Consider the following 57,671-nt stretch of genomic DNA (forward strand, 5'->3'; position numbering starts at 1 on the left):
CGCTAAGACGGGCGAAGGTATTGATGCTCTGTTAGAGAATGTCCTGTTGCAAGCAGAAATTCTGGAATTGAGAGCTGCAACTGAAGCCCCAGCGCAAGGTCTTGTGATTGAAGCGCGTTTAGATAAAGGCCGTGGTCCAGTAGCGACTGTCTTGGTTCAGTCTGGTACTTTGAAGCGTGGCGATATGTTGTTGGCTGGTTCAAGTTATGGACGCGTGCGTGCGATGCTCGATGAGAATGGCAAGCCTTGTAATGAAGCAGGCCCATCTATTCCGGTCGAGATTCAAGGTTTATCAGAAGTTCCTGCAGCTGGCGAGTCTGTTCAAGTAGTGCCTGATGAGCGCAAAGCGCGTGAGATTGCACTGTTCCGTCAAGGCAAGTTCCGTGATGTGAAGTTGGCCAAGCAACAAGCCTTCAAGCTCGAAACCATGATGGAAAATATGGAAGAGGGTGCAATTGAAGCGAAATTGTTACCACTGATCATTAAAGCGGATGTTCAAGGTTCACAAGAAGCGTTGTCACAGTCCTTGCAGAAGCTTTCAACACCAGAGGTGAAGGTGCAAATCGTGCACGCTGGAGTCGGTGGCATTACAGAGACCGATGTGAACTTAGCGGTAGCATCTAAAGCAGTCATCATTGGCTTTAATGCCCGTGCAGATGGCGCGGCCCGTAAGTTGGCTGAGAACAATGGTGTGGATATTCGTTATCACAACATTATTTATGATGCGGTTGACGAAGTGAAGGCAGCCTTAAGCGGGATGTTGACACCTGATAAGAAAGAAGAAATCACCGGTATGGTGGAGATTCGTCAAGTCTTCTTGGTATCTAAAGTTGGTGCGATTGCCGGTTGCTTGGTGCTCGACGGTGTGGTCAAGCGCACCTCTAGCGTACGTCTCTTACGTGAAAATGTGGTCATCTGGTCTGGTGAATTGGATTCTCTCAAGCGCTTTAAGGATGATGCTAAAGAAGTTCGTGCCGGTGTTGAGTGTGGCTTGTCATTAAAAGGCTACAACGACATCAAAGAGGGCGATCAACTTGAGGCCTATGAAGTTACTGAAGTTGCGAGAACTCTCTAAGCAATAAATCTCTTATGCATAAAACCAGTCCACATCGTAACCAACGTCTAGCTGATCAAATTCAGCGGGACTTGGCCGAACTGATTCCGCGAGAGTTACGCAGCCCAAGTCTAGGGTTGATTACCTTGCAAAGTATTGAGCTTTCTCCAGATTTAGCGCATGCCAAGGTATTTTTTACCGTGCTGGGTGCCGAGCCGGAAACGGCTCAGAAAGCCTTGCAGGAAAAAGCCGGATATTTGCATTCTTTGTTATTTAAGCGTTTGCATATTCATACGGTACCTACGCTGCACTTTCACTATGACAGCTCTGTGGAGCATGGCATTGAGATGTCACGCTTGATAGATCAAGCCGTTGATAGTGACCGTAAAGACGAGAATACTTAAATCATGTCAGTACGTATCGACGGCGTTGTGTTGCTTGATAAACCGGCTGGCATGAGCTCGCAAGGGGCTGTGACTGCGGTGAAGCGCGCCTTTAATGCTGATAAAGCAGGGCATACCGGTACCCTCGATCCAATGGCTACTGGTTTATTGCCGATCTGTTTGGGTGAAGCAACAAAGTACTCACAAGATTTATTGGATGCAGACAAAACCTATATTGCTCAAGTGAAGTTTGGTCAATGTACGGATACAGGTGATGCAGAGGGTTTAGTGATAGAAGAACTACCTCTGCCTGAATTTACCGATGCGCACGCGCTTGAGTTAGCCCTCAACGCGCTTTTACCGCAATTTACTGGCCCAATCAAACAGGTGCCACCGATGTATTCCGCGCTGAAGCGCGATGGCAAGCCACTGTACGAGTACGCTCGAGCCGGAGTGGAGTTAGAGCGTGCGCCACGTGAGATTACGATTCATGCCATTCGTTGGACCAAGATTGACTGGCCCGAAGCCACTTTAGAAGTCAGCTGCAGTAAGGGCACTTACATTCGTGTGTTGGCAGAAGATCTTGGCAAATCCCTGGGTTGCGGTGCGCATTTGGTAGGACTGCGCCGTACTGAAGTTGGACATCTAAGCCTTAAGCAGTCGTTTACCTTGGATGCCATTGCGCAAGGATCATTAGCTAGCTCGCACTTTATCTTGCCAGTGGATGCTCTGTTGCAAACCTTGCCGCACCTTACCGTTGACGAACAGCAAGCTAAGCGTCTTGAAATGGGTCAGCGTGTACCGCTCAATTTACCTCCCATTGAGTCTTTGGTGCGAATTTATCGCGCAACGGCTGCCCCCCATAACTTTATTGGCACTGCAGATTGGCGTTCCGGGGTATTGCATCCCAAGCGCTTGATTACCCAGGCTCACTAAATCTATTATCGATTTGACTTATTAACCCTTTAAGCTATTTTTATTAACCACTATTCATCACTTACCTAACTTTAGAAGCTTCACATGACTAAACGCGCACTCCGTAATATCGCCATCATCGCCCACGTTGACCACGGTAAAACCACTTTGGTTGACCAGCTCTTACGTCAATCGGGTACCTTCCGTTCAAACGAAAAAATGACCGAACGGGTTATGGACTCCAATGATTTGGAAAAAGAACGCGGCATTACGATTCTGTCCAAGAACTGTGCCGTTGAATACGATGGTACGCATATTAATATCGTGGATACCCCAGGACACGCCGACTTCGGTGGCGAAGTTGAGCGCGTACTCTCGATGGTTGACGGTGTTTTACTCTTGGTGGATGCGGTTGAAGGCCCTATGCCCCAAACCCGTTTCGTGACCAAGAAAGCCTTGGCCCTTGGATTGAAGCCTATCGTCGTGATTAATAAAGTGGACCGTCCTGGTGCACGTTGTGACTATGTCATTAACGCGACTTTTGAATTATTCGACAAGCTCGGCGCTACTGAAGAGCAGCTCGACTTTCCGATCATCTATGCGTCTGGTCTGAATGGTTATGCCGGCCCATCTGAGGATGTGCGTGAAGGCGATATGCGTCCCTTATTTGATGCTGTGCTCGAGCATGTTCCTGTCCGTGATGATGATCCAGATGGTCCTTTGCAATTTCAGATTTCTTCGATTGATTACAACAGCTACGTTGGAAAAATTGGTATTGGCCGTGTAAACCGTGGTCGCGTTAAATCCGGTATGGAAGTACTTTGCATGAACGGTCCTGATGGCGCGCCTTTTAAAGGTCGCGTTAATCAAGTATTGAAGTTCAAAGGTCTCGAGCGTGAAGTTGTAGAAGAGGCGATTGCGGGTGACATTGCCTTGATTAACGGTATTGAAGAATTGGCAATTGGTACAACGGTATGCGCAGTAGATACTCCTGATGCATTACCAATGCTCAAGATCGATGAGCCTACTTTGACCATGAACTTCATGGTGAACACCAGCCCATTAGCTGGACGCGAAGGCAAGTTTGTAACAAGTCGTCAGATTCGTGAGCGCTTGGATCGTGAGCTCAAGTCCAATATGGCCTTGCGCGTTAAAGAAACCGATGACGATACTGTCTTCGAAGTTTCTGGTCGTGGTGAATTGCACCTCACCATCTTGGTTGAGACCATGCGTCGCGAAGGCTATGAGATGGCTGTTTCTCGCCCTCGCGTGGTTTTCCACGAAGAGAATGGCGTGAAGATGGAGCCATACGAAAACTTAACAGTTGACGTAGAAGATGCAACCCAAGGCGCGGTGATGGAAGATTTAGGTAAGCGCAAAGGCGAACTGCAAGACATGGTCAGTGATGGCAAAGGACGTACCCGTTTGGAATACCGTATTCCAGCGCGTGGCCTGATTGGTTTCCAAGGCGACTTCATGACGATGACGCGCGGTAACGGTTTGATGAGCCATACCTTTGATTCTTATGCACCTGCTAAAGATGGTATTTTGGGCGAGCGCCACAACGGCGTATTGATTAGTCAAGATGATGGCGAAGCAGTAGCCTACGCGATCTGGAAATTACAAGATCGTGGTCGCATGTTCGTTAAGCATGGTGACCCTGTCTATGAAGGTATGGTGATTGGTATTCATAGTCGCGATAACGATTTAGTTGTGAATCCGATTAAGGGTAAGCAATTAACTAACGTGCGCTCCTCTGGTACTGATGAAGCGGTTCGTTTGGTAACGCCAATCGACCTGACTTTAGAGTACGCGGTGGAATTCATTAGCGATGATGAATTGGTTGAAGTCACTCCAAAGAGCGTGCGTGTTCGTAAGCGCTACTTGAAAGAGCATGACCGTAAGAAGGCTTCACGCGGCTAATCCATAGTAGCTAGCTTTCAGAGCCAACAGCAGAGCCACCCTAGGGTGGCTCTTTTTTATGCTGAGTCGTAATGCTTAAGGGCGATAAGGACGCAACAAGGTTTCTAAAGCAAAGGGATCATTTTTTTGGCGACATTGCTGTATGGATCTTTTTAAGGAAGCGATGTCGCGGCGGCTTAAGCGCTTCAGTTTTCGGCGATCAAGCCCATAGCTATCCACCAAAAACCGTATTGCGGATTGGGCAAGCACGAACCGTAGCGCTAAAAAAGCAAGCGTACATAAAGCGGCAATAATAGTAATGAACATTTATTGAAGAAAAGCGTCGTAAAAAGTTTTCAGAATTAGGAAGCCCACTGTAATAAAAAAGGCTTTACGAATAAAGGTATTGCCATGCTTAATTGCAAAGCGACTGCCAATCTGGCCCCCTATAAAGTTGGCCACTGCCAATAAAATACCCAGCCGCCAATCTACAAAGCCCAAATAAAGAAAGACGCAAAGCGCCCCTAAGTTAGAGGCTACGTTTAAAAACTTGGAGGGTGCTGCTGCGCGCAAGAAATCAAAGCCAAGCCCGCGGGTAAAAAGCAATTTATAAAATGCACCTGCACCCGGCCCAAGGAAGCCGTCGTAAAAACCGATGACGGATGCGCCAATCGAAGCGATTGCGCTTTGTTTTCGATGTTGATGTTTCGGCGCATGAATTAATCCTGCGTTGGATTGAAGATTAAATATTAAGAGAGCAAGCAAAAAAAATGGCAGGGCCGCGCGCAACCATTGACTTGGTATTTGGGTTAGTAAATAGGCGCCGCCGACAGAAGCGCAGAATGCCGCTAGCGAAGCCAAGACGACGAGTTTCCAGGGGCTGCGATTAGCCCGCGTGTATTGCAAGGCAGAGCCAGTAGTCCCCACGATGGAAGCCATTTTATTAACGGACATGAGTGTGGCAGCCGGAAAGCCAGGTACAAAGGCAAATAGAGCGGGCACCTGAATCATGCCGCCACCACCAATAACCGAATCTATCAGACCTGCCATCAGGGCGCAGATCAGTAACATGCTCAAATGAAGGAAAGATAAATCAAACATAAATGCAGTGTAGCGGACTAATAAAGACAGCCACCTGCTAGCGACCACAAACCCTATGTTTAATGTTTGAGCGTTGCAAAACTGGAGGATTGCGCCACGTCCCAATAAAGCCGAAATACAGTGGGCAATTGAGTAAACTCACCATTATCAAGCAGGCTGCCTGGAACGATACTGGGCAGCAGGGAGGCTAAAAGTTGCACTTCATTGGCATTGACTCTGCGCACAATATGGCGGGTATCAATTTCGCCTGGGTGCTTTAAGCCTGCCGCTTCAACAATTTCTTTCAAGGCTTTGAGTGTCTCATCATGAAAATGAAAGACCCGCTCCGCTTTATTGGGTACCACCAAGGCTTTTTGTCGATCTGGATCCTGAGTAGTAACACCAGTGGGACAAAAGCCGGTATCGCAGATTTGCGCCTGTATGCATCCAACAGCAAACATAAAGCCGCGCGCACTATTGCACCAGTCGGCTCCTAGGGCAAAAGCGACGGCCATGTCAAAGGCGCTAATGATCTTGCCTGAGCAACCCACTTTGATTTGATCGCGCAAATTGACGCCAACTAATGCATTGTGGACCAGTCTCAAACCCTCTTGTAAAGGGGTGCCCACATGATTCGTGAACTCGACAGGGGAGGCGCCTGTGCCACCCTCGGTGCCATCGACCACAATAAAGTCTGGGTAGATCCGCGTTTCTAGCATCGCCTTGACGACGGCAAACCATTCCCAGGGATGGCCAATACATAACTTAAAGCCAACGGGTTTTCCGCCCGACAGCTCACGCAGTTTAGCTACGAAATGCATCAGCTCCAAGGGTGAAGAGAACGCACTGTGGCTCGCTGGCGAAACGCAGGCCTCGCCCACTCTTACTCCGCGTGCTTCGGCAATCTCGGGAGTTACTTTAGGCCCAGGCAAAATGCCACCATGACCTGGTTTAGCCCCTTGACTCAGTTTGATCTCAATCATTTTGACTTGAGGATCTAGGGCGTTCTCTGCAAATTTTTCTGGATTGAAACTACCATCGGTATTGCGGCAGCCAAAGTAGCCAGAACCGATTTCCCAAATTAAGTCGCCACCATGTAGGCGGTGGTAACGAGAGATTGAACCTTCGCCAGTGTTGTGGGCAAAGCCACCTTTTTTGGCGCCAAGGTTAAGCGCCATGATCGCATTAGCACTGAGTGCGCCAAAACTCATTGCTGAGATATTAAAAATACTAGCCGAGTATTTTTGCGTGCAATCCTTGCTGCCAATCTCAATCCGAAAATGGTGATCGTCTAACTGGGTTGGTGCAAGCGATTGATTGATCCATTGATAGCCCGGCGCCATGACGTCCAAGGTAGTGCCAAAAGGACGCTTATCCGAAACCCCCTTTGAGCGTGAGTAAACCAAGGTGCGTTGACTGCGAGAAAATGGGGTCTTTTCATTCTCCCCCTCAATAAAGTATTGACGAATTTCTGGGCGAATAAATTCCAGTAAAAAGCGCATATGCCCGATAACAGGGTAGTTTCTTAGAATGGATCGTTTGGTTTGTAGGCAATCATGAATGCCGATTAAGGACAAAGAAGCGAATAGCGCAAAGACGTACCAAATAGGCGCATGCATTTCCAAACCAAATGCACAGGCAATAGTACCGATAATACAGATTGCGAACACACTTAAGCGGGCAGGAAATAGACTTTTTTGAGAATAGGCCATCGTGTTTTTAAGCTGATTTATGTGGGCGTTACATAAGCCTAACTTATTTTTATTAAGCTTTCGAGAATTAAGGTTATTTTGTCTTTAGTAAGCAATGCATTCAGTATTCATCAATATAGGCGTCGCTTGGGCCGCCTCTAAGGGGATATTTGGCTAAAAAGTGGAGTATTCTGTAATTTCTATAAGGAGCGTTTATGTCACTCAATCATGCTGTTATTTGGATAGACCATAAAGAGGCTCACGTGATGTTTTTGAGCGAAAGCGCGAGCGAAGCTGAAGTAATCAGAACTAAAACTACGCACCCCCATTTACATCACAAAAGTGGTGAAATCGGGAGCGGTAAGGCGCCACTAGATGCAAAATATCTGCATTCCGTAATTCAGGCCGTGAACGAATCAAAAGAGATCCTGATCATCGGCCCTGGCTCTGCAAAATTAGAGCTCATAAAATACGCGCATCACAACGCGCCACAGACGGCAGAAAATATTGTTGGCGTGGAAACGGTAGACCATCCGAGTGATAAAGAGGTTTTGGCCTTTGCGCGTCACTTCTTTTACAAAGTGGATCAGCTTTTATGAAAATCGAATTTATTGGCCCAGCCGTCATAGCCCCAGATGGGGGCGTCTTTTATTCAGCCACTCTTGATGGCCAGCCCTTAACCTGTCATTTTAGTTACGAGGTATTGGAGGATGTAGATCCCGAGACTGTCTTAGGGGATCCATTGGTGCATTTTTCTAAACATCAACTCAAACTCTTATCGGTTGCTGAACAAAAGATTCTGAATGGCCACGCGCATGCAAGCCAAATCCAGATTTTTAGTAACGATCTGCCGAATGATTAACATTTCAACTGGAGCATGAAGATGAGCACCCCTCTCAAAACGCAGAAGCAACCCGATAACGAACATTTCTTGCAGGCCATCGGTCACGTGGATGAAGCTGTTCAATCAGGTGATATTGCCGTTGGCGCAGCTAAAGGTATTGTTTACAGCGTCATAGAAACTTTGGGCTCAATGATTGGTGATCCCGACTTGCCGGCCCACGTACGCTCTGGTTATGAGGGCACACTCGACCTAGCTAAAGAACTTCTGATCAAGATTAATCTGTTGGATTAAACCATTGTGGGTTTGTTGGATCAGTTTTAAGGTGGCTCAGCCACCTTTTTTATTAGCGTCTCGGCCTTATCAGCTTGTCAATCTTCAATGCAATAAACACTAAAGAAATTAGGGTTAGCAAAGAACTAAAATACTGAAGTTATATGAATCGGGTCACCTGCAGAATTATTGATTGCCAGATGGTTTGTGTTGCCGCTGCATTTATTTACCCAAGAAAGACTTTAGTTTGCAATCTATCCATCAAATCCTTCATGATGTTTTTGGCTTTGATCAATTTCGTGGTGCCCAAGAATCCATTGTCAAACATGTAGAGGCAGGTGGGGATGCTTTAGTCCTCATGCCTACGGGTGCGGGTAAGTCGCTCTGCTATCAAATACCTTCACTTGTGCGACGCGGAGTAGGGGTGGTGGTTTCGCCCTTAATTGCGCTCATGCAAGATCAAGTGGATGCCTTAACTCAACTTGGCGTTAAGGCTTCATTCCTGAACTCCAGTTTAGATGCTGCCACAGCCCAGAAGATCACCAGTCAGTTATTGGCTGGCGAACTCGATTTAATTTACGTGGCGCCCGAGCGCTTGATGAATCCCGGTTTTCTTACCATACTTGACAGACTCAATGCAGGTCCTGGAATAGCGCTCTTTGCGATTGATGAGGCCCATTGCGTTTCTCAGTGGGGACATGATTTCCGGCCAGAGTATCGTCAATTAACAGTGCTACATGAACGATTCCCTCAAGTTCCTCGTATTGCATTAACTGCCACTGCTGATGCGCCTACCCGCGCTGAAATCGTCGAGCGCCTTTCCCTCGAATCTGCCGAGCAGTTTGTCTCTAGTTTTGATCGCCCTAATATTCGCTATCGGGTTCTACAAAAGCAGAGTGCCAAACAGCAGCTAGAACATTTTTTAGATGCAGAGCACGCCAATGACTCCGGGATTATTTATTGCCTGTCGCGCCGCAGCGTCGAAGAAACAGCACAGTGGTTAAAAGACCGCGGCTGGGATGCCATGCCCTATCACGCAGGCTTAAGTGTTGAAACCAGAAGTGCCAATCAGAAGCGATTTTTGCGCGAAGAGGGCGTCATCATGGTTGCCACAGTAGCCTTTGGAATGGGTATTGATAAACCCAACGTCCGGTTTGTGGCGCACATGGATCTGCCAAAAAGCATGGAAGGCTATTACCAAGAAACGGGTCGAGCTGGACGCGATGGTTTACCAGCGAATGCTTGGATGGCTTATGGACTTGGGGATGTAGTGAGTTTGCGCCAAATGGTAGATTCTGGCGAGGCTTCCGAAGATCGTAAGCGAGTGGAGCGCCAAAAACTCAATGCCTTGTTGGGTTATTGCGAATCCACCACGTGCCGCCACCAAACAATCTTGCGCTACTTTGGAGAATTACATCCTGGTGGCTGTGGCAATTGCGATAACTGCCTAGAGCCTGTAGCCACTTGGAACGCCACTCAAGAAGTGCGAAAAGCATTGTCATGTGTGTATCGCACGGGCCAGCGTTTTGGTGTGACCCATTTAATTGATGTGCTGCTTGGTAAAGCTACTGCCAGAGTGAAGCAGTACTTTCATGAGCAGGTGAGTACGTTTGCTATTGGTGTGGAGCTGAATCAAGCACAGTGGAATAGTATCTATCGCCAGTTGGTCGCAGGCGGCTACTTGGAAGCAGACATCGCTCTTCATGGCGGCTTAAAGTTGGTTGATGAGATTGCGCTGCCAGTGCTGCGCGGTGAGCAGGAAGTCTGGCTGCGTAAAGAAACCGCTTACTCCAAGAGCAAGGCCTCTAAGTCTGGAGCAAAAAAGAGTTCTACACATCCCTTTACGAATATTGCAGATGAAACACTTTGGGTGGCCCTTAAGGCTAAGCGTAGTGAATTAGCGCGTGAACAAGGCGTGCCGCCATACGTGATTTTTCATGACAGTACTTTGCAAGAAATGGTCAACAGTATGCCGATTAGCTTAGAGCAATTTAGTCGGATTGGTGGAGTGGGGCAGGCCAAGTTGGAGCGCTACGGCGAACACTTTATTGAAGTCGTTCAGGCAAGCTTAAACTAACCCAGCTCAATTGGAATATTGTGAGAAGTGGTGCTACAGAAAAGATGTGCAGATAGATCTATTGAGCACGCAGCCTCCCCGTAAATGCGGAATAAATTGTAGAAATTATTTAAGAGATATCGCTATATTTAATTAAATCTAGCAATGACCGTCATGTTTCCTTAGTCCCGAACGCTGAAAGTTGCTTTCCGTAGTTGTTCTTAATTAGCCAAATTCCCGCAGGGCAATCTGGAAAGCTCACATTTAAGCAAGACTCGCTCCAGCCGTATGCGGGAAATAAGATATCAACTTAGAAATGAGGGGTGGTGCTGCCAGTACGACTATCTACGCTACTGGCTTAGTAGGGAGGCGACTCGCTCCCTAGCACGGTTTTATTCTCCCACGGGCATGGTTTTACAGCAAGAAATAGCCACCAAGGGCGCGGTATGATTATGGAAACTAGCAGGAGTCCACATGGAAGAGCAAAAATACAATAAAGACGGGGTAAACCTAAAGATCCAGCGCACCGATATGCACCAGTTCACGGGTATGGCTCGGGTGCAAATGTTTGCCGAAACTGTAATGTCGGTTCTGCGTATGATTCTCGCGGTTGTCCTTTTTGGAGGAGTCTTGGTTGCTGTTGGAGTAATGGGTTGGGTTGCGTATACCGATTACCAGCAGAATCAAGCCAAGGCTGTTAAGGCGCAGACTAAGAAGTAGGGGTTTGGAGGCCCTCAGAAGAGGGCTATCGCTCTATTGCTGGATAATGTACAAATCCTGAACAAATCCACCCTAGAGTGGATACATAACCCATATAAATTCTGTACAATTTCTGTACAGTTTTACCCAAAAATGACTGAAACTGTACAAAACGACAACCCTGTAAAGCTCAGCCAGTCAAGCTTTGAGAAAAAGAGGCTCGCCGTTGCACCGATGATGGAGTGGACAGACCGCCATTGCCGCTCTTTTCATCGCACCTTATCCAAGGATGCGGTGCTGTATTCAGAGATGGTAACTACAGGGGCGCTATTACATGGCGATGTACCGCGCCATTTGGATTACTCGCAAGATCAACATCCAGTTGTGCTCCAGTTGGGCGGCAGTGAGCCGAGTGACTTGGCCAAAGCGGCTACATTGGCACAGCAATGGGCCTACAACGAAATTGATTTGAACTGCGGTTGCCCTTCAGAGCGAGTGCAACGAGGTGCCTTTGGTGCCTGCCTCATGGCCGAGCCGCAATTGGTAGCCGATTGCGTTAAGGCCATGAAACACGCGGTCGATATTCCGATATCCGTCAAGCATCGATTGGGTTTGGATCACATGGATGCCGCCAACTCCAAAGAAGATTACCAATTTGCCCTAGATTTCATTTTGGCTGTGGCCGATGCTGGTGCCAGCCAAGTCACTATCCATGCACGGAATGCTGTCTTAAAAGGCTTATCTCCTAAAGAAAATCGTACCAAGCCCCCATTGCGTTATGAAGTGGCTGCGCAACTGCGCTTAGATGCGCAAAAGCACTTCCCTCATTTGCAGGTGTTACTAAACGGCGGCCTAGAGAACAATGAGCAGATGGCTGCGCATTGGGATGATTTCGATGGCTTCATGGTGGGTAGGGCGGCATATCACTTTCCGGCCATGTTGTTGGGATGGGATGAGTTGCTATCCTCCAATGGTGAAGCGGCAGGTTACTTGTTTAGCGAGAATGAATGGCATCGCGTGCAAATTGCCTTGGTCAAGCAAGTACAGGCTTGGTTTGCAGAGTGCCAGCTTAAAAGCAAGCCGTTCTATATTGGCGCCTTCACTCGGCATATTTTGGGTTTAGCCCACGGTCGCGCAGGCTCTCGTTATTGGCGTCAACGGTTATCGGATCACCATGCTTTGGCCAAAGTCCAAAGTCGAGCTGCTATCGCGGATTTCTTTTTAGATGCGAGTTTGACCCTAGGGGATTGGGCTGGCTTTGAGTTGCCGTCAGATGAATAGTGGGCGCTATGGAGTGAGAATAGCGTTTTTTGACAGTAATTTGGCGTAAAAGCTATAATCTTGACTCTACTATGGCGGACGTAGCTCAGTTGGTAGAGTCCCAGATTGTGATTCTGGTTGTCGCGGGTTCGAGCCCCGTCGTTCGCCCCATCAATAGATGTCATTAAAGCTTCCCCTGGGAAGTTTTTTTGTTATTCACCTTTAGTAGATCCAACAAACAACCCCTTTTTTGAGCTACTCGGCTTAAAAAGTAGTCAGGCACTACATTACGTTGAATAAGTGAAATTCTCTGTAAATGCGAAGCCAAAAATGATCCTTTATACTTAAAGATAACCTTGTGTATCGGGGTTGTGCGGCTTTGCGCATAATGCATTCCCATCAATTGGCACTGCAAGCACAGAATAAAGATTTTGTGCATACCTTTTTTTGTGGCGTCGCAAAAATTGGCGGGGGTGCAGTCACCTACAAAATATTATATGAGTGCATACCAAGCTTGGAAGTGCTCGATTCTGATTCAATGGTAATGAGGGTAGTACTGCGCTTCTTGACTGCCGCAGGTATCAACACTGGTAGCTCAATGGAAATTCAGACCCTAGATAAGCATTTATCCAAAACCTCCAACCGCCTTTATGAAACTTACGAGTACAGCATCCTCAAAGTCTTGAGTCATGAAGAGGCGATGCGCTTATCTGAAACGGCTACGGTCCTCAGCTGCTTTAAAGGTGAACAGTTGATTGAGCATGGTGAGCAAGCGGATAGCATGTTCTTGGTCTCTGAAGGCTCACTTGAAGTCAAGATTCCCGATAAAAATGAGCAAATGATCACCGTCGCAACTTTATGGCCTGGAGATTGTGTAGGGGAGATGTCATTACTGACTGGTGCCCCAAGATCAGCCGATGTTTTTGCTAAGACAGATACGGTCTTGGTTGAGATTAAGAAGGACAATATTGCCCCCATTTTGGAATCCAATCCGAGGTTGATTAATGACATCTCTGATTTGCTTGCCAAACGACAGGCTCATTCGGCATCAGCGGCGAGCAATGCTGGTAAGGATGATTTGCGTGAGCAAAGTAAGGGCTTGGCTAAGAAAATTCTGCAGTTCTTTTTTAAGAAGAAGGCTTGATTCGTCTTAGCGTCAATTCCCCTGAGATAGCATCACTCAAGGTATAGTTTGCTGCTCATGACTGAATTAACCCACTCTACAGCTAGCGAAATTGAAATCACCCCTGAATATCAGGCTGTCATTGACGCTATAGAGCGTCATGACCCTTATATTTTTGTCAGTGGTAAAGCCGGTACAGGTAAGACCACGCTGATTACTTATCTACGAGAGCATATTGTGGGTAATGTTGTGGTAGTAGCCCCCACAGGGGTTGCCGCACTGCAGGTGAAGGGTGTGACCATTCATTCTTTCTTTCGTCTGCCACCGCGCCTGATCTTTCCTGAAGAGGACATTAAGCCGTTAAAAGATAAGCGTCTTTATAAAGATATTCGCTTGCTTGTCATAGATGAGATCTCTATGGTGCGGGCTGATTTGGTCGATGCCATGGACTTATTCTTGCGTGAGAACGGGCCTCAAAAAGGGCAGCCTTTTGGCGGTATTCAAGTGATGTTTGTGGGTGATTTGTTTCAGCTGCCGCCAGTGGTTTCCGGTGGTGATATGCAAGTCCTTTCTGAGCGTGGTTACGAAGGCCCTTATTTCTTTTGTGCCATGGCATTGCACCGTAAAGACGTCACGATGGTGGAGCTTTCCAAGATCTTCCGCCAAAAAGATGTGCACTTCGCGGCATTACTGAATCGCATCCGCGTTAATCAGGATATTGATGAGGCGCTAGATACCCTCAATGCGCAATGCTTTCGAGCCAATGAAGCGCTTGATGAGCAAACTATTACTCTCACGACTACGAATGCCAGGGCTGATCAAATTAATGGGGCAGGCTTAAGAGCGCTCACAACGGCCGCCACAGTGTATGCAGGGAAGACTACGGGTAAGTTCAACATTGATGAGCGCAATTTACCTTCACCGAATCAGCTCAGCCTGAAGGTGGGCGCCAAGGTGATGTTTACGGCAACGGATAGTAATTTTCCCAAGCGGTGGGTAAATGGCACGATTGGTATTGTGCGTGAGCTATTACCCAATACCGTTAAGGTGATGGTGCAAAACGGCGCGTACTCCAACACAGTGGAAGTAAAAGGGCACCAGTGGGAGTCTTACCGCTATGACCATGACATGATGTCTGGCAGGATTTCACCGAGCATCGTTGGCACTTTTGAGCAAATCCCGCTGATGCTTGCTTGGGCAGTAACAATTCATAAAAGCCAAGGAAAAACCTTAGATAAGATCAAGGTGGATCTTTCTTCGGGGGCATTTGCTTCAGGGCAAGTCTATGTAGCCTTGAGTCGTTGCACCTCAATCGAAGGCATTACTTTGGAGCGACCCATTTCACCGCGGGATGTGAGTTGCGATCTAGAGGTCAAGCGCTTTTATATGACTTGCTTACCTAGCTAAAAAATTGACCATTGGCAGTGCATTTCTTGGGCTAGAGGGGGCTGAAGAGTGACTGAGGATCGACTGAGGATCGACTGTACTGGATCTGATTGAGCTAAATTTCAGCTAAATTCTTGTATGATTTATCATTAAACCAACCTTATGGATAAGCCTTTGAGCACAACCCCAGTTATTCCAGTCATTCTTTGTGGTGGATCGGGTACGCGCCTTTGGCCTCTCTCAAGATCTGGCTTTCCTAAGCAATTTTTGGTGTTATCGGGCGATGATTCAAGTCAAAGCCTGTTTCAACAGGCAATTACGCGTATCAATTCAATTGCCAGCCCCGATATTCATTTAGGCTCGACCTTCATTGTGACCAATGAGGATCATCGGTTTTTGGCGCTCGATCAACTGCGTGAACTCACAGGAATTGAGGCAACCTTGCTATTGGAGCCGGTGGGCCGCAACACTGCGCCCGCGCTGACATTAGCAGCGCTAGAGGCAAAAGAGGGCGTTGGTGACGGCTTTGCGGATCCGATTTTGGTTATTACTCCCGCGGATCAGACGGTAAAAAACACTGCAGCATTCACGCAAGCATTGCGAGATTGTGTGGCGATAGTGGATGCGGATCAGAGTAAGTGCACGATTGCCATTTTGGGTATTACTCCGACTTCACCAGAAACAGGTTACGGCTATATTAAGCGCACCGGTACTGCAGGCGCCCATCATGAATACACCGTTGAAACATTTGTTGAAAAACCGAATGTTGCTACAGCACAAAGCTATCTAGCGGATGGCAGTTATTTGTGGAATAGCGGCATGTTTGTGATGCGTGCCAGCACTTGGTTGTCTGCTTTAAAAGAGTTTCGCGCTGATATTTTTGGCGCTACTGAAACGGCCTGGGTCGGCAAAACAGTAGATCAAAGTGGTAGCACCGCTTTTGTTAGGCCCGATAAGGCTGTTTTTCAAACAATCCCGAGTGAGTCGATTGACTACGCCGTGATTGAGAAATGCCCAGGCAGTCAATACACCGTGAAAATGTTGGAACTGGATGCGGGCTGGAATGATTTGGGTGCATGGGACGCGGTGTGGCAAGTGGGTAAGCAGGACGGCCAAGGTAATGTCACGACAGGGGATGTCCTGCTGGCAAATACGAATAATTCCTTGATTCATGCCACCAGCCGTTTAGTGAGCGTGGTTGGAGTTGATGACCTCATCGTGGTTGAGACTGCCGATGCCGTAATGGTGGCGCATCGCTCTAGTAGTCAAGACGTTAAACATATCGTCAATCAATTAGAGGCTCAGCAACGCGAAGAGAAGAACTTGCATCGCAAGGTTGCTCGCCCTTGGGGTTGGTACGATAGTGTGGATGAGGGCGAGCGTTTTAAAGTGAAGCGTATTCAGGTAAAACCGGGTGCCAGTCTTTCTTTACAAATGCACCACCATCGCGCCGAGCATTGGATTGTGGTTAAGGGGGTGGCCGAAATTACTAATGGCGATCAAGTGATTCTTCTGTCAGAAAATCAAAGCACCTATATTCCTTTGGGGCAAACTCACCGATTGGCCAATCCAGGCGTCTTACCATTAGAAATTATTGAAGTGCAATCGGGCAGCTATTTGGGTGAAGATGATATTGTCCGTTTTGAAGATACCTATGGTCGCAGTTAATTACCCAAACATTTAATTCATTTTTTCAACATTGTTGACCCATTAGTTAAGAAGAGTAAAGCCATGACCAAGACACAAAAAGTCGCCCTGATTACCGGTATTACCGGCCAAGATGGCTCCTATCTGGCGGAGTTCCTCTTGGAAAAAGGCTACATCGTGCATGGCATTAAGCGCCGTGCCTCTTCTTTTAACACTAGCCGTATTGATCATATTTACGAAGATCCGCATACACCGCATCCAGATTTAATTTTGCACTACGGCGATTTAACTGACACGAGTAATTTGGTGCGCATCATTCAGCAAACCCAACCCGATGAAATTTATAACTTGGGAGCTCAGTCCCACGTGGCCGTCTCGTTTGAATCCCCCGAGTACACCGCAGACGTAGATGCGCTTGGACCATTAAGAATGCTCGAAGCCATCCGTATTTTGGGTCTAGAGCAAAAGACCCGTTTTTATCAGGCCTCGACTTCAGAGCTCTACGGTCAGGTCCAAGAAATACCTCAAAAAGAAACCACCCCCTTTTATCCGCGTAGTCCTTACGCAGTGGCCAAGATGTATGCCTACTGGATTACGGTAAATTACCGTGAAGCCTATGGTATGTATGCCTGTAATGGCATTCTCTTTAACCATGAGTCAAAGCGCCGTGGTGAGACTTTTGTGACGCGTAAGGTCACTCGTGGATTAGCTAATATTGCCCTTGGTTTAGAAAAGTGCCTGTTTATGGGCAATATCGACGCCTTGCGTGATTGGGGTCATGCCAAAGACTATGTACGCATGCAGTGGCTCATGCTCCAGCAAGATCAGCCAGATGATTTTGTCATTGCCACAGGCGTGCAATTTACTGTCCGTGAATTTATTATCCGTAGCGCCAAACAATTGGGTATCACCCTTCGGTTTGAAGGCACTGCCGAGAACGAAAAAGCGATTGTGGCAAGTATTGAAGGTGATAAAGCGCCTGCATTAACAGTGGGTGACGTGATTGTCCAAATCGACCCCCGTTACTATCGTCCTACGGAAGTAGAGACGCTTCTAGGTGACCCCACTAAGGCGAAAGAAAAGCTTGGCTGGGTGCCTGAGATTACCTTGGATCAGATGATTGAAGAAATGGTTTCGAATGACCATAGTGAGGCTAAGCAAGTGGCCTTGTTAAAACAAAATGGATACGTCGTCTCCGTTTCTGTTGAATAAATCTATTGTCCAAAACTACTAAAAAGAAAAGAACTACTGAGTGACCGCTGATTTAGATTCTCCATTGCAAAAAAAAATATACATAGCCGGACATCGTGGGATGGTGGGTTCTAGTATTGAGCGCAATCTTCAGGCCAAAGGCTTTACCAATATTGTCACTAGAACACACGCTGAGCTGGACTTGACTGACCAGGCAGCGGTGCAGAAATTTTTTGCGCAAGAGAAGTTGGATGAGGTGTACCTAGCGGCAGCCAAAGTGGGTGGTATTCATGCGAATAATACTTTTCCAGCAGAATTTATTTATCAAAACTTGATGGTGCAAAACAATGTCATTCATCAGGCATTTGTTCATGGCGTTAAAAAACTGCTGTTCTTAGGATCTAGTTGCATTTATCCCAAGCTAGCTCCTCAGCCTATGGCTGAAGAGGCTTTGCTAACTGGGCAGTTAGAACCAACCAACGAACCCTATGCCATTGCCAAGATCGCCGGCATTAAGATGTGTGAAAGTTACAACCGTCAATATGGTGAGACACATGGGATTGATTACCGCTCAGTCATGCCCACCAATCTCTATGGCCCTGGTGATAACTACCATCCCGAAAATAGCCATGTGATTCCGGCGCTGATTCGACGCTTTCATGAGGCGAAGCTGGCAAATGCGCCTGAAGTGGTGATTTGGGGAACGGGTACCCCTAGGCGTGAGTTTCTATTCGTTGACGATATGGCGGCAGCATCAGTCTTTGTGATGAATCTGGATAAGGCAATTTACGATCAACACACGCAGCCTATGCAAAGCCATATTAATGTCGGCTTTGGTAGTGATGTCACAATTGCGGAGTTAGCAAAGGCAGTTAGTGATGCCGTGGGGTATCAAGGAAAAATCAGTTTTGACCCAAGTAAACCCGATGGTTCACCGCGTAAGTGGATGGACTCTGGGAGGTTAAATCGCTTGGGCTGGAATGCCCAAGTTGGCTTAGCAGAGGGTCTTAATAGGGCCTATGCCGAGTTTCAGCAAGCCATTGGCTAGACCTTAGAGTTCATTCAAAAACTGTCGGTATGTCGGTATGTCGGTATTGTGCAGTGATATTTTAAAACCCGGCAGCTAAGCCATCGCGACGATGATCGCTGCCTGCAATATAAGCGCTTGTAATATCCTCGCCCAGTAGTGCGATCGCTTGAGCGCTGCCAAAATCTAGGCTATTAACTGGCATCACGGTGACCTCATGCCCCATCGCTCTCAATTCGTCAACGGTGGCCGTTGGCATTGAGGCTTCCACAGTCAACTTTCCTAAATCATCAATACGCCAGCGTGGTGCATCAGAACATGCTTGGGGATTGAGATATTCATCGATAAAGCGCATGACAAATTGAATTTGACCTTGGGGTTGCATGTTGCCGCCCATGACGCCAAATGCCATCGTTGGTTTATTTCCCTTAGTTAAAAAGGCGGGCAGAATTGTATGGAAGGGGCGCTTACCAGGCGATACTTGATTGGGATGGCCGCTTTCCAAATTGAAGCTCATCCCCCGATTATGAAAAGCAATGCCACCAGGTGCAACAACCCCCGAACCAAACCCTTTAAAGTTCGATTGAATATAAGAAATCATCATGCCAGAGGTATCAGCAGCGCAAAGATAAACCGTGCCACCTGCATGGGGATCGCCAGGGCCATAAGAGCCAGCTTGCTGATGATTAATTAACTCTGCGCGACTTGCTAAGTAGTTTCGATCCAATAGCTCGCTAATAGTGGTGTTCATCGTGCTGCATTCAGAAACATAGGCATAGGCATCAGCAAAAGCCATGCGCATCGCTTCTACCTGCAAATGAATACGCCCAGCAGAATTGGCGGGGTACTGTTTAACATTGGCTGCTTGCAAAATACCGAGCGCCATTTGCGCCGCAATACCTGAGCCATTGGGTGGGATTTCATGAAGGGTAAATTCACCATAATCAAACGCTAAAGGCTTGACCCATTCGGCTTTGTGATTTGCAAAGTCAGCCAAAGTAAAGCAACCACCCGTTTGCTCTGCAAAAGTGACCATGCTTTTTGCAAGTTCACCTGTGTAAAAACTAGCGCCATGAGAATCCGCAATGGCTTGTAAGGTTTTGGCTTGTTCAGGATAGCGCCAAATTTGACCGGCAGTAGGCGCTTTGCCATCTATCAGAAAAGAGGATGCAAAGCCAGGTTGTGCTTTGAGAATAGGAATCGCTTCACGCCATTGGCGTGCAATCACCGGTGAGACCGGAAAGCCATTGGTGGCGTAATCGATTGCACGTTTAAATAATTGAGCAAATGGCAGCTTACCGAATTTTTGGGAAAGTTCAACCCACCCAGAAATCATGCCGGGCACCGTGACCGTATTCCAGCCAATGGGATCCATCACTGTCTTGCCAGCAAAATATTCTGGTGTCCATGCCGCTGGTGCGCGTCCGGAAGCATTCAGACCGTGTAATTGCTGCCCATCCCAAATCAAGGCAAAGCCATCGCCACCGATGCCATTCATGGTGGGCTCAACAACGGTCAAAGTGATCGCAGTTGCTAAGGCGGCATCTACTGCATTGCCTCCATTTTGCAATGCTTCAATACCTGCTTGGGTAGCCAAGGGTTGTGAGCTAGCAACTGCATTGCGGGCGAGAACTGGGGCGCGGCCGCCACCAAAAGGCGGGGAAATGATCATGATATTTTTATATTCGTGATTGGCTGGAAGAAAATCAATGCGCTAACAACTTAGTCAATTTTAATATTAGCTGACTTCACTATTTTTTCCCATTTGCTAAATTCGGCGGTGGTGAGCTGACCAAGCTTTTCAGAATTGGCAAATTGCGGCTGGATTCCTTGATTGGCCATACGTGCCTTGAAATCTGGATTGGTTAATATTTTACGAATCTCTTTCTCAAGCTTGGCAACGATGATCGGTGAGGTTCCCTTGGGTGCATATACCGCGTAATAGTTTTCTACGTCAAATTGTTTCATGCCGTCTTGGCCCATCGTAGGTACATTAGGCAAGAGGGGGCTGCGCTCTGTCGCAGCAATCGCAATCGGGCGTAATTTCCCGCTTTGAATATGGGGCAATGAAGCGGTAACGCTGTCAAACATCATGAGCGTGTTGCCGGCTATCAAGTCAGGTAAAGCAAAGCTACTGCCTTTGTAGGGAATGTGGGTGCCCTTAGCGCCAATGCGCTGCATAAATAATTCAGCTTCAAGATGGGATAGGCTGCCGTTGCCCTGTGAGGCATAGTTAAACTGCCCATTTTTGGATTTAATAAAGGCGATTAGCTCTGGCAGATTCTTAGCAGGTACAGAAGGGTTGATCACAATCAGATGCGGAACAGTGCCAATTAAAGCGACTGGGACAAAATTAGTTCTCAGGTCAGTGGGCGCATTGGTAAAGAGTGCAGAGGCGATGGCTTGGTTGGTTAAGCCGCTGATATGGATGGTGTAGCCATCAGGCGCGGCTCTGGCCACTGCAGACAGACCGATCATGCCACCAGCACCAGGCTTATTTTCAATAATGACGGATTGCCCTAAAGCCTCACCCAGCGGGGCAGCAATGGCTCGAGCAAAAGAGTCGGTGGAGCCACCAGCAGGGAATGCCACCACGGCGACAATCGGTTTCTTAGGCCAGTCTTGATCAGGCGCACCCAAAACAGAGCCAACTAAGCCAATGGCAAGGCTCAGGGCTAAACCCAGGTTGAGACTAAAAGAAAGGGGCTTATTAAATGGTTTCACTGAAAATTCCTAGGGTTAATGCTTACGATGGTATTGCAAAAGCGCTTATAAAGGAAGCTAGATGAGATTTTGGTGGCCATGATGAAAACACGCTCAGCTGCCGTGCATTTAAACGATTGAATTAATTAAACAGGTGATACAGAATTGGTATAGCCACAGCACTAATCACACCATTCATGCCCATGGCTAAGCTGGCATACGTGCCTGCCTCATGGTGGATGCTAAAGGCACGTGAAGTGCCAATGCCATGAGCGCCAATGCCAATCGCAAAGCCGCGTTGCCACCACTCTTTCATGCCTAGAGCATTCAGTATGAAAGGCGCTAAGATGGCGCCGAGGATGCCGGTAATGACTGCAAAGATCGCAGTCAATGTAGGCGAGACACCAATGCGTTCTGCAATTCCCATGGCGATTGGCGCAGTTACGGACTTGGGATACATTGCGCCAATAATGCTGGGGTTGGCACCCAATAATTTGGCGATGGAAGCTGCACTCAAGATAGATATGCCCCCTCCAGCAATGAGCGAGGCCAAGAGCGGTAAAGACCGACCCTTAAGGCTGTGTAGGCCACGATAAATCGGAATCGCCAAAGAAACCGTGGCGGACCCTAATAGGAAGTGAATAAATTGCGCGCCTTCAAAGTAGGTGGAGTAGGGCATCTCGATCCCCTGTATTAAGCTCGCTACTATCAGAATAGCAATCGCTACTGGGTTTGCTAAGGGGTTTTGCTTGGTGGATTTATAAATCCACAGGCCGATTTGATAGGCCGCTAGGGTGATGAACAGCGCAAAGAGTGGGCTACCCGAGAGATAGACCCAGATCTCCACAATCGAGTGCTGCTCTTTCAAGGTAACTCCTCAGCCTGAGGTTTGCTCTGCGATTTAGGGCTCAGGTAGCGCACTACCAAGGCGCTGGTGGCGATCGTGAGAACAATGCTGACGAGGAGTGCGCAAATAATCGCTAAGGCATTTGCTTTGAGTTCGGGCAAGAACAGCACCACGCCGACTGCTGCAGGTACAAACAGCAAACCAAAATATTGACTAAAGCCATCGGCGATCATCGCTAAATCCGCGTTGACCCCTTTACGTATTACCAGCCATGCGATTAGTAGCACTAGCCCAATGACTGGGCCGGGCAAAGTGGGGAAGATAAATTTAGAGGCCAGCTCGCCTATGCTTTGGAATAACAGAATTTGTACTAGGCCCCAGATCATATGTTGATCTTACTGCTCCCTTCTTTGTTGCGGCGCAATATATGCAGATTGATTGAACTCCTCGTAAGATAAACTTGTTAACATTAAGGTCATTAGAGTTAGGTCAATACCTAATCAATCACTTTTTAAATTTCATCAAGCTCTACCCCATTTATCTCTAGGAGACCACGCATGATTAAGTTGAATATCAACGGCAAGCAATACCAAGTAGACGTTGAGCCTGACACCCCATTGTTGTGGGTGATTCGCGAACAAGTGGGTCTTACTGGGACTAAATATGGTTGTGGCGTAGGTCAATGTGGCGCATGTACAGTCCTTTTTAATGGCGCAGCGCTACGCAGTTGTTCGGTACCCGTGAGCGCGGCTCAGGGCATCAAGATCGAAACCATTGAGAGTTTAGAAAAGAATGGTCAACTCTCTAAAGTGCAAAAAGCGTGGGTGGATAATCAGGTGCCCCAGTGCGGCTACTGCCAGTCTGGCCTAGTCATGGCCACTACCGCCTTACTGCGCACCACACCAAAACCAAGCGATAAGCAAATTGATGAAGCGGTAACCAATATTTGCCGTTGCGGTACTTTCCAACAAGTGCGTGCAGCAGTTCATGCTGTTAGCAAAGCCTAAGGGGACATTGATGACTACTGCTATCACTACGAATACTTCCCGCCGCCAATTTATTATTGGTTCAAGCACCATTGCAGCTGGTTTGGCAATCGGTTTCGATTTTGGCGTTATGGCTGAGGCTCATGCCGCTATGGGCACCGGCACCACTTCAATGGCTCCACTAGCTACTCCAGAAATTGGTGTCTGGGTGGTAGTCAAGCCCAATGATGACGTTGTCGTGCGCATCGTCCGCTCCGAAATGGGTCAAGGCACTATTACTGGTTTGGCGCAGATGGTAGCCGAAGAACTCCAGTGCGACTGGAAAAAAGTCTCCTATGAATATCCTTCGCCAGCCGAAAGCTTAAAGCGCAAGCAAGCTTGGGGTAGCTACTCTACCGGTGGCAGCCGTGGTATTCGTACCTCCGAGCAATATGTGCGCAAAGGCGGTGCAGCAGCCCGCATGATGCTCATTCAAGCTGCAGCGACGCAGTGGGGTGTGCCTGCCGCAGAATGTATCGCACTAAACAGCGTCATTACCCACACACCATCTGGACGCAAGACGACTTTCGGTAAGGTCTCGGTAGCCGCCTCTCAACTGGCTGTGCCAACTGATGTTCCTCTGAAGGATCCTAAGGACTGGACGCTGATTGGAAAGCCTGTCAATCGTATTGATGGCGTAGCGGACAAAGTGACTGGTAAACAAATCTACGCAATCGACTTAACCATGCCTGGGATGTTGGTGGCGAATATTCGTCAATGCCCTGTGTTCGGTGGAAAAGTGAAAAGCTTTGATGCCACCAAGGCGTTGAGCATGAAGGGTGTAAAGAAGGTAGTACAAGTTGGAGACACGGCGGTAGCAACCATCGCTGACACCTTCTGGCATGCAAAGACCGCAATGGAGCAGGTAAACATTACGTGGGATGAGGGTGCAAATGCTAATGTATCGAGCGCCACGATTAAAAAGACTTTGGTAGAAGGTCTGACTGCTAAAGATGTGTTTGTTGGTAATGCCAATGGGGATATTGAAGCAGCCCTAGCAGGCGCCTCCAAGACGGTTGAGGCTACTTACTTTTACCCATTCTTAAGCCACGCTACTTTAGAGCCCCAAAATGCAACTGCGAAATGGACTCCAGAGATGTGCGAAGTGTGGGCGCCTACCCAAGACGGAGAAGCATCTTATGCGGCCGCGATTGCTGCATCTGGCTTACCCGCTGATAAATGCAATGTGTACAAGGTAAATTTAGGCGGTGGATTTGGACGTCGCGGTGCGTTTCAGGACTTTGTAACCCAGTCAGTGTTGGTTGCGAAGCAAATGCCTGGTACGCCGATTAAGCTAATCTGGACGCGTGAAGAAGATATGACGCATGATCACTATCACCCAGTAATGATGTGCAAAATGACCGCATCGATTGACGCGAAGAAGCAGGTTACCGGCCTGAACATGCACTTATCTGGCCAATCGATTCTAGCGACAGTGCGCCCCGCGGTAGTGGCGTCAAATAAGGGCAAAGACCCCGCGGTCTTTCAAGGCTTGGATGCAGGTGGAGAGCACAGCATTAGCTATAGCTTCCCCAACCTGAATATTGTGCATGCCATGCGCAATACCTCTGTGCCCCCAGGATTTTGGCGTGGCGTAAACGTTAACCAAAATGCTATCTTCCTAGAAACCTTTATGGACGAGCTAGCAGAAGCTACTGGCATGGATGCTGTGGAGTTCCGCCGTCAGCATATGCAAAAATTCCCACGGGCATTGAATGTGCTTAATGCGGTTGCCGATGGCATTGGTTGGACAAAGCCAGCTGCACCAGGTGTTTATCGCGGCTTGGCTCAAATGAACTCCTATGGAAGCCCAGTAGCAGCGGCATGCGAGATTTCAGTGACGAATGGTACCGACGTCAAGATTCTGCGGATCGTAGCGGCCACCGATCCAGGTTATGCAGTCAACCCTGCGCAAATTGAGCGCCAAGTTGCCGGCTCATTTGTCTATGGATTGTCGGCTCTGTTCGAGGAAGAAATTACGATCGAAAAAGGTGCAGTTGTACAACAGAACTTCGACACTTTTAACTCCATTCGCTTGTATCAGATGCCTAAAGTAGAAACGATCATTATTCAAGGTGGTGGCAAGGAGTGGGGCGGTGTTGGTGAACCCACGATTGCGGTAGCAGCACCGGCGGTACTCAATGCTTTCTATCGGGCAACAGGCAAGCGTTTACGCGATGTGCCATTGAAAAACAGTGGTATTAAGCTCGTCTAGAACTGTGCGGCAATGGTACTCATGAGGCTAGGGAGTGGACTGGCGGCAGTTTTGCTCGCCATCCTCCTAGTTCATGTGAGTGCCGTGTCTGCCCAAACAGTCGTTGGGGATTCCATTGCGGAATCCCTTTCTCATTCTGCGGGTGATCCCCTGCGCGGGCGCGCCATTATTGTCAATCGACAGCAGGGGCTTTGCCTCTTGTGCCATAACGGCCCCTTTCCAGAGGAGCGCTTTCAGGGTAACTTGGCCCCCGAATTAGGAGTGAGTGTAGGGAGTCTGAGCGCGGGGCAACTCCGGGCGCGACTAGTGGATCCCAAGCACTTTCATCCAGACACCATCATGCCCTCGTTTTACCGTACCGAAGGTTTAACACGGGTTGCCGCAAAGTTTTCTGGAAAGCCTATCTTAAGCGCCCAAGAGATTGAAGATGTGATCGCTTTTCTGTTGACTATGAACCAGACCAATTCCAGCGCCGCCGTAATCACTACTACGGCACCATGAAAAAGAAAGTACTTCCTATGTCGCACAATACATTCAAAATTACTGAGAGGGTATTTGGTCGCCGTCTCTGCCTTTCCGCTTTGGGAGCGCTGGGCATCAGTGCCTGGCTTAGGCCGCTACAAGCCATCGCTAAAAAACCTGAGGCAATGCAAGCGATTCAAGCCTTGGTTGGCTCAAACACTGTGAATGACGGACGTGTGACCTTAATGATTCCGCCCCTAGTCGAGAGTGGTAATTTAGTTGTTTTAAAGTTGAGTATTGAGAGCCCCATGACTCCGACAGATTACGTCAAGGCTGTGCATGTAATCGCCGAAGGCAATCCACTGCCGAATATCTTTAGTGCGTATTTCACACCGCTATCTGGAACAGCCAATCTCACAACCCGAGTGCGGCTGGCAGATTCCCAGCGTGTTTGGGCGATTGCGCAAATGAGCGATGGTAGTTTCTGGCGTACTTACGCCGATACTTTGGTGACACTGTCCGCTTGCACGGAGATGATATGAGTAAAACTTCACGCACAACATTAACCGTGCCTGCGCAAGCAAAAAAAGGCAGCGTCATTGAAATTCGAGCGATTGCGCAGCATGATATGGAAACAGGCTTTCGATACAGTGAGACTGGAAAATTAATACCTCGTGATATTTTGCGTACCTTTAATTGCCGCTACAACGGTGCAGAAGTGTTTAGGATGGAACTGCATCCGGGTATGGGAGCAAACCCCTTAATTATTTTTACTATTCGCGCCACAAGCTCGGGCGTAATCGATGTGCAATGGCTGGGTGACAATGGCTATGAGGCAGTTAACCAATCCGCCATCACCGTGACATGAAATCCCCTTTGATGTATTGGCTTGGCCTGAGTTTGGCGTTGGTTAGCCCAATGACTTTTGGCGCAGATCAAGCGGTGGCTAGCCGTCAATCAAGTTATGCCTTAATGACTCCAGAAAATAAGGCGATGCAAGATGATCCCAGTCTCAATCCCGCCTTATTTTGGGTGATGGACGGGCGCAGTCTTTGGCAAGAAAAAGCAGGGCAGAAACAAGTCGCTTGTGCATCTTGTCATGGAGATTCGGGAGAAAAAATGCGCGGCGTAGCGACACATTTTCCGAAAATTATCCACGGCAAGTTGCAGACTTTGGAAGGTCAAATAAATCAATGTCGTGTCGGCCAACAGCAAGCCAGCCCCTTAGCTTATGAAAGTAAAGAGCTCTTGGCATTAACGGTGTTTGTGGCAAGCCAATCGAAGGGCTTGCCCATTGCCATAAAACAAACCCCGCAAAATAAAGGCGATTTACAGCAAGGTCAGGAATTCTTTAATACCAAAATGGGGCAGCTGAATTTATCGTGCGCCCAATGTCATCAGGAGCGTGCTGGCCTTAAGTTGGGCGGTAGTTTCATTCCACAAGGGCATCCCACAGCCTATCCCATTTACCGTATTGAATGGCAAAACCTAGGATCGTTGCAAAGGCGCTTACGTAACTGCATGAGTGGCGTGCGCGCTCAACAGTTTGAATACGGCTCACTGGAAATGGCACAGCTTGAGCTTTATCTGATGTGGCGAGCCAGGGGCATGCCCCTGGAGACGCCTGGCGTTAGACCTTAGTCTGAGAAGACAACTGAGGTTGCGCCGTTAATTAAAACCCGATCATGCAGGTAATAACGTAGGGCGCGAGACAATACTGTCCGCTCTAAGTCGCGGCCTTTGCGTACCAAGTCATCAGGCGTATCGCCATGGGTCACCCGAGTCACGTCTTGCTCAATGATGGGACCTTCATCCAAATCACTCGTGACAAAGTGTGCGGTTGCGCCAATCAATTTAATGCCCCGAGCATGCGCCTGATGATAGGGCTTGGCGCCTTTGAAGCTAGGTAAGAAGGAGTGGTGCACATTAATGCAGCGACCGGATAGTTGGGTTGACAAATTATCGGACAGAATTTGCATATAGCGCGCCAGAATGACCATATCCACTTTTTCTTGCGCAACGATGTCCAATAGCTTGGCTTCCTGAGCTGGTTTGGTCTCGGCAGTGACGGGCAAGTGGTAAAAAGGGATATCCCCAAAATCAATGTTGGGGTAAACCTCGCGTGGATGGTTGGAGACGATGCCGCAAATGACCATCGGTAATTCACCGATACGCCAGCGATAAAGTAAATCAACCAAGCAATGATCCAGCTTCGATGCCATGATCAGAATGCGCTTGAGGTCTTTCACGGCGCGCAAATCCCAAGTCAAATGAAAGCGCTCAGCAATCGCGTTAAAGCCAGCCTTAAGGCTTTGAGCATCTGCTGCGCAAGTAAAGCTGACGCGCATAAAAAATTGCTTAGAGGCTTTATCGTCAAACTGTTGCGCCTCATCAATGTCGCCGCCATTCTCGAAAATGTAGGTGGAGACTGCGGCAATGATGCCGGGCCGATTAGGGCAGGTGAGGGTGAGGTAGTAATTTTCTGGGTTCATAAAGGCTATTTTAGCGTGCGCCCAGCTATTGCTCAATCGTTGGCGGCAGTTGACTTTTTATCAGCAGGTCCGAGATACAACTCACTGCGGTCGATGATGGTTGGGGCTGGAACCTCTATGCAAATTGGTTTGGATTCCAGGACATTAAAAAAATGGCACTCTTTTTTGGTAAGGGCTGAGGTTGCATGCTCTAAGGGCGACTTGCCAGTAGTAACAGAAGAGGCAAGACCAGCGGTAAACACGGGATTCGCAACCGCTGCAGTGCCTGCTGCAGTACCAGCGGAACTGGCGACTGCTGTGCTACTGCTACCTAGAGCAACGAGGGGTGCGGCACACCCTGAGACAATGCCGCACGCTACTAGGTAGGTGGCAACAGAGAGTGTTTGGGCGCTGATTCGAGGGTGGAGATTAAATCGATTCCCAAGTAAATGCATGGGTATCGAGGGCAAACAGGTAGATTGATTACCGTGAACAGACAACGTTGAAGACCCCAGCCGCCCATGATTCATTGACTACGGGTTCGAATTCGCTATTGGGGGACTTGTTATCGCTTACAACCTTGCCAGTACCTTTATTGCCTGCAAATTCTTTAAATTCGATTGGGCGATAGCTGATGGCGGGGCAGTTGTACTCATTAATGCCAACAATAGAATTGACAGCTTCTTTATTCTTTGGATTGGTGCCGGGTTTTTTGAGATCTAGCATTGACAAAATACGGGCTTTCTCACCCTGAGTTGTTATCGTGTCCAAGTCAACGTACACCACCATCAATGGGTTGGAGCCTAACTCTTTCCAAGCAGCATAGCTATGAGCAACTGGCAGGACGGTCAGGATTGCGGTGAAAGTGATAAAGGCTAATTTTTTCATGGTACTCAATAGTTAGTGTGGAGGGCAGAATGCTTAAATATAAAGATAATTCTAATCGCACTCGAAAGGTATAGGTTGGCTTCGTTAGACATCATTATTTTTTAGTCGCGAGCTCAAGTTGATGGGTGATTTTTTCGGGCTTCATTTGCAATGGCAAATACTGATTATTTGCCCATAGGGGGCCCATATTGCCGTAGAACTGGCTTTGTACCCAGCCGGATTGACCCGCCTGGTAAATGAATAGGGATTGCTCTAAATTCGAGAGATCGTAAATAGCCCGCATGCTGGAGGCTTGCTTGGTTTCAAAGGGGTTCTCGGCCCGAAGCAGTTCTAAGCGCCCAATATTCACTGAAAAACTATCGCCCGGAAAAGGCTGCTTTAGATTAAACATTGCGCCCAGAACCTTGATCTTGCCAAGTGGATGATGTTCCGAGATGGCCATGTGCGCATTACCCCAAGCCCACTTTGTTGGATCGCTGCCAAATTGTTTACTCAGAAGGTCAAGGGCGCGATCAAAAGCGTCATTTGAGGCATCGGCACAAGACTCGATGGTTGGCGTTCGAGGATCATCACACCAGGGGCTGTGCGGGTCTTGTAATTGCAAAATAAGGGCAGAGCGGAAATTGCGTGCCCCGTAAGTTTCAGTAAAGACATAAGCTAGCCGAGAAAATAATTTACGTGTCAATTGGTCGGCCCACGCATTAAATATTAGCGCCGCAGCGCTATTTGCTTGCATATCGGCATCGAAATGATTACTAATCTGCAGCGCTTGCGCTCCCAAAGGATGTTTTGATTGAATGGTGCGAAAGAGGGGGAGTAAAGGGGTTGAGCCTAAAGAAAGCGTATCAGCCTGCATCGTCTTCATGGAGGCCAAATCGTGGGTCGGCCGTGCTTGAATCAGTTGCACAATGCGGTTATAGCGAGCTGGTATATCCCAGTCACTTGTTAGGGGATTGGGGTCATTGGCAGCGACCACTTTTTGATTGGCGGTGGCAAGCCAACCTTGTTCGGGATTGTTACTGCTAGGCAACTGATCGAGCGGCACATAACCGATCCAGTCATATTGCTTGTCCCAACCTAGCGCAGGAGCCACGCCATAAAGGCCTTGGTGTAAGGTGCGTCGCGGAACAGCGCCAGTTGCGCGATACGCAATATTCCCATCGACATCCGCCATGACAACATTTTGCATCGGCGCATAGTTCTTATTTAAGGCCAACTTAAAGGCGTCTAAATTCTTGGCTTGATTCATTTCTAGCAAACTAACAACCGATTGGTTTTCAATATCCAAGGCTGCCCAGCGCAGCGCCAACGCAAAACGTTGGGTGTCGATGGCGCGACCGGCCCGGGCGTAGGAATCAGAAATGACTGGGCCATGGCGGGTTTCTTTTACCAAGAAACGCAAAAGAGGCTCGCCCTTGATATCAATGATTTCTTGGCGCACTTGAAAAGCAAGGGGGCCATTAGGACCGCGGTAAAGACTCGGGTTTTTCGGATCCAATTGTTCAATAAATAAATCTTGTACATCTGGATTGGTATTGGTAAAGGACCAAGCAAGCCGGTCGGTTCTTCCAAGAATCACTGCGGGTATACCGGGCAGGGTTGCTCCGATGACGTTGAGCTCGGGAGACTCCAAGTGGGCAAAATACCAAAGTGCTGGAGCCGATAAGCCGAGGTGGGGATCATTTGCCAATAAGGGCTTTCCGGAGGCGGTGAGCTTGCCGCTGAGAGCCCAGTTATTCGAACCAATGCCGTCTTTACCGCCAGGAACTTCGTTTAAAGCCAATTCTTCAGCCGGAATCAGCGCCTGGTTTTTGCTGTTAAATACTTTGTTATCGCGATACAGTTTGGCAAAGTCCACATTGCTGACGGGCTCGTCCGCATCGTAAGGAGGCAGCACCTCCCATATCTGTTTGGTACTTAATGTTTGGGAGAGCTCGAGGCGATCAAGCTCTTTGTGCATATTGCCGCCCAAGTTCAAGGCCATCATCAGCATCCAGGAGACACTATCGGTTGCGGACCAATGACCGGGTTTAGAGCCAGTAAGGAAATATTCCACGGGGAGCGCCCAACCTAACTGGGCATTACCGGCATTGACCCCATCGGCATAGGCTTGCAGCAGGCGCTTAGCGGTTAATGGGTAGCGATCAAATTGCTTTTCTGCCGCATGTTTAATGCCAAGCGTTCTCATATAACGATCAATGGGTAGCGTCTCCTTTCCCAGAATTTCTGAAAGGCGTCCACTGGCTAAGCGGCGATTAATCTCCATTTGCCAAGACCGTTCACTTGCATGGAGGTAACCTAAGGCGAAGAGCGCATCAGCTGAGGATTTAGCCTGTATGTGGGGAATTTGGCTCTCATCAAACGTAATGAGTACAGGGTCCCCTAGGCTATTGATAATCCGCTTTCCGGAAATTGAAGTTTGAGCAGAATAGATATAAGCGACAAGCGTGCAAACCAAGATTAGAGCGCTAAAGATGCTTAGCCAAAGGAGTGTTCGCAGGGTATTGCGTAGGCTAATTAAAGGAAACGAGGGCATCATAGGAATAGTTTAGTGGTTTTGGCAGTGCATTCAGACCCTAGCGCTTTAGACGCCTTTCGAAGAGGCCTACCTGCCCATGCTAAACTCTGCTTGTCTTGATTTATATAGCGCAGCTTTACTGCTAGTGCGAGCCCGAGTGGTGAAATCGGTAGACACAGCAGATTTAAAATCTGCCGACTTAAAACAGTCGTGCCGGTTCGATTCCGGCCTCGGGCACCAATCGAATACGTTCTTACCTTGGAGTCTAAAGGACTACCAGTATTAAGAGTTTCGATTTCCTCGAACCCAAATGACAAGTTATCGCAAATGTACATTGGCCGTAACGACCATTTGATGGCGCACCCGCCTGCAGATGACTGGAGTGGTATTTGGGTGATGGAGGACAAGAAAATTACTTACTTGTCCGGCTCCGTTACAAATCCCAACTTCGTTAAACCCGCACGGCGTGAAGCGGCCAATACTTGGGCGACGTATTCGTATTTCACCGATTTATCAGCGCGCAGATTAATATCAGGTTGTGGTTCTTTCTGCGCTGCTTTTTCTGCATAGCCATCAAACGTTTTTAAGTCAATCGGGGCGCTATTCCAAAAGATTTGCCCCTTGGCATCAATCGAGAGCTGCACGGATTCAGGTTTTACTTCATTGCGGATGCTGTTGGCTTTGGGTAATTCCACTTTCACAGCTTGCTGAATTACGGGCAAAGTAATAATGAAAATAATCAAGAGTACCAACATGACGTCCACCATCGGTGTCATGTTAATTTCGGCCATGATGGCGTTATCGTTTTGGTCATCACCAAGATGAAAAGACATGCTTATTCTCCTGACTTCACACGGGCACCAGTCACAAAATAAGCGAGCAGATCATTACCAAAGCGATTGAGATCGGCCACCAATAGTTTATTGGCGCGGTTAAGTGCATTAAAACCTAGCACCGCAGGGATCGCTACCGCTAAGCCTAGGGCAGTCATGATGAGGGCCTCACCAATGGGACCTGCCACCTGATCGATTTGCGCGCTGCTAGAGCTACTAATAGCGATCAGTGCATGATAGATGCCCCAAACTGTACCAAACAAACCAATAAATGGCGCCACTGCACCTGTTGATCCTAAAAAGGTGAGGCCTTTTTGGAGGTGGGCGGCAACAGCATCAATACTATTTTTGAGGCTGCGAGCCATCCACTCCGAGTAGTTCAGGGTCTGCAAGAGTTCACGGTGATTGGTGGATTGACTTTGGTGATGCGTCGAGGCGTCCAAGGCTGCTTGCGCAATCCGGAAAAAAGGATTGCTGGCATGCTTGGTCAGGGAATGCATTCCTTGATCGAAGGAGGTCGCGCGCCAAAACTGATCAAGCTCCGGTTTGAATTTGCGAAGATTGCGCAACTCCCAAAAACGGCTCAGCAGAATGACCCAGGTCGCGATCGAAGCAAGGAGCAGGGCAAGCGCAACAAAGCGAGTAATGAGGTCGCCTTCAAGCCACAGATTAGCTAAGCCAAATGGTGTATTCATGATGATCAGTTCTTTAGGTTAAATTTAATTAAGAGGTTGGTAGAAATTCGGTTGGGAATGCCGTTGACTAAAAATGGTTTGAAGCGATAACGTCGGCCGATTTCGCTAGCGGCCCGATCTAAACGCGGAAAGGAGCTAGAGCGCAATAAAGCCACATCCTCGACTTCGCCGGTTTCGTTAATAATTAACCTGACCACTACTTCACCTTGCTCCCCTGAACGCTTAGAAAACGAAGGGTAGTAGGCGTCGGCATCGGGCTGGTATACGACTACCAGTTTACCGATGTCAGTCTGAATCGGCGTTCCTGCGGGACCTGAGCTATTAGAGGGCGCCACTGTGGCATTCGGCAAGGAAGATTCGCTTTTGGACTGCGGTGGTGAGGGGGCTGGGGGTGTAGGGGCTTGATTCGACTTTTCGTCGACTACCTTTTTAGGCTGTTCGGGCTTTTGCTCTGTCTTAGGCCTTGGCTCTAGCTTTGGTTGCGGCGGAGTCTGCGCTGCTGGCGGGGCTTTGGCTGCCTCGGGGCTCACCAAGTTAGCCATGACGCGCGACTCATCTAAGTTGCTTTCTGTTTTGGGTTGCAAGCCCATTTGTAGGCTCACAAAAAACAAGGCATGGACGAGCAGAACGATTGCAAGAATGATGCGTTCAGTTTTCCCAAAAGGCAACCATTGATCGACTTGATGCAAGAGTGTGTTCATGCTTTAGCTAAATGCCCGCGCTTGAATGCTATGTAAATGGAGATCTGCATGCATAAGCTCTTTAGCCAGTGTGAGCAAGCTGCTTTCATCTTTACTGCTTAAAAAGGTGATCTTGCCATGGTGCTCGCGTTCAATAGTTTGCTGTTGTAATTCAAGTTGGCGCTTGAGTTGGCGTACAACTGCTTCACTGGTGTCGATCAAGGTAATGCGCTCACCTAGTAATTTACGAATCGATCTACGCAAAAAAGGGAAGTGGGTGCAACCGAGCACTAGAGTGTCGGCTCCAGCATTCAAAATCGGCTCTAGATGCTCGGCTAGTAACTCCAAGGCGGCCTCGCTATCAGCTTGGCCGGCCTCAATCAGTGGTACTAAGCCTGCACCCGCTTGTTTAATAAATTGGCATTCTGGGGTTAGGGTATCCAATAAGGCATTGAATTTATCGCTCTTCAGGGTAGCTTCGGTAGCTAAGACTCCGACAATACCCTTCGGGGAATGCATGGCGGCGGGCTTAATGCCTGGCTCGACCCCAATAATGGCAATTCCTTTTAATGCGTGCCGGATCTGCTCGATCGCTTGGGCCGTTGCCGTATTGCAAGCCACCACAATGACTTGGCAGTCTTGTTTGGCAAGATATTGACAGAGCTCCAAACTGCGCGCGGTGATCCACTCGCTCGACTTTTCGCCGTAAGGCGCATTGATTGAATCTGCTAAATAAATATAGTCATGTTCAGGCAGTTGGCATAGCGCCTCATCCAAGATGGACAAGCCGCCTACGCCTGAATCAAATACGCCGATGAGTGCCAAGAAAAATTTGCCTTACTAGGTCTGAAATGATTTAAATACGATGAGCTTATCAGGCAATGGTGACCGGAATATTGCCGATCTTGGCTTGCCATTCTTTTGGTCCGGTTTCATGCATCGAGATTCCTTCGGAACTCACGGCTACAGTGACTGGCATGTCCCTCACGTCGAATTCGTAAATAGCTTCCATGCCCAAATCGGCAAAGCCAACAACCTTGGCCGATTGAATTGCTTTCGATACTAGATAGGCTGCACCTCCGACTGCCATGAGGTACGCAGAGCGGTGTTTCTTGATTGCCTCAATCGCAACGGGTCCCCGCTCAGCTTTCCCAATCATAGAAATCAAACCAGTTTGCGATAGCATCATTTCGGTAAATTTATCCATCCGCGTTGAGGTGGTAGGGCCTGCAGGACCGACTGCTTCATCACGCACGGGGTCAACTGGACCAACGTAATAGATCACGCGATCCTTAAAGCTAACGGGCAATTCTTCGCCCTTAGCGAGCATGTCTTGAATGCGCTTATGCGCCGCATCACGACCGGTCAAAATCTTGCCATTGAGTAGTAGGGTCTCGCCTTCTTTCCAGCTTGCTACTTCCTCGGCAGTGAGGGTATCTAAATTGATGCGCTTAGATTTTTTGGTGTCTGGGGTCCAAGTGACATCGGGCCAATCTGCCAATGAGGGGATTTCTAAATGGGCGGGGCCATCACCATGCAAGTGAAAGTGCACATGACGCGTAGCAGCACAATTCGGAATCATGGCCACTGGTAGTGAGGCTGCATGAGTTGGGTAGTCGAGGATCTTGACGTCGAGCACCGTCGTTAATCCGCCTAAACCTTGTGCGCCAATACCAAGTTGGTTTACTTTTTGGAAAATCTCAAGACGGAGCTCCTCCACGCGGTTATGTGCTCCGCGCGCGATCAGCTCTTGAATATCCACGGGCCCCATTAAAGACTCTTTGGCTAGCAACATGGCTTTTTCTGGTGTACCGCCAATACCGATGCCTAAGATTCCGGGAGGGCACCAGCCAGCACCCATGGTGGGCACCGTTTTGAGAACCCAATCCACGATGGAGTCTGATGGATTGAGCATCGCCATTTTGGCCTTGTTCTCGGAGCCGCCCCCTTTGGCAGCGCAGATGACTTCGACTCCATCACCTGGCACGATTTCATAATGAATCACGGCGGGGGTGTTGTCACCTGTGTTTTTCCGTTTACCGGCAGGATCCGCCAGCACTGAGGCGCGGAGCATATTGTCAGGATTCAGGTAGGCACGGCGTACACCCTCGTTGACCATATCACCGACACTCATGGTGGCATCGGACCATTGGACGTTCATGCCAATTTTCAGGAAAACTACCGCAATGCCCGTATCTTGACAAAGAGGGCGGTGACCCTCGGCGCACATACGGCTATTCGTTAAGATTTGCGCGATAGCATCTTTAGCGGCCTCGCCTTGCTCTAGCTCATAAGCCTTGCCCATAGCGGAGATAAAGTCTTTTGGGTGGTAATAGGAGATGAACTGAAACGCATCGGCAACGCTTTGGATAAGGTCGTTTTGTTTGATATTTGTCATATTTTTAGTTGATTTGCTAATGTTTGCGCTATTTTAAGGGTTTGCCATAGAAGTCAACTCGCTAGATTTGACTTATCTTAGGGTTTACTGGGATACGTCCGCGTATTCCGAGCAAATTTTGCTGAATTTGAGAGTTCATTATTAACTAGAGGATTGTGCTGCATGGAATCATTAAAGCAAGAAAACCGGGTGTTTAACCCGCCAGTCGAGTTTGTTCAAGGGGCGGCGATTTCTGGAATGGATGCCTACGACGCACTTTGCGCAGAAGCTGAGAAAGATTATGAAGGATTCTGGGGGCGTCTTGCGAGAGAAAACCTTTACTGGAAAAAACCCTTCACCAAGGTGCTTGATGAGTCCAAGGCTCCCTTTTATAAATGGTTTGAGGACGGACTCACTAATGCCTCATATAACTGTATAGATCGCAATATTGAAAAAGGCTTAGGCGATAAAACCGCCATTATTTTTGAAGCCGATGATGGCACTGTTAGTACAGTCACTTACCAAGACCTACTGGGTCGCGTATGCAAAATGGCTAATGCCTTGCGTAAGCGCGGCCTGCAGTCAGGTGATCGCGTCATTATTTATATGTCGATGTCGATTGAAGGCATTGTGGCCATGCAAGCCTGCGCCCGTATTGGTGCAATTCATTCGGTGGTGTTTGGCGGCTTCTCGGCCAAATCGTTACATGAGCGCATTGTGGATGTGGGCGCGGTGGCAGTCATTACTGCTGATGAGCAGTTCCGTGGCGGCAAATCCTTGCCACTCAAAACGATTGTGGATGAAGCACTCTCCCTTGGCGGCTGTGAAAAAGTCAAAAACGTCATCGTGTATCAACGCACCGGCGGCAAGATTCCTCTAACTGCCGGTTTAGATGTTTGGATGCACGAGATCGTTGCCAATGAGGCAATCACTTGTGAGCCAGAGTGGGTCAGCGCAGAACATCCCTTATTTATTCTGTATACCTCTGGTTCAACTGGCAAACCTAAAGGCGTGCAGCATTCCACTGGTGGTTACCTGCTGTGGACCATGCTCACCATGAAATGGACCTTTGATATCAAGCCAAGTGATGTCTTTTGGTGCACGGCCGACATTGGCTGGATTACGGGTCACTCTTATATTACCTATGGCCCACTAGCAGTAGGTTGCACGCAAATCGTGTTTGAGGGTGTGCCTACTTATCCCAACGCGGGACGTTTTTGGGAAATGATTCAAAAGCACCAAGTGTCCATTTTTTACACCGCACCAACCGCAATTCGTTCTTTAATTAAAGCCAGTAGCAACGATGCGGCCATTCATCCACGGAGTTACGATTTATCTTCCTTGCGCCTGTTGGGCTCAGTAGGTGAGCCGATTAATCCAGAGGCTTGGATGTGGTACTACGAAAATGTTGGTGGCTCACGTTGCCCGATTGCCGATACCTTTTGGCAGACTGAAACCGGTGGGCACATGATTTCTCCGCTGCCAGGTGCCACTCCAATGGTTCCAGGTTCATGTACATTGCCTTTGCCAGGGATTATGGCGGCGATTGTGGATGAGGCCGGTCACGACGTGCCCAATGGTAGTGGCGGCATCTTGGTGGTGAAGCGTCCTTGGCCTTCCATGATTCGGACGATTTGGAATGATCCAGATCGTTTTATTAAGTCCTATTTTCCAGAAGAGTTGGGCGGCACTTTGTACCTGGCTGGTGATGGCGCGATTCGCAATATAGAGACGGGGTATTTCACGATCACTGGACGGATTGATGATGTGCTGAACGTCTCAGGTCACCGTATGGGCACGATGGAAATTGAATCTTGCTTGGTAGCAAACCCCTTGGTAGCTGAGGCCGCAGTAGTAGGGCGTCCGGATGAATTGACGGGTGAGGCTATCTGCGTGTTCGTTGTGCTTAAAGGTGGGCGCCCAACAGGTGAAGAAGCCAAAAAGATCGCGACCGAATTGCGAAACTGGGTTGGTAAAGAGATTGGTCCGATTGCCAAGCCAAAAGATGTGCGCTTTGGAGATAATCTGCCCAAGACCCGTTCAGGCAAGATCATGCGCCGGCTACTGCGCGTGATTGCCAAGGGCGAAGAGATCACACAAGACACTTCTACCTTGGAAAACCCAGCTATTTTGGAGCAACTCAAAGAGGCGCTTTAAGATAAAAACCCTCAACACCCTGTCCTTAACCGTATAATCATCGGTTCTCGGAAGGGTGGATGAGCGGTTTAAGTCATACGCCTGGAAAGCGTACGTAGGTTAATAGCCTACCGCGGGTTCGAATCCCGCCCCTTCCGCCATGCTGTTCTAAAACCACCATCTGGTGGTTTTTTCTTTTCTGGGTCATGCAATATTCAGATGAGCGTTCTAAATAAAATAACGGAAGACATCATGATATTTGCCATTCTATTAATGGATTGCCCTGGTACCGCTGACTTACGCGTACAGGTTCGCCCAGAGCATCGCGCTTACCTTGCTACCAAGTCTGAGCAGATGGCTTTTGCTGGACCGCTCATGTCAGATGACGGCAAAACCGTAGTAGGTAGCTTGCTTGCGATTGATTTTCCGGATCGGGCGGCAGTAGAGGCTTGGTTGAAGGATGAGCCCTTTACCAAGGCGGGCGTCTATGAGAAGCCCGTGATTCATACATTCACTAATATGTGGGCGCAGAAGGCAGGTTTTCCTCCGGCCTAAGTTGTTTTAGTTAGAGGGGTTTAATTTCCAACTTGCGAAATTTAACGATACCCGCTGCCGACTGAATGCCGATGGGACCTTCACTGTATTTACTGTCTTGACCATCGGCCACTGTCACCACGCCATTGAGGGTGACCTTAAAGTGAGGCCCATTGGCGATAATTTCCATCGTATTCCAGCGCCCGCCTGCTAGCGGTACGGGATCGACTTTCGCCACATCGACAATTGCCCCAGTGGCATAGGCCTGTTCAGGGCGGGTATCCCAAATATTGATCTCATAACAACTTTGTTGTGAGAGTTTTTGTGGGTTCTGGCAGCGAATGAAGATGCCGCTATTGCTAGTGGATTCCACCCAAAATTCGGCGCGAATGACTAGGTTGCGATAACTTTGAGTGCTCACCAGGTAGCCAGAAGGTTTATTGCTCTCAATCATGTCCTTGCTGATGATCCAGTTGGCATTACCAATCACATTCCAGCCGCTCAGGCTACCGCCATTCATGAGATCGATAAATCCATCAGATTTTTGGGCTAGGGCGGAATTGCCGCTCAACGTAAAGGCTGAACTGAAGGCAAGGGCGGTGCAAAGCTTGATGAATCGTTGCATGGCAACATCCTATGTAGTGATGATGGGTTTAACTTGTTTAAATTGTGTTCGAAAAACTAGTGGATACACAAGTAGATGAATCCCTCGAATGGGAGTTCAAAATCCAGTAAACTTGCCGCATGAAATTAACTAAATTATTGACACTTTTTTTACCCATACTCTTCGCGGCTATGGGTCTGACTGCTTGTGGCTCTATCGAGTCTGCGGCGCAAGACGATTGCACGTCCATCGGTTGGCAGCTTGGGTCTAAGGGCTACCAAGACTGCTACAAAGCACGGCTGTATGAGCGCAAGCTCGACTACTCCATGCCACCAGGTGATCAGCCAGCACCCTCATTGCTGTGAACCTTGTCAGGTAAAACCCTCAAATTAGCTTCTGGTTGAGCAGGATCAATGAATTTGGGGTATAAATACAGCAAAATGTGCAGTTATTTTAGTAATTTTGTAATCAAAATATGCTAACCGGGATTATTTGTATAGGCATAACGCCTTCTAAGGATCCAGTTTTTTCGGGTCCCGGTTGACAAAAACGATTGCGTTTAAACATTAGAGACTATCGAATATGAATCATCCTAAACCTTCAAAAGAAGTTGTCGCGGTTGCCGTCGCCACCGCAGATGATTTGCGGGAGACGATTCGTCGTAAGAGCAAATTAAAAGGTCGCCAAGCTGATGACCAGTCACTTGAAGAAGTCCGCCTTCTTATTGGACCTGCGCCTCACCGCCGTGACCTACTGATTGAGAACTTGCATCAACTGAACGATGAATACCGTGCCTTGCACGATCGTCATCTTGTGGCCTTAGCCAAAGAGATGAACATACCCATGGCTGAAGTGTATGAGGTTGCCACTTTTTATCACCATTTTGAAGTCGTGCGCGGGAATGATCCAGTAGCGGATATTACGATTCGGGTGTGCGATGGTATCGCTTGCGAATTGGCTGGTGCACAGAATTTACTCAGCAAGTTGCCTGACATATTGGGTAACGATCAAGTTAAAGTGATTGCGGCCCCTTGTATTGGCCGTTGTGAGCAAGCCCCAGCAGTTGTAGTTCATCAATACCCAGTCTTATTTGCCACTGTCGATAAAGTGGAAGCGGCTGTAAAGAATGGCATGACTATTCAACCTCCTGCTAGAGATGATGCGAATTTTCATCCTGGGGATTTTGCAGAGCAGGGTATTTCTCAGCAGGGTCCTAACCAAGTAGTTTCTCCAGATTACGTGGGCTATGAGTCTTACAAGGCTCTAGGCGGTTATTCATTAGCCAAAGAAATTCATTCTGGTAAACACAGTGTTGAGAGCATTATTAAGGCGATGGAAAATTCCGGCCTGCGCGGTCTTGGCGGTGCGGGTTTCCCGGCGGGTCGTAAGTGGCGTATTGTGAAAGACCAAATCGCGCCTAAGCTGATGGCCGTCAATATTGACGAAGGTGAGCCAGGGACTTTTAAAGACCGCACTTACTTAGAGCGTGATCCACATCGTTTCTTAGAAGGCATGCTGATTGCCGCTAGCGTGGTTGGGATTGATGCTTGCTATATTTACTTGCGCGATGAGTATCATGGCTGCCGTGAATTGCTTGAGTTAGAGCTTACCAAGCTAAGAGCCAACCCTCCTTATCCCTTGCCATTGATTGAGTTGCGTCGTGGCGCAGGTGCTTATATTTGCGGAGAAGAATCCGCCATGATCGAGAGCATCGAAGGTAAGCGTGGCGAGCCACGTATGCGTCCCCCTTATATCGCTCAAGTTGGCTTATTTGGTCGCCCAACCCTCGAACATAACTTTGAAACCCTCTACTGGGTGCGCGATATTGTGCAGCGTGGGCCTGACTGGTTTAGCTCCTTTGGTTTAAACGGGCGTAAAGGATTGCGTAGTTTTAGCGTGAGCGGTCGCGTCAATCAACCAGGTGTGAAACTGGCTCCTGCCGGCATTACCATCCAAGAACTAATTGATAACTACTGCGGTGGTATGCAAGCTGGTCACCAGTTTTACGGCTATCTGCCTGGTGGCGCTTCCGGCGGTATTTTGCCCGCCACCATGAATGACATTCCGCTCGACTTTGATACCTTGCAACCCTACGGTTGTTTTATTGGATCAGCAGCTGTGATGGTGTTTAGCGATCAAGATAAAGCACGCGATATGGCATTGAACGTGATGCGCTTCTTTGAGCACGAGAGCTGCGGTCAATGCACTCCATGTCGTGTTGGTACCAGCAAAGCTGCGCAGTTAATGCAAGATACCTCTTGGGATCAAACTACATTGGAAGATCTAGCCACTGTCATGGTGGACGCTTCTATTTGTGGTCTAGGGCAAGCTGCCCCTAACCCGATTCGTTGTATTCAGAAATATTTTCCACAAGAAGTTGCCTAAGAGTCCCTATGAACGCACCAACCAATCCTAAAGACCTCGAACTACAAACTGTAGAGTTCAAGCTTGATGGCCAGACCATTGTGGCCTACTCTGGTGAAACCATTCTTAAGGCAGCTAAGCGCCATGGAATCGATATCCCCCATCTTTGCTTTAAAGATGGTTACCGTGCTGACGGCAATTGCCGCGCATGCGTTGTCGAAATTAATGGCGAGCGCACTTTGGCGCCTAGTTGCTGCCGCAGTGCAACGGCTGGCATGGAAGTTCAAGCCAATAGTGAGCGTGCTGTTAAGAGTCAAAAACTCGTTTTGGAAATGTTGTTATCCGATATGCCAGACGAGGGTTTTAAGTGGGTAGGAGACACGCCGGCTGAAGAAGAAAAAAACCAACATGGTGAACTCAGCACCTGGGCGGCTCGCATGGACGTCACAGTACGTCCTGAGCTGAAGGCAATTCGCCGCGCTAAAGTGCAAAGCGATATTTCACATCCAGCGATGGCTGTGAATTTAGATGCCTGTATTCAATGTAATCGTTGCGTGCGCGCATGTCGTGAAGAGCAAGTCAATGATGTGATCGGCTATGCAATGCGTGGCGCACATAGTGAAATCGTTTTCGACTTAAATGACCCAATGGGGGATAGCACCTGCGTTGGTTGTGGCGAGTGTGTGCAAGCCTGCCCAACTGGCGCGCTGATGCCAAAAGGCTTAATTGGTTCACAAATTGTCGACCGCAAAGTGGATTCAGTTTGCCCATTCTGTGGTGTTGGTTGTCAAATCACCTACAACGTCAAAGACGAAAAGATTGTTAGCGTTGAAGGTCGTGATGGACCTGCCAACCACAATCGTTTATGCGTTAAAGGTCGCTTCGGTATGGACTATATCCATAGCCCACAGCGCTTAACCCAACCACTCATTCGTAAAGCAGGCGTACCTAAGCATGAAAACGCCGCGCAAAATCCACAAGACTGGTCAGATATTTTCCGTGAAGCGACTTGGGAAGAAGCATTAGAAGCAGCGGGTGGTGGCTTTAAGAAGCTCAAAGATCAATACGGTAATAAGGTGTTGGCAGGCTTTGGCTCTGCTAAAGGAAGTAATGAAGAAGCGTACTTGTTCCAAAAACTGGTGCGTACTGGTTTCGGTAGCAATAACGTGGACCATTGCACCCGGCTTTGTCATGCCTCTTCAGTTGCTGCATTGCTAGAAGGTGTTGGATCTGGTGCGGTAAGTAACCAGGTTAATGATGTCGAGCATTCCAGCATGATCATTTTGATTGGCTCGAACCCAAGTGCAAACCATCCTGTAGCGGCCACTTGGTTTAAGAATGCTGCTAAGCGCGGCACCAAGATTGTGTTGTGCGATCCGCGTAAAACAGAGATTAGCAAGCATGCTTGGCGTACGATGCAGTTCAAGCCCGATACCGATGTGGCCATGCTCAATGCATTGATCTTTACGATTATTGAAGAAGGTTTGGTTGATCAAAACTTTATTAATAATCGCGCCAATAACTTTGAAGCCCTCAAAGAAAATATCAAAGGCTATAGCCCAGAAATCATGGCGCCTATCTGCGGTATTTCCGCAGAAACCTTGCGCGAGGTTGCCCGTGAATTTGCCACTACGAAGTCAGCGATGATTTTGTGGGGCATGGGTATTAGTCAGCACGTACACGGCACTGATAATGCGCGTTGCTTGATTGCCTTAGTCAGTATCACCGGTCAAATTGGTAAGCCAGGCTCTGGTTTGCATCCTTTGCGCGGTCAGAACAACGTGCAGGGTGCGAGTGATGCAGGCTTGATCCCAATGATGTTCCCTAACTATCAGCGCGTCGATAACCCAGAAGCGCATGCTTGGTTTGAGAAGTTCTGGGATACCCCATTAGATAGCAAGCCGGGTTACACGGTGGTTGAGATCATGCATAAGATCACGGCGCCAGACAGTGATCCGGATAAGATTCGCGGCATGTATGTCGAGGGTGAGAACCCAGCCATGAGTGACCCCGATTTAAATCATGCACGTCACGCTTTAGCTTCTTTGGATCTCTTGGTTGTGCAAGATATCTTCATGACTGAAACTGCCTTATTGGCTGACGTGGTCTTACCAGCAAGTGCTTGGCCAGAAAAAGTCGGTACTGCAAGTAATACCGACCGTATGGTTCAGATGGGCAAGAAAGCGATTGAGCCTCCAGGCAATGCTAAGCCGGATTTGTGGATCATTCAGCAAATTGCAAAACGCATGGGCTTGAACTGGAATTACCAAGGGCCTGATGCTGGTGTAGCAGAGGTCTACGATGAAATGCGTCAAGCAATGCATGCGGCAATTGAGGGTATTACTTGGGATCGTTTGGAGAGGGAATCAAGCGTTACCTATCCTTGCCTTTCTGCAGAAGATCCAGGACGCCCAATTGTGTTCGATGACCACTTTGCGACTAAAGATGGCCGAGTCAAATTGGTCCCAGCGGACATTATTTACGCCGATGAAAGACCAGATGCTGAGTTCCCATTTGTATTGATTACGGGTCGTCAGTTAGAGCATTGGCATACAGGCAGTATGACGCGCCGTGCGACTGTTTTAGATGCGATTGAGCCAATGGCAACGGTATCGATGAATGGTGAGGACATGACGGCCTTGGGAGTATCAGCCGGTGATGTCATTACTGTGCAGTCTCGTCGTGGCGAAGTAGGAATACACGTCCGTAGGGATGATGGTACGCCGCATGGTGTGATCTTTATTCCGTTTGCTTACTATGAGGCAGCCGCCAACTTAATTACCAATGCTGCTCTTGATCCGTTCGGTAAGATTCCGGAGTTCAAGTATTGCGCCGTGAAGTTGATTAAAGGGGGCACTGCAGCTGTTGTCATGGGTTACGGTACTAATGACCCTGAAAGACAGGAAGTGGTGGCTACATCCTGAGGTGATCTTCCTCTATAAAATAGCCACCTGCGGGTGGCTATTTTATTGTAATGTCCCCGAAGTACGCCTTACTACTTTTGTAGTAAAATCAGTCTAACAGGGGGCAATATGGGTATGCCAGTAAGAATTGACGACAATTTATATGAATTAGCCAAGTCTGAGGCGAAGACGGAGCATCGGACTATTGCTGGTCAAATTGAATTCTGGGCAACCGTCGGACGGGCGGCAATAGACAACCCCGATCTTCCCATTGCCTTCATCACAGCATCTCTTGCCTCCCTAGCTGAGCCAAGAGAGGAGAGCACCCCTTTTATTCCCCGCTCTAAGAAGGATTGATGGCGTATTCAATTCTGCAAACTCGCCGTTTTGCCAGACAATACAAAAAATTAAATGACAAAACTGCTAAGGATGTTGATGAGGCTGTAATCCTTATATGTGATGCGCCGAGAGTGGGTGAGAAAAAGAAGGGTGATTTAAGCTCCTTGATAGTCTATAAGTTTAAAAGTCATGGACAGCAATTGCTCCTTGGCTATTCTTTAGATGATGGGCTTAGGTTGACTTATCTCGAGGCTATTGCACCGCACGAAAATTTCATCACAGACATTAAAAGGTAAACGGAGTGCGTTTTTTACATTGCCCTTAGAATGAATCATGTCTAGCTCAAATCCCACATCATCTCAAACTCCAAATTCAACTGAATTACCGATCCTGATTATCGGTGCAGGCCTTGCTGGTCTGACTGTAGCCTTGCATTTAGCCGAAACGCAACCCGTCATCATCATGGCCAAACGTGCCCTTGGTGAAGGCGCAACGGCGTGGGCTCAAGGCGGCATTGTAGGGGTGGTTGATAAGGAGCACGACAGCACTGACTCTCATGTAGCTGACACCTTGGATGCGGGCGCAGGCTTGGTGATCGAAGACACGGCTCGATACATTGCTGAAGAAAGTGCCGATGCGATTAAGTGGTTAGTGGAGCAAGGCGTGCCATTTACGACGGATGCAGATGGCCCAATGGGTTTGCATTTAACGCGCGAGGGTGGGCACAGTCATCGTCGCATTGCGCACGCTGCAGATGCTACTGGTAAAGCCATTCACGAAGTCTTATTAGATAAAGCGCGTGAGCATAAAAATATTCAATTGTTGGAGCATTGGATTGCGCTTGATCTCATCACCAATCGACACCTTGATGCAAAGGCGCAGATTGGTAAACTAAATCGTTGTTATGGTGTTTATGCTTTAGACATCAAAAATAACCATGTAGAAACCATTGAAGCCAAAGCGGTTGTGCTCGCCACGGGTGGTGTGGGTAAGGTCTATCGTTATACGAGCAATCCCGATACGGCTACTGGCGATGGCATTGCAATGGCTTGGCGTGCAGGTTGCAGCGTCGGAAACATGGAATTTATTCAGTTTCATCCAACCTGCTTGTATCACCCCAGTGATCGCACCTTCTTGATTACGGAAGCCTTGCGAGGTGAGGGTGGCCTACTCAAGTTACTCGATGGCACTCGTTTCATGCCGCAGCATGATGAACGTAATGAGTTAGCGCCTCGCGATATTGTGGCTCGCTCAATCGACTTTGAAATGAAGAAGCACGGCCTTGACTACGTGCTCTTGGATGCCACACATTTAGGTGCGGACTTCATCAAAGAGCACTTCCCGATGATTTATGCGCGCTGTTTAAGTCTGGGGCTTGATATAACAAAAGAGGCTATTCCAGTCGTACCGGCAGCCCATTACACCTGTGGTGGTGTGGTCACCGATCTGAAGGGCCGCACAGACCTAGCTGGACTTTATGCAGTAGGTGAGGCTACATATACCGGCTTACATGGCGCCAATCGTTTGGCCAGTAATTCTTTACTGGAATGTATTGTGATTGGTAAAGCTGCTGCGGCAGATATTTCTGAGCAAGCTAGCCCTGTCATGCCTGACCTGCCTTTATGGGATGAGAGTCAGGTCGAGAATGCGGATGAACAAGTGGTGATTGCACACAACTGGGATGAACTCCGATCCTTGATGTGGAATTACGTGGGCATCGTCAGAACCAACCGTCGCCTAGAACGCGCTCTACACCGCATCAAACTCCTGCGCTATGAGGTGCAAGAGTATTACGCTAACTTTAAGGTAACGCGCGACCTCATTGAATTGCGTAACTTGCTCGAGTGTGCTGAACTCATTGTCCGCTCCGCTTTAATGCGGAAGGAAAGTAGGGGGCTGCATTACAGCCGAGATTACCCGGATACTAGAACCGTTGCTCAGCCAACAATTTTGAATCCGCACACGGAGAGTGTTGCTGAGAAAGTAATTCTGTAAGGATATTAGGCGGCTATTCGCAGTGAAAAATCCACTGCATGAACATCTTTAGTTAGTTTTCCTAAGGAAATTCGATCGACCCCAGTGGCAGCAATCGCGCGCATTTGTTCTAAGTCTATTCCGCCAGAGGCTTCTAAGAGCGCGCGACCTTGATTTATCTCAACCGCTTCGCGCATTTGTGCAATCGTGAAATTATCCATCAGGATGCTGACCGCTCCCGCAGCTAAGGCTTCCTCTAATTGAGCCAGCGTTTCTACTTCCACCTGAATCGTTACCCCAGAATTTAATCCTTGTGCTGCTTTAATGGCTGCAGTAACACTGCCTGCTGCAGCGATATGATTTTCTTTAATGAGGATGCCGTGCCATAAGGCCATACGTTGGTTTTGACCGCCACCCACGCGCACGGCATACTTTTGGGCCTGTCTCATTCCAGGGATGGTTTTACGAGTGTCCAATACAGCGCATCCTTGTGGATTAGGGCTTACGCCTGCAATAGCATCGACATGCTGACGAGTAATGCTGGCAGTCCAAGACAAGGTTTGCAAGAAATTAATACAGGCACGCTCCGCCGAGAGTAAAGCCCGTGAATTAGCCTCAATATCACACACTGGTGTGTCGGCCTGCGTGAGATCACCCTCCGCATAGTGCCATGTAATTTTGGCTGAAGGGTCTAATCTTTTGAGCGTTTCTTCAAACCAAGCGATACCGCAGAGGACGGCTGATTGGCGAACAAGGAGTTGGGCGCGCACTGGTTTGCTAGGCACTAAGTTGGCGGTCCAATCCCCTGTGCCAATATCTTCCGCGAGGGCATCGTCAATATTGCGTTGCCGCGCTTGCTCTAAGATTTCGTTTTGCTCAAGCATGGATTTAGTGGTCGGCCAGTAAATTACGCAGCACCGATATTCTTCACAAAGCCATGCTGTGCTTTAGCTAGTAAGTCAGGATGATTTTTGGTGAAGTCGAGCATGCGTTCGATGCAAGAGAGTGCCGCTACTCTGATGGGTTCATCAACAAAGATTTCGCCGGAAGCATTTTCTAGGCAATCTAAGATCCCTTGCAAGCCATTCATGGCCATCCAAGGGCAGTGCGCACAGCTCTTGCATGTGGCGCTATTACCTGCAGTAGGGGCTTCAATTAATTTCTTATGAGGCGCTAGCTGCTGCATGCGATGCAAGATACCTTTGTCGGTTGCCACAATGTATTCTGTAGCTGAACCTTCGACCACGGCTTTAATCATGGCGGAGGTTGATCCCACGACATCTGCCAAATCGACCACAGCTTGTGGTGACTCTGGATGTACCAACACCATCGCGTTAGGATATTGAGCCATGAGGAGATCTAGTTCAACGGCCTTGAATTCATCATGGACGATGCAAGCACCGTTCCACAGCAACATGTCTGCACCCGTTTGCTCTTGAATATACCGACCTAAATGCCGGTCAGGAGCCCAAAGGATTTTTTTACCTGCTAAGTTCAGTTGGTGGACGATAGCCAAAGCACATGAGCTAGTGACCATCCAATCCGCTTGGGCTTTCACTGCGGCGCTGGTATTGGCATAGACCACAACAACACGATCAGGATGGGCAGCCCTAAACTTAGCAAAATCACTAGCATCGCAACCTAAATCGAGCGAGCAGGTGGCATCCAAATCCGGCATGAAGACGCGTTTTTCAGGACTTAATATTTTGGCTGTCTCACCCATGAAGCGCACGCCAGCCACAATCAAATTTTTGGCAGGGTGACTTTTGCCAAAGCGAGCCATTTCTAAAGAGTCGGCTACCATACCGCCCGTTTCTAAGGCCAAGTCTTGGATATCTCCATCGACATAGTAATGCGCGACCAAAGCAACGTCTTTTTCAAGCAATAATTGTTTGATGCGGGCAATCACCGCAGCTTTGTCAGTACCCTCTAGGTGCGGCGGCGTCTTTGCCCAAGCTTGGGCGGTGCAGGTTAAACCTGCAGAGTCTTGTTGGGGGTAGTCGAACGCTAAAAGGGTATCTGAGCTCATAAAGCATTTTAACGCCACGGATACATTGCTGCTGATTTAAAAAGGCAACTTTGCATCTGGCTTGACTGCGAGTAGAGCAAGCTTAAATTCTGCCTGTATGCGGGCAATAGCCTCTTCCGTATCGGCCTCAAAACGCATTACAACTACTGGCGTGGTATTTGAGGGTCTGGCCAGACCAAATCCATCGGCGTATTCCACTCTGACGCCATCGATGGTGTTGATCGATTCAGAACTCGGAAACTTGGCGTTCGCTTTGATCAGCTCCAATAATTCAAACGGCTCGCCTTCAGCGCAGGCGATTTGCAATTCAGGGGTGCAGATGGCATTTGGTAAGTTGTTGAGAGTCGCATTAGGATCTTGCTCTTTACTCAAAATCTCTAATAGACGTGCGCCTGTATAGAGGCCATCATCAAATCCAAACCAACGGTCCTTGAAGAAAATATGACCACTCATTTCACCAGCGAGAGGGGCGCCCGTTTCTTTGAGCTTGGCCTTCACTAAAGAGTGACCGGTTTTCCACATCAGAGACTCACCGCCATGTTCTTTAACAAACTTCGCTAAATTGCGGGTGCACTTGACGTCATAAATAATTTGACCACCCGGATTGCGAGCAAGCACATCTTTAGCAAAGAGCATCATCTGGCGATCCGGAAAAATCACCTGTCCGTCTTTAGTTACGACGCCTAAACGGTCGGCATCGCCATCAAAAGCGAGGCCTAATTCATTATCGGTAGTCTGTAAATTACGGATGAGGTCCTGCAGATTTTCCAAATGGGCTGGATCTGGATGGTGGTTCGGAAAGTTGCCATCGACTTCACAAAAGAGTTCTTCAACTTCGCATCCCAAAGCTCTAAACAATTCGCCTGCAAAGGCGCCGCCAACGCCATTACCGCAATCGACCACAATCTTCATCGGGCGAGCCAATTTGACGTCGCCGATAATGCGCGCTAAATACATTGGGAAAATATCGAACGTACTGCGCTGACCTTGACCAGTGGCAAAGTCCTTAGCTTCAATTCGTTTGCGTAAGGCTTGGATTTGTTCGCCATAAATGGCGGCGGTTCCCAAAACCATTTTGAAGCCGTTATAGTTTGGTGGATTATGACTACCAGTAATCATGATGCCGGATTTTGGTGATTTGCCATTAACAGTTTGGTTAGCCGCAAAGTACACCATGGGGGTAGCCACCATACCCAAATCAATGACATTGATGCCAGTAGAGAGCAGGCCTTCTGTGAGGGCCTCAATCAAGCTGGGTCCGGATAAGCGACCGTCACGACCAATGACGACATCGGTTTCTCCAAGATTGCGCATTTCGGTACCAAATGCCTGTCCAATGAACTTGGCGATTGAAGGATCTAGGGTTTCATTGATGATGCCGCGGATATCGTAAGCTTTAAAAATAGAGGGGGAGAGCTGCATGACAAATCCTTTTAAAAAACACGCTCAATAGATTGAGGTGTCTAGGTGCTTTACGTATTTAAAAAATTAATTCGGGCAGCGGTCACTGCATCAATCTCAGTGCTCGCTTCAATATTATTTGCATGACTAGCTAAGGCTTTTTCTATCGGCTTGGCGAGTACTTTGCCTAATTCAACTCCAGGCTGGTCAAAGCTATTGATGTTCCAAAGCACCCCCAAGACAGTAGTGCGATGCTCGTAAAGTGCAAGTAATGCCCCCAAATAGAAAGCATTTAGTTCGGGCAATAACAGTAAATTACTTGGGCGACTACCTGGGTAGCAATCATTAGGCTTATCAGCTTCTTTCCCATGAGCTAGCGCCTGCGCTTGAGCCAAGCAATTCGAAAGCAGAATGCGATGATGGGCTTGCGCCTCAGGTAGCTCACTCATCGCCTTGCGCACAGCAATGAAATCAATCGGAATGACCTCTGGACCTTGATGTAAGAGCTGAAAGTAGGAGTGCTGGGCATTGCTACCAGAGCTACCGAAAACTACTGGAGAAGAAAATTTCACGGGCTGTCCGTCGCGATTGACGCCCTTGCCATTACTTTCCATATCCAGTTGCTGCAACCATCTCGGAAACCAGTCCAGAGCATCCGCATAAGGAATCACCGCAAATGATTTAATGTCATGCTGCTCTTGTTGGTGCAACAAGGTGAGCGCCATTAATACTGGGAGGTTATTTTCAAGCTCGGTATTTTTAAAATGGAGATCCATGGCATGGGCGCCAGCCAAAAAGTCCATAAAGGTATCGAAGCCATATTGCAGGGCGATGGGTAAACCCACGGCAGACCATACAGAGTAACGGCCACCAACCCAATCCCAAAATGGGTAGATATTGTTTTCTTCAACCCCAAATTCTTTAGCGGCCGCCACATTGGTAGTCACCGCAAAAAGCGCACGGCTAATTTGCGCCTTAGAGCAATTATTTTCCTTAAGCCAATTCACTACGGCCTTGGCATTCATGGTGGTTTCTAAGGTGGTAAATGACTTAGAAACAATGATGACTCTGGTGCTGTGGGGCTGAGCGCGAGCCAAGATGCGAGCTAATTCTGCTGTGTCGATATTTGCCAGAAAGTGCATGCGCATGAGGCGGCTGTCGATACTGGGCACATGCGCCAGTGCTTCGATGGCTAAACGGGGGCCAAAATCAGAGCCGCCAATACCAATATGAATGACATCAGTAATGCCAATCCACTTATTGCAAAGGGCCTCAATGCGGCGCCATACCTCAGTGATGGCTGGCATTACATCTTGGCCGTCTATTTCCACTGAGGTTTTAGATAGATTGCGTAAAGCAGAGTGCAGTACAGGACGATTTTCGCTGGCATTTAGGCGTTTCCCAGCAAACATATCTGCTATAAAACCTGTCACATTGGCCTTACGGGCTTTGGCAAAGAGTTTTTTCCAAGCGGCTTCATCGATGCCTTGGTAGGCGGTATCAAGAACAATATCTACTGCTACTTGAGTGTTTTGAGGAAATTCGTTATGTTGCTTAGGAGCGGCGGAATTCAGAATCACGGTCATACAAAGATTCTATCAATATGTGTATGACAAACCCCCCAAAAGTGTGTCAAAGATCGGATTTTGGTGGCCTAATGCTCATAAAATCTAATAGAAACAGGTAAGGCGGGTAAATGGAGCGGGTAGATTGCGTTGTTGTCGGGGCAGGAGTGATTGGTTTGGCCGTAGCCCGCGAGATGGCGCTCCAGGGGCGCAATACGATTTTGTTAGAGCGCGAGGGTGCTTTCGGCACGATTAGCAGTGCTCGTAATAGTGAAGTTATTCATGCGGGGATCTACTACCCAAAAGATTCTTTAAAGGCTAAATTGTGTGTGCGCGGCAATCAACTGCTATATGAATACTGCCGTAGCCATCAGGTAGCCACCCAGGCCTACGGCAAATTGATTGTTGCGAATGACCCTGAGCAGATGGATGCTTTGCAAGCAATTTTCTACCAAGCTAAAAATAATGGCGTACCAAAAATCAAGCTTCTTTCGGGCGAGCGTGCTAAAGCCTTAGAGTCAGAGCTGCAATGTCACGCAGCCCTCTTTTCTGAGTCTACTGGGGTAGTGGATAGCCATGGCTTGATGCTGTCCTTATTAGGCGGTTTTGAGGATGCCGGCGGCATGGTCGCTTATCACTCACCCCTAGTTAGCGCAACGCCAATAGGTAGCCAGGCTGAAGGCGGCTTTGAAGTGCTGGTCGGCGGCGCTCAAGAGATGCGACTCAATACCCAGTTACTCATTAATTGTGCCGGCCTCAGTGCCCCGGCAGTCTCTGCCAAAATTGCAGGGCTAACGAAGACGAGTATTCCGCGCGCCTACTTTGCCAAAGGAAGCTACTTTTCCCTAGTTGGTAAATCACCTTTTCAGCATTTAATTTATCCGATCCCAGAACCCGGCGGCTTAGGGGTTCATCTCACCCTAGATATGGGAGGTCAAGCCAAGTTTGGACCCGATGTGGAATGGCTGGACATTGAGCAAGAGGAGCAAATTGATTACACCGTCAGTCCTGCGCGTAGCAAAGCCTTTTATGCAGCCATTCGGCAATATTGGCCTGACTTAAAAGAGGGCTCACTGCAGCCAGACTATTCTGGGGTGAGGGCCAAAATCGTGCCAGAGAATGCCTCTGCGGGCGACTTTATATTTGATGGCCCAAGCCAACATCGCTTACAAGGCTTGTTCAACCTCTATGGATTTGAGTCGCCCGGCCTGACATCAAGCCTGGCCATTGCTGAGTATTTAGAGGAAGCCATCAAAAGTTCTCTATAATCTAGGGCTTCAAAGCTCAAATCTTCATTTGGGATCTATTGGAAGAGTGGCAGAGCGGTTGAATGCACCAGTCTTGAAAACTGGCGAGGATGAAAGTCCTCCGTGAGTTCGAATCTCACCTCTTCCGCCACAGATGTATATAGATAAAGCCCTTAAGGGCTTTTTTCTTTTATACATACCTAAAAACATATCTATTGATCTTTAAACCTTTCCCTTGTTAAGGGGGCGTTCAATAGCTTGTCTTTGGGGGCAATAGGAGCCGTTCTTCTGTTGCGTTCTTCATCCTCAATGGATGCCTCAAAGTCTCGGATACGCTGTATCTCAAGCTCTTTGGCTTGGGATAGCTTAGAGGCTGGTATTGAACTGATCTGCTTTAGCGCGGGCTCTCGCCCTTAAATCTGCTTACCGCTTACTGCTGCCATAAAGCCTTGAATATAGGGGGCAGGTACATAAATGTTGTTGCTATTGCCGGCTTGGGATTTAATCTCGAGCTGGAAACCCGTTTTTGCATGACTTGCCAGGAATTCTGGCGTCAAGGTAATTGCCATGAGTTCTTTAAAGATGCAACCTCTATCGTTGCAGATTCCCGCTTCTCGGGAGATCACGTTAAATGTTTTATTGGGAACATTTTCCAAATTGGCCGCGTCGTAATAGCGCCATTTGGTAAAGTAGGTGAGCATGATGACTAAGCGGTACGAAGTTGCACCCTGCTGATTGGTAGTGCCCTCTAAGCTATACATTTGATAGGTATTTTGATCACCCATCGAATTGATATGCGGTCCAATAAAATTCTTTGAGCCAGCAGTTACCTCTGAGGATGAGCGTGTAGCCATATATACCGACTGCGATTCTTGCTCGTTTACGAGCTTATCTGGGTTGGAGCAGGCCGTAAGTCCAGTGATGGCAGCGCAGAGGAGGGTAGCTAAAAAGAGGCCGCGTTTCATATTTAATTCCTTATAAGATTTGTAGAGTTTACTATTTACTTGTTAGCAAGCAAGCTGGCATCCCAGCCTCCGCCCAAAGAGGTAATTAGGCCCACATGAGCGGCGATCTGCCGATTTAGTAGGGACATGAGCGTGCGCTCATTAGATAACTCAGTGGCCTGGGCAGTTGAGACATTGAGATAAGTCACAATTCCTGACTTATATTGGTTCAAGCTGATGCGCACCGCAGTTTGGGCATATTTCACGGCGCTGGCTTGTGCCTTACTTTCGCTTTGAAGCAGGCGTAAGGCAACTAAATTGTCTTCCACATTCTGAAAGGCGCTCAGCACGGTTTGGCGATAGAGGGCCACATTTTGGTCATATGCGGCATCGGCTTGACGCAGGGCGCCAACGCGTAAACCGCCATCAAATAAGGGTTGCGATAGGGCAGGTCCCCAAGACCAATACCTCAGCGGCATACTAATGAGATTGGGAAGCTCAACCCCTTGAAAGCCACCCGCGCCAGAAATAGTGAGCGTTGGAAAGAAGGCCGCTGTTGCAACACCAATCCTGGCATTCGCAGCAGCCATTTGACGCTCAGCAGCAGCGATATCCGGTCTACGCTCTAACAGTTGCGAAGGAATGCCAATGGGGACATCCGGCAGTGAGGCAACCAACTTGGTCACAGGGCTAACTATTAAACCAGTTTGGGGGTCGATCGCATTGACTTGCGCTGGTAAAGAAAAAGAGGAGGGTGTTTGACCAACCAGTACAGCGAGCGCGTGCTCGAGTTGCGCACGACTTAACTGCAGATCGATCGCAAGTGCTTTGGTGGATTCCAATAAAGTTTGCGCTTGCGCGACATCAAGCTGTGTGACGATTCCCGCGTCATATTGATTCTGGCTAATCGTCAGTGATTTTTGATAAGCGTCAATCGTGTACGCATACATTTGCGTTTGCATATCGGCAATCCGCAAGGCAAAGTAGGTTTGCGCTAAGGTAGCTTGGGTCGAGAGGGTAATGGCAGCGATTTGCGCGGCACTCGCCTGAGCATTGGCGCCACCCGCTTCAACATTGCGCCGTACTTGACCCCAAATATCCGGAATCCAACTAGCGCCAATATTGGCATTAGAACTTTGAATTACTGAGTTAGTGCTGCCGTTGTTATTGCTTGCAGTACCGCGTGTGCCTCCCGCATTGCCCGTTAAGGTCGGAAAAAGACCTGCTCGTGCTTGGGTCAATAATGCAGTGGCTTGGCGATATTGCGCTTCAGTTGCAATGACATTTTGATTGCTAATGGCGATATTGGCCATAAGCTCATCAAGCACGGGATCGCGATATATCTTCCACCATTGGGTATCCATCCCAGCTTCGTTCGGTTCGGCAAGTTTCCAGCCATCACCAGACGCATTCTCACCGAGCTCTTTGTATGTGGGAGCAACAGGGCTGTCAGGTTTGGTGTAATCGGGCCCGACCATGCACCCAGTTAGCAACGCTATTAGGGCGGTGCCGCTGAAAATAGATTTGAGTTGCCGTGACTTCATGCCACCAATCTTACTCATTTATTGCCACCCCACCGCCATTGGCGTAAGCGTTCCATGTAGAGATATACCACTGGCGTGGTGTACAGCGTTAACAGTTGACTCACAATTAAGCCCCCCACAATGGATATGCCCAAGGGGCGACGAAATTCAGCGCCATCTCCAGAACCTATTGCCAAGGGAATGGCACCCAAAATTGCTGCCATGGTTGTCATTGTAATCGGGCGAAACCGCAATAAGCAGGCCTTATAAATGGCATCGTGTGCAGACAAACCATCCGTACGCTGCGCATGAATGGCGTAGTCAATCATCATGATGGCATTCTTTTTCACGATACCGATGAGTAGAATGACGCCGATTAAAGCGATGATGCTAAATTCGGTATCGCAGAGCATTAAGGCTAAGAGCGCCCCTACACCTGCTGATGGCAAGGTGGAAAGAATCGTAATAGGGTGAATGAGACTTTCATACAAAATTCCTAAGACGATATAGACCGTGATGAACGCCGCCAAAATCAGCCAAGGCTGACTTGAGAGGGAGTCCTTAAAGGCCTTGGCAGTCCCCTGAAAGTTGCCTCGCACAGAATTGGGAACATTGAGCTTATCCATGGTCGCAAGAATAGCTTCTGAGGCTTGACCCAGGGATACATTAGGCGCAAGGTTAAACGAGATCGTCGTGGCGGTAAATTGGCTCTGGTGGTTCACCACTAAAGGCGTATTGGTTGTCTTATAGGTGGCAACTGCAGACAGGGGTACCTGAGCTGGGGTGACTTTACTTCCTGGCACGCGAATCGCACTGATGGGGGTTGTGGCTGCGGTAATTGAGCGCGCTGCGCCCACCGAATACGAGTTTGGCCGCGGCGCTCCGGTGCTGATATAAATGTCCTTTAAGGTGGCTGGGTTCTGCCAATACTGAGGTGCGACCTCCATCACCACGTGGTACTGATTGAGTGGATTAAAAATAGTCGACACCTGACGTTGGCCAAAGGCATCATTCAGGGTCGTGTCAATCAAGTTGGTCGTGAGACCTAACTTGGCCGCATCATCGTGATTGATGGTTAAGGTGGTTTGAATTCCTTTATCTTGTGCATCGGTATTCACATCCACGATTTCAGGTAAATCCATCATCGCAAATCGGATTTTAGGACCCCATAATCTGAGGTCTTCTAAGTTATCGCCCAGCAGGGTAAATTGATAAAGTGCGTTGCTCGGTCTGCCGCCCATCCGAATATCTTGAACGGCTTGCAAGTAGAGGCTGGCTCCCGCCACAGCGCTAAGTTTGCGCCGCATTCTGCTGATGACTTCATCAACATTGACTTTGCGTTCGCTCAGGGGTTTCAGGGACATAAATAAACTGCCTGTATTGGTTTGGCCGCCGCCATTAAAACTCACCACCTTATCGACTGCAGGGTCTTGCATCACGATGTTCATAAACTGCGCCATCTTTTGTTGCATCGCCTGAAAGGAGATGGCTTGGTCTGCCTGAATGCTGCCAACCACGCGACCCGTATCTTGCTGGGGAAAGAAGCCCTTAGGAATGGCGATATATAAATACACATTGAGACCGATCACGGCAAATAAAATAAGCATCGTCAGTCGTCGGTGCGATAAGGCGTACTCTAAAGATGTCGCGTAGCGTTGGTTAACTTTCTTGAAGAAGGTGTCAATTTTGAGCATCAAGCCGGTTGGCACGGTCGGTATATGAGGCTTTAACAAGCGTGCGCAGAGCATCGGCGTAGCGGTTAAGGAGATCAGCAGTGAGATGGTAATAGCGACAGATAAGGTAATGGCAAGTTCTCGGAAGAGTCTGCCGACAATACCGCCCATTAACAGGATGGGAATAAATACT

Annotated in this window: 54 protein-coding genes and 4 tRNA genes (2 of these 58 cut by a window edge); 34 read left to right on the forward strand and 24 right to left on the reverse strand. The window is 48.4% G+C overall.

The window, feature by feature from the left end:
* From infB to typA, 4 genes are all read left to right on the forward strand, one after another.
* On the forward strand, window positions 1–1,075 hold the end of the coding sequence (gene infB, locus CP950_RS08435) for a translation initiation factor IF-2 (protein WP_096674309.1). 1,709 nt of this gene lie to the left of the window's left edge; 1,075 of the gene's 2,784 nt are visible here — the last part of the coding sequence; its start codon lies beyond the left edge, outside the window; it ends in the stop codon at window positions 1,073–1,075.
* A 14-nt stretch (window positions 1,076–1,089) separates the two neighbouring features.
* Complete coding sequence (gene rbfA, locus CP950_RS08440) at window positions 1,090–1,458, forward strand: 30S ribosome-binding factor RbfA (RefSeq protein ID WP_096674311.1); 369 nt, start codon at window positions 1,090–1,092, stop codon at window positions 1,456–1,458.
* A 3-nt stretch (window positions 1,459–1,461) separates the two neighbouring features.
* Entirely contained in the window at window positions 1,462–2,373 is a 912-nt protein-coding gene (gene truB / locus CP950_RS08445) for a tRNA pseudouridine(55) synthase TruB (RefSeq protein ID WP_096674313.1), read from the forward strand.
* Between the two features lie 84 nt (window positions 2,374–2,457).
* Window positions 2,458–4,275, forward strand: coding sequence for a translational GTPase TypA (typA, locus tag CP950_RS08450; RefSeq protein ID WP_096674315.1), 1,818 nt, complete (start codon window positions 2,458–2,460; stop codon window positions 4,273–4,275).
* A 75-nt stretch (window positions 4,276–4,350) separates the two neighbouring features.
* Here typA and CP950_RS08455 read toward each other — a convergent pair whose 3' ends face one another.
* Genes CP950_RS08455 through CP950_RS08465 form a run of 3 tightly spaced genes read right to left on the reverse strand, consistent with a single transcriptional unit; the run spans window position 4,351 to window position 7,046 of the window.
* The gene (locus tag CP950_RS08455) at window positions 4,351–4,581 is read right to left on the reverse strand and encodes a hypothetical protein (RefSeq protein ID WP_096674317.1); all 231 of its coding nucleotides are present in this window, start codon (window positions 4,579–4,581) and stop codon (window positions 4,351–4,353) included.
* A complete protein-coding gene (locus CP950_RS08460) occupies window positions 4,582–5,355 on the reverse strand; it encodes a sulfite exporter TauE/SafE family protein (protein ID WP_096674319.1) in 774 nt (257 codons plus the stop codon).
* Between the two features lie 59 nt (window positions 5,356–5,414).
* Window positions 5,415–7,046, reverse strand: coding sequence for an FMN-binding glutamate synthase family protein (locus CP950_RS08465; RefSeq protein ID WP_096674321.1), 1,632 nt, complete (start codon window positions 7,044–7,046; stop codon window positions 5,415–5,417).
* Between the two features lie 194 nt (window positions 7,047–7,240).
* Between CP950_RS08465 and CP950_RS08470 the strand changes: the two genes are divergently transcribed.
* The 12 genes from CP950_RS08470 (at window position 7,241) to fcl (ending at window position 18,549) form a co-directional block, all read left to right on the forward strand.
* Window positions 7,241–7,624, forward strand: a complete 384-nt coding sequence (locus CP950_RS08470; protein WP_096674323.1) for a translational machinery protein — start codon at window positions 7,241–7,243, stop codon at window positions 7,622–7,624.
* Window positions 7,621–7,887: a DUF1488 family protein gene (locus CP950_RS08475; protein WP_096674325.1), complete on the forward strand. Its 267-nt coding sequence runs from the start codon at window positions 7,621–7,623 to the stop codon at window positions 7,885–7,887. The genes CP950_RS08470 and CP950_RS08475 overlap by 4 nt, the downstream gene beginning before the upstream one ends.
* A 21-nt stretch (window positions 7,888–7,908) precedes the next feature.
* Window positions 7,909–8,160 (forward strand): hypothetical protein, encoded by a 252-nt coding sequence (locus CP950_RS08480; protein WP_243391961.1) that lies wholly within the window; start codon window positions 7,909–7,911, stop codon window positions 8,158–8,160.
* A 226-nt stretch (window positions 8,161–8,386) separates the two neighbouring features.
* On the forward strand, window positions 8,387–10,216 hold the full coding sequence (recQ, locus tag CP950_RS08485; RefSeq protein WP_096674480.1) for a DNA helicase RecQ: 1,830 nt from the start codon (window positions 8,387–8,389) through the stop codon (window positions 10,214–10,216).
* 453 nt (window positions 10,217–10,669) lie between these two features.
* On the forward strand, window positions 10,670–10,915 hold the full coding sequence (locus CP950_RS08490) for a hypothetical protein (RefSeq protein ID WP_096674328.1): 246 nt from the start codon (window positions 10,670–10,672) through the stop codon (window positions 10,913–10,915).
* Between the two features lie 132 nt (window positions 10,916–11,047).
* The gene (gene dusA / locus CP950_RS08495; protein ID WP_096674330.1) at window positions 11,048–12,175 is read left to right on the forward strand and encodes a tRNA dihydrouridine(20/20a) synthase DusA; all 1,128 of its coding nucleotides are present in this window, start codon (window positions 11,048–11,050) and stop codon (window positions 12,173–12,175) included.
* A gap of 74 nt (window positions 12,176–12,249) precedes the next feature.
* Window positions 12,250–12,325 (forward strand) — tRNA-His (locus tag CP950_RS08500).
* Between the two features lie 217 nt (window positions 12,326–12,542).
* Window positions 12,543–13,298, forward strand: a complete 756-nt coding sequence (locus CP950_RS08505) for a cyclic nucleotide-binding domain-containing protein (protein ID WP_096674332.1) — start codon at window positions 12,543–12,545, stop codon at window positions 13,296–13,298.
* 57 nt (window positions 13,299–13,355) lie between these two features.
* The gene (locus CP950_RS08510; RefSeq protein WP_096674334.1) at window positions 13,356–14,684 is read left to right on the forward strand and encodes an ATP-dependent DNA helicase; all 1,329 of its coding nucleotides are present in this window, start codon (window positions 13,356–13,358) and stop codon (window positions 14,682–14,684) included.
* 153 nt (window positions 14,685–14,837) lie between these two features.
* Window positions 14,838–16,331, forward strand: coding sequence for a mannose-1-phosphate guanylyltransferase/mannose-6-phosphate isomerase (locus CP950_RS08515; protein ID WP_243391962.1), 1,494 nt, complete (start codon window positions 14,838–14,840; stop codon window positions 16,329–16,331).
* A gap of 63 nt (window positions 16,332–16,394) precedes the next feature.
* Entirely contained in the window at window positions 16,395–17,522 is a 1,128-nt protein-coding gene (gmd, locus tag CP950_RS08520) for a GDP-mannose 4,6-dehydratase (protein WP_096674338.1), read from the forward strand.
* A 40-nt stretch (window positions 17,523–17,562) separates the two neighbouring features.
* On the forward strand, window positions 17,563–18,549 hold the full coding sequence (fcl, locus tag CP950_RS08525; protein WP_272867613.1) for a GDP-L-fucose synthase: 987 nt from the start codon (window positions 17,563–17,565) through the stop codon (window positions 18,547–18,549).
* A gap of 61 nt (window positions 18,550–18,610) precedes the next feature.
* Here fcl and CP950_RS08530 read toward each other — a convergent pair whose 3' ends face one another.
* The 4 genes from CP950_RS08530 to CP950_RS08545 form a co-directional block, all read right to left on the reverse strand.
* Window positions 18,611–20,200: a gamma-glutamyltransferase family protein gene (locus CP950_RS08530; RefSeq protein ID WP_096674340.1), complete on the reverse strand. Its 1,590-nt coding sequence runs from the start codon at window positions 20,198–20,200 to the stop codon at window positions 18,611–18,613.
* Between the two features lie 50 nt (window positions 20,201–20,250).
* Window positions 20,251–21,252, reverse strand: a complete 1,002-nt coding sequence (locus CP950_RS08535) for a Bug family tripartite tricarboxylate transporter substrate binding protein (protein WP_243391963.1) — start codon at window positions 21,250–21,252, stop codon at window positions 20,251–20,253.
* A gap of 121 nt (window positions 21,253–21,373) precedes the next feature.
* On the reverse strand, window positions 21,374–22,099 hold the full coding sequence (locus CP950_RS08540; protein ID WP_096674342.1) for an LrgB family protein: 726 nt from the start codon (window positions 22,097–22,099) through the stop codon (window positions 21,374–21,376).
* Entirely contained in the window at window positions 22,096–22,464 is a 369-nt protein-coding gene (locus CP950_RS08545) for a CidA/LrgA family protein (RefSeq protein WP_096674344.1), read from the reverse strand. The genes CP950_RS08540 and CP950_RS08545 overlap by 4 nt, the downstream gene beginning before the upstream one ends.
* Before the next feature lie 171 nt (window positions 22,465–22,635).
* On the opposite strand from CP950_RS08545, the gene CP950_RS08550 reads away from it, so the two are divergent.
* From CP950_RS08550 to soxA, 6 genes are read left to right on the forward strand one after another with little or no spacing between them, the layout of a single operon-like run.
* Window positions 22,636–23,085: a (2Fe-2S)-binding protein gene (locus CP950_RS08550; protein WP_096674346.1), complete on the forward strand. Its 450-nt coding sequence runs from the start codon at window positions 22,636–22,638 to the stop codon at window positions 23,083–23,085.
* Between the two features lie 10 nt (window positions 23,086–23,095).
* The gene (locus CP950_RS08555) at window positions 23,096–25,318 is read left to right on the forward strand and encodes a xanthine dehydrogenase family protein molybdopterin-binding subunit (RefSeq protein ID WP_096674348.1); all 2,223 of its coding nucleotides are present in this window, start codon (window positions 23,096–23,098) and stop codon (window positions 25,316–25,318) included.
* 12 nt (window positions 25,319–25,330) lie between these two features.
* Complete coding sequence (soxX, locus tag CP950_RS08560) at window positions 25,331–25,819, forward strand: sulfur oxidation c-type cytochrome SoxX (protein WP_243391964.1); 489 nt, start codon at window positions 25,331–25,333, stop codon at window positions 25,817–25,819.
* Window positions 25,816–26,322, forward strand: a complete 507-nt coding sequence (locus CP950_RS08565) for a SoxY-related AACIE arm protein (RefSeq protein ID WP_243391965.1) — start codon at window positions 25,816–25,818, stop codon at window positions 26,320–26,322. The genes soxX and CP950_RS08565 overlap by 4 nt, the downstream gene beginning before the upstream one ends.
* A complete protein-coding gene (locus CP950_RS08570) occupies window positions 26,319–26,648 on the forward strand; it encodes a thiosulfate oxidation carrier complex protein SoxZ (RefSeq protein ID WP_096674351.1) in 330 nt (109 codons plus the stop codon). Before CP950_RS08565 ends, CP950_RS08570 begins: the two co-directional genes overlap by 4 nt.
* Window positions 26,645–27,421, forward strand: a complete 777-nt coding sequence (gene soxA / locus CP950_RS08575) for a sulfur oxidation c-type cytochrome SoxA (RefSeq protein WP_207760248.1) — start codon at window positions 26,645–26,647, stop codon at window positions 27,419–27,421. The genes CP950_RS08570 and soxA overlap by 4 nt, the downstream gene beginning before the upstream one ends.
* Here soxA and purU read toward each other — a convergent pair.
* The 4 genes from purU to CP950_RS08595 form a co-directional block, all read right to left on the reverse strand.
* Complete coding sequence (gene purU / locus CP950_RS08580; RefSeq protein WP_096674353.1) at window positions 27,418–28,272, reverse strand: formyltetrahydrofolate deformylase; 855 nt, start codon at window positions 28,270–28,272, stop codon at window positions 27,418–27,420. The genes soxA and purU overlap by 4 nt on opposite strands.
* A 32-nt stretch (window positions 28,273–28,304) precedes the next feature.
* Window positions 28,305–28,706: a hypothetical protein gene (locus CP950_RS08585; protein ID WP_096674356.1), complete on the reverse strand. Its 402-nt coding sequence runs from the start codon at window positions 28,704–28,706 to the stop codon at window positions 28,305–28,307.
* A 28-nt stretch (window positions 28,707–28,734) separates the two neighbouring features.
* Window positions 28,735–29,139, reverse strand: coding sequence for a surface-adhesin E family protein (locus tag CP950_RS08590; RefSeq protein WP_096674358.1), 405 nt, complete (start codon window positions 29,137–29,139; stop codon window positions 28,735–28,737).
* A 94-nt stretch (window positions 29,140–29,233) separates the two neighbouring features.
* Window positions 29,234–31,678: a penicillin acylase family protein gene (locus CP950_RS08595; protein ID WP_096674360.1), complete on the reverse strand. Its 2,445-nt coding sequence runs from the start codon at window positions 31,676–31,678 to the stop codon at window positions 29,234–29,236.
* Window positions 31,679–31,808: 130 nt separating this feature from the next.
* Here CP950_RS08595 and CP950_RS08600 point away from each other — a divergent pair.
* Window positions 31,809–31,897 (forward strand) — tRNA-Leu (locus CP950_RS08600).
* A 176-nt stretch (window positions 31,898–32,073) separates the two neighbouring features.
* On the opposite strand, the gene CP950_RS08605 is transcribed toward CP950_RS08600, so the two are convergent.
* From CP950_RS08605 to CP950_RS08625, 5 genes are read right to left on the reverse strand one after another with little or no spacing between them, the layout of a single operon-like run.
* Entirely contained in the window at window positions 32,074–32,490 is a 417-nt protein-coding gene (locus CP950_RS08605; RefSeq protein ID WP_096674362.1) for an ExbD/TolR family protein, read from the reverse strand.
* Window positions 32,491–32,492: 2 nt separating this feature from the next.
* Complete coding sequence (locus tag CP950_RS08610) at window positions 32,493–33,185, reverse strand: MotA/TolQ/ExbB proton channel family protein (RefSeq protein ID WP_096674364.1); 693 nt, start codon at window positions 33,183–33,185, stop codon at window positions 32,493–32,495.
* A gap of 5 nt (window positions 33,186–33,190) precedes the next feature.
* The gene (locus CP950_RS08615; protein WP_096674366.1) at window positions 33,191–33,886 is read right to left on the reverse strand and encodes an energy transducer TonB; all 696 of its coding nucleotides are present in this window, start codon (window positions 33,884–33,886) and stop codon (window positions 33,191–33,193) included.
* A 3-nt stretch (window positions 33,887–33,889) separates the two neighbouring features.
* The gene (gene murI / locus CP950_RS08620) at window positions 33,890–34,690 is read right to left on the reverse strand and encodes a glutamate racemase (protein WP_096674368.1); all 801 of its coding nucleotides are present in this window, start codon (window positions 34,688–34,690) and stop codon (window positions 33,890–33,892) included.
* 49 nt (window positions 34,691–34,739) lie between these two features.
* On the reverse strand, window positions 34,740–36,263 hold the full coding sequence (locus CP950_RS08625; RefSeq protein ID WP_096674370.1) for a fumarate hydratase: 1,524 nt from the start codon (window positions 36,261–36,263) through the stop codon (window positions 34,740–34,742).
* A 162-nt stretch (window positions 36,264–36,425) separates the two neighbouring features.
* On the opposite strand from CP950_RS08625, the gene acs reads away from it, so the two are divergent.
* From acs to CP950_RS08640, 3 genes are all read left to right on the forward strand, one after another.
* Complete coding sequence (gene acs / locus CP950_RS08630) at window positions 36,426–38,399, forward strand: acetate--CoA ligase (protein WP_419185587.1); 1,974 nt, start codon at window positions 36,426–36,428, stop codon at window positions 38,397–38,399.
* Between the two features lie 49 nt (window positions 38,400–38,448).
* Window positions 38,449–38,539 (forward strand) — tRNA-Ser (locus CP950_RS08635).
* A 58-nt stretch (window positions 38,540–38,597) separates the two neighbouring features.
* The gene (locus CP950_RS08640; RefSeq protein WP_336437103.1) at window positions 38,598–38,933 is read left to right on the forward strand and encodes a YciI family protein; all 336 of its coding nucleotides are present in this window, start codon (window positions 38,598–38,600) and stop codon (window positions 38,931–38,933) included.
* Between the two features lie 10 nt (window positions 38,934–38,943).
* Here CP950_RS08640 and CP950_RS08645 read toward each other — a convergent pair whose 3' ends face one another.
* Window positions 38,944–39,537, reverse strand: a complete 594-nt coding sequence (locus tag CP950_RS08645) for a 3-keto-disaccharide hydrolase (protein ID WP_096674374.1) — start codon at window positions 39,535–39,537, stop codon at window positions 38,944–38,946.
* Between the two features lie 119 nt (window positions 39,538–39,656).
* Here CP950_RS08645 and CP950_RS08650 point away from each other — a divergent pair, with 119 nt between their 5' ends.
* From CP950_RS08650 to nadB, 6 genes are all read left to right on the forward strand, one after another.
* Window positions 39,657–39,881, forward strand: a complete 225-nt coding sequence (locus CP950_RS08650; protein WP_096674376.1) for a hypothetical protein — start codon at window positions 39,657–39,659, stop codon at window positions 39,879–39,881.
* Between the two features lie 217 nt (window positions 39,882–40,098).
* Window positions 40,099–41,901, forward strand: coding sequence for an NAD(P)H-dependent oxidoreductase subunit E (locus tag CP950_RS08655; RefSeq protein WP_096674378.1), 1,803 nt, complete (start codon window positions 40,099–40,101; stop codon window positions 41,899–41,901).
* A gap of 8 nt (window positions 41,902–41,909) precedes the next feature.
* A complete protein-coding gene (gene fdhF, locus CP950_RS08660; protein WP_096674380.1) occupies window positions 41,910–44,804 on the forward strand; it encodes a formate dehydrogenase subunit alpha in 2,895 nt (964 codons plus the stop codon).
* Window positions 44,805–44,912: 108 nt separating this feature from the next.
* Window positions 44,913–45,140 (forward strand): ParD-like family protein, encoded by a 228-nt coding sequence (locus tag CP950_RS08665; RefSeq protein ID WP_096674382.1) that lies wholly within the window; start codon window positions 44,913–44,915, stop codon window positions 45,138–45,140.
* A complete protein-coding gene (locus CP950_RS08670) occupies window positions 45,140–45,418 on the forward strand; it encodes a type II toxin-antitoxin system RelE/ParE family toxin (RefSeq protein ID WP_096674384.1) in 279 nt (92 codons plus the stop codon). The genes CP950_RS08665 and CP950_RS08670 overlap by 1 nt, the downstream gene beginning before the upstream one ends.
* A gap of 37 nt (window positions 45,419–45,455) precedes the next feature.
* A complete protein-coding gene (gene nadB, locus CP950_RS08675) occupies window positions 45,456–47,117 on the forward strand; it encodes an L-aspartate oxidase (protein ID WP_096674386.1) in 1,662 nt (553 codons plus the stop codon).
* A gap of 5 nt (window positions 47,118–47,122) precedes the next feature.
* On the opposite strand, the gene nadC is transcribed toward nadB, so the two are convergent.
* The 4 genes from nadC to pgi are packed head-to-tail and all read right to left on the reverse strand — an operon-like array spanning window position 47,123 to window position 52,112.
* A complete protein-coding gene (nadC, locus tag CP950_RS08680; protein ID WP_096674388.1) occupies window positions 47,123–47,980 on the reverse strand; it encodes a carboxylating nicotinate-nucleotide diphosphorylase in 858 nt (285 codons plus the stop codon).
* A 23-nt stretch (window positions 47,981–48,003) separates the two neighbouring features.
* Complete coding sequence (gene nadA / locus CP950_RS08685) at window positions 48,004–49,125, reverse strand: quinolinate synthase NadA (RefSeq protein WP_096674390.1); 1,122 nt, start codon at window positions 49,123–49,125, stop codon at window positions 48,004–48,006.
* 36 nt (window positions 49,126–49,161) lie between these two features.
* Window positions 49,162–50,547, reverse strand: a complete 1,386-nt coding sequence (locus CP950_RS08690) for a phosphomannomutase/phosphoglucomutase (protein ID WP_096674392.1) — start codon at window positions 50,545–50,547, stop codon at window positions 49,162–49,164.
* Window positions 50,548–50,597: 50 nt separating this feature from the next.
* Complete coding sequence (pgi, locus tag CP950_RS08695) at window positions 50,598–52,112, reverse strand: glucose-6-phosphate isomerase (RefSeq protein WP_096674394.1); 1,515 nt, start codon at window positions 52,110–52,112, stop codon at window positions 50,598–50,600.
* Between the two features lie 110 nt (window positions 52,113–52,222).
* Here pgi and CP950_RS08700 point away from each other — a divergent pair, with 110 nt between their 5' ends.
* Complete coding sequence (locus tag CP950_RS08700; protein WP_096674396.1) at window positions 52,223–53,359, forward strand: NAD(P)/FAD-dependent oxidoreductase; 1,137 nt, start codon at window positions 52,223–52,225, stop codon at window positions 53,357–53,359.
* Between the two features lie 40 nt (window positions 53,360–53,399).
* A tRNA-Ser gene (locus CP950_RS08705) sits at window positions 53,400–53,489 on the forward strand.
* Window positions 53,490–53,751: 262 nt separating this feature from the next.
* Here the strand turns inward: CP950_RS08705 and CP950_RS08710 are convergent.
* The 3 genes in view from CP950_RS08710 to CP950_RS08720 are tightly spaced (at most 35 nt apart) and all read right to left on the reverse strand, a layout consistent with a single transcriptional unit that may run on beyond the window.
* A complete protein-coding gene (locus tag CP950_RS08710) occupies window positions 53,752–54,303 on the reverse strand; it encodes a hypothetical protein (RefSeq protein WP_096674398.1) in 552 nt (183 codons plus the stop codon).
* A gap of 35 nt (window positions 54,304–54,338) precedes the next feature.
* Window positions 54,339–55,844: an efflux transporter outer membrane subunit gene (locus CP950_RS08715; RefSeq protein ID WP_243391966.1), complete on the reverse strand. Its 1,506-nt coding sequence runs from the start codon at window positions 55,842–55,844 to the stop codon at window positions 54,339–54,341.
* Window positions 55,841–57,671, reverse strand: partial view of an efflux RND transporter permease subunit gene (locus tag CP950_RS08720; protein ID WP_096674400.1) — the 3' portion only. Its footprint extends 1,331 nt past the window's final position; only the last 1,831 of its 3,162 coding nucleotides appear in the window; its start codon lies off the right edge, out of view; the stop codon is at window positions 55,841–55,843. The genes CP950_RS08715 and CP950_RS08720 overlap by 4 nt, the downstream gene beginning before the upstream one ends.

This window comes from Polynucleobacter meluiroseus (genome assembly GCF_900205755.1).
GTDB classification, from domain to species: domain Bacteria; phylum Pseudomonadota; class Gammaproteobacteria; order Burkholderiales; family Burkholderiaceae; genus Polynucleobacter; species Polynucleobacter meluiroseus.

Bases quoted from the DNA above. Each gene is read 5' to 3' on its own strand.
- CP950_RS08530 (WP_096674340.1), bottom strand. From the start codon at position 20,200: ATGATCATTTCCCCGCCTTTTGGTGGCGGCCGCGCCCCAGTTCTCGCC.
- CP950_RS08625 (WP_096674370.1), bottom strand. From the start codon at position 36,263: ATGACAAATATCAAACAAAACGACCTTATCCAAAGCGTTGCCGATGCG.
- truB (WP_096674313.1), top strand. From the start codon at position 1,462: ATGTCAGTACGTATCGACGGCGTTGTGTTGCTTGATAAACCGGCTGGC.
- CP950_RS08465 (WP_096674321.1), bottom strand. From the start codon at position 7,046: ATGGCCTATTCTCAAAAAAGTCTATTTCCTGCCCGCTTAAGTGTGTTC.
- CP950_RS08480 (WP_243391961.1), top strand. From the start codon at position 7,909: ATGAGCACCCCTCTCAAAACGCAGAAGCAACCCGATAACGAACATTTC.
- dusA (WP_096674330.1), top strand. From the start codon at position 11,048: ATGACTGAAACTGTACAAAACGACAACCCTGTAAAGCTCAGCCAGTCA.
- fdhF (WP_096674380.1), top strand. From the start codon at position 41,910: ATGAACGCACCAACCAATCCTAAAGACCTCGAACTACAAACTGTAGAG.
- CP950_RS08610 (WP_096674364.1), bottom strand. From the start codon at position 33,185: ATGAATACACCATTTGGCTTAGCTAATCTGTGGCTTGAAGGCGACCTC.
- pgi (WP_096674394.1), bottom strand. From the start codon at position 52,112: ATGACCGTGATTCTGAATTCCGCCGCTCCTAAGCAACATAACGAATTT.
- CP950_RS08470 (WP_096674323.1), top strand. From the start codon at position 7,241: ATGTCACTCAATCATGCTGTTATTTGGATAGACCATAAAGAGGCTCAC.
- CP950_RS08505 (WP_096674332.1), top strand. From the start codon at position 12,543: ATGCATTCCCATCAATTGGCACTGCAAGCACAGAATAAAGATTTTGTG.
- CP950_RS08715 (WP_243391966.1), bottom strand. From the start codon at position 55,844: ATGAGTAAGATTGGTGGCATGAAGTCACGGCAACTCAAATCTATTTTC.
- CP950_RS08585 (WP_096674356.1), bottom strand. From the start codon at position 28,706: ATGCATTTACTTGGGAATCGATTTAATCTCCACCCTCGAATCAGCGCC.
- typA (WP_096674315.1), top strand. From the start codon at position 2,458: ATGACTAAACGCGCACTCCGTAATATCGCCATCATCGCCCACGTTGAC.
- CP950_RS08605 (WP_096674362.1), bottom strand. From the start codon at position 32,490: ATGTCTTTTCATCTTGGTGATGACCAAAACGATAACGCCATCATGGCC.
- CP950_RS08665 (WP_096674382.1), top strand. From the start codon at position 44,913: ATGGGTATGCCAGTAAGAATTGACGACAATTTATATGAATTAGCCAAG.
- CP950_RS08655 (WP_096674378.1), top strand. From the start codon at position 40,099: ATGAATCATCCTAAACCTTCAAAAGAAGTTGTCGCGGTTGCCGTCGCC.
- CP950_RS08490 (WP_096674328.1), top strand. From the start codon at position 10,670: ATGGAAGAGCAAAAATACAATAAAGACGGGGTAAACCTAAAGATCCAG.
- soxX (WP_243391964.1), top strand. From the start codon at position 25,331: ATGGTACTCATGAGGCTAGGGAGTGGACTGGCGGCAGTTTTGCTCGCC.
- nadB (WP_096674386.1), top strand. From the start codon at position 45,456: ATGTCTAGCTCAAATCCCACATCATCTCAAACTCCAAATTCAACTGAA.
- CP950_RS08570 (WP_096674351.1), top strand. From the start codon at position 26,319: ATGAGTAAAACTTCACGCACAACATTAACCGTGCCTGCGCAAGCAAAA.
- CP950_RS08555 (WP_096674348.1), top strand. From the start codon at position 23,096: ATGACTACTGCTATCACTACGAATACTTCCCGCCGCCAATTTATTATT.
- CP950_RS08455 (WP_096674317.1), bottom strand. From the start codon at position 4,581: ATGTTCATTACTATTATTGCCGCTTTATGTACGCTTGCTTTTTTAGCG.
- CP950_RS08700 (WP_096674396.1), top strand. From the start codon at position 52,223: ATGGAGCGGGTAGATTGCGTTGTTGTCGGGGCAGGAGTGATTGGTTTG.
- CP950_RS08545 (WP_096674344.1), bottom strand. From the start codon at position 22,464: ATGATCTGGGGCCTAGTACAAATTCTGTTATTCCAAAGCATAGGCGAG.
- soxA (WP_207760248.1), top strand. From the start codon at position 26,645: ATGAAATCCCCTTTGATGTATTGGCTTGGCCTGAGTTTGGCGTTGGTT.
- CP950_RS08615 (WP_096674366.1), bottom strand. From the start codon at position 33,886: ATGAACACACTCTTGCATCAAGTCGATCAATGGTTGCCTTTTGGGAAA.
- acs (WP_419185587.1), top strand. From the start codon at position 36,426: ATGGAATCATTAAAGCAAGAAAACCGGGTGTTTAACCCGCCAGTCGAG.
- CP950_RS08645 (WP_096674374.1), bottom strand. From the start codon at position 39,537: ATGCAACGATTCATCAAGCTTTGCACCGCCCTTGCCTTCAGTTCAGCC.
- purU (WP_096674353.1), bottom strand. From the start codon at position 28,272: ATGAACCCAGAAAATTACTACCTCACCCTCACCTGCCCTAATCGGCCC.
- CP950_RS08710 (WP_096674398.1), bottom strand. From the start codon at position 54,303: ATGAAACGCGGCCTCTTTTTAGCTACCCTCCTCTGCGCTGCCATCACT.
- CP950_RS08670 (WP_096674384.1), top strand. From the start codon at position 45,140: ATGGCGTATTCAATTCTGCAAACTCGCCGTTTTGCCAGACAATACAAA.
- CP950_RS08475 (WP_096674325.1), top strand. From the start codon at position 7,621: ATGAAAATCGAATTTATTGGCCCAGCCGTCATAGCCCCAGATGGGGGC.
- CP950_RS08460 (WP_096674319.1), bottom strand. From the start codon at position 5,355: ATGTTTGATTTATCTTTCCTTCATTTGAGCATGTTACTGATCTGCGCC.
- CP950_RS08690 (WP_096674392.1), bottom strand. From the start codon at position 50,547: ATGCAGCTCTCCCCCTCTATTTTTAAAGCTTACGATATCCGCGGCATC.
- nadA (WP_096674390.1), bottom strand. From the start codon at position 49,125: ATGAGCTCAGATACCCTTTTAGCGTTCGACTACCCCCAACAAGACTCT.
- CP950_RS08550 (WP_096674346.1), top strand. From the start codon at position 22,636: ATGATTAAGTTGAATATCAACGGCAAGCAATACCAAGTAGACGTTGAG.
- rbfA (WP_096674311.1), top strand. From the start codon at position 1,090: ATGCATAAAACCAGTCCACATCGTAACCAACGTCTAGCTGATCAAATT.
- CP950_RS08510 (WP_096674334.1), top strand. From the start codon at position 13,356: ATGACTGAATTAACCCACTCTACAGCTAGCGAAATTGAAATCACCCCT.
- CP950_RS08565 (WP_243391965.1), top strand. From the start codon at position 25,816: ATGAAAAAGAAAGTACTTCCTATGTCGCACAATACATTCAAAATTACT.
- gmd (WP_096674338.1), top strand. From the start codon at position 16,395: ATGACCAAGACACAAAAAGTCGCCCTGATTACCGGTATTACCGGCCAA.
- CP950_RS08650 (WP_096674376.1), top strand. From the start codon at position 39,657: ATGAAATTAACTAAATTATTGACACTTTTTTTACCCATACTCTTCGCG.
- CP950_RS08590 (WP_096674358.1), bottom strand. From the start codon at position 29,139: ATGAAAAAATTAGCCTTTATCACTTTCACCGCAATCCTGACCGTCCTG.
- CP950_RS08595 (WP_096674360.1), bottom strand. From the start codon at position 31,678: ATGATGCCCTCGTTTCCTTTAATTAGCCTACGCAATACCCTGCGAACA.
- CP950_RS08640 (WP_336437103.1), top strand. From the start codon at position 38,598: ATGAGCGTTCTAAATAAAATAACGGAAGACATCATGATATTTGCCATT.
- nadC (WP_096674388.1), bottom strand. From the start codon at position 47,980: ATGCTTGAGCAAAACGAAATCTTAGAGCAAGCGCGGCAACGCAATATT.